Annotated in this window: 48 protein-coding genes and 1 pseudogene (2 of these 49 running past the window's edge); 43 read left to right on the top strand and 6 right to left on the bottom strand. The window is 39.9% G+C overall.

What is annotated here, in order from left to right; genetic code table 11:
• On the bottom strand, positions 1-963 hold the 5' portion of the coding sequence (locus ACDZ28_RS04535) for a hypothetical protein (RefSeq protein WP_375104119.1). Its footprint begins 132 nt before the window's first position; the window shows 963 of its 1,095 coding nt (coding positions 1-963); its start codon is at positions 961-963; the stop codon falls past the left edge of the window.
• A 319-nt stretch (positions 964-1,282) separates the two neighbouring features.
• On the opposite strand from ACDZ28_RS04535, the gene ACDZ28_RS04530 reads away from it, so the two are divergent.
• The 15 genes from ACDZ28_RS04530 to ACDZ28_RS04460 all read left to right on the top strand — a co-directional run bounded on the left by ACDZ28_RS04530 (position 1,283) and on the right by ACDZ28_RS04460 (position 23,259).
• Complete coding sequence (locus ACDZ28_RS04530) at positions 1,283-5,029, top strand: YecA family protein (RefSeq protein WP_375104118.1); 3,747 nt, start codon at positions 1,283-1,285, stop codon at positions 5,027-5,029.
• 229 nt (positions 5,030-5,258) lie between these two features.
• Complete coding sequence (locus ACDZ28_RS04525) at positions 5,259-5,519, top strand: AbiH family protein (RefSeq protein WP_375104117.1); 261 nt, start codon at positions 5,259-5,261, stop codon at positions 5,517-5,519.
• A gap of 509 nt (positions 5,520-6,028) precedes the next feature.
• Positions 6,029-6,343, top strand: a complete 315-nt coding sequence (locus ACDZ28_RS04520) for a hypothetical protein (RefSeq protein WP_375104116.1) — start codon at positions 6,029-6,031, stop codon at positions 6,341-6,343.
• A gap of 186 nt (positions 6,344-6,529) precedes the next feature.
• Entirely contained in the window at positions 6,530-10,435 is a 3,906-nt protein-coding gene (locus ACDZ28_RS04515; protein ID WP_375104115.1) for a hypothetical protein, read from the top strand.
• 479 nt (positions 10,436-10,914) lie between these two features.
• A complete protein-coding gene (locus ACDZ28_RS04510) occupies positions 10,915-11,442 on the top strand; it encodes an RICIN domain-containing protein (RefSeq protein ID WP_375104114.1) in 528 nt (175 codons plus the stop codon).
• A 412-nt stretch (positions 11,443-11,854) separates the two neighbouring features.
• Positions 11,855-12,673 (top strand): MerR family transcriptional regulator, encoded by an 819-nt coding sequence (locus ACDZ28_RS04505; protein WP_375104113.1) that lies wholly within the window; start codon positions 11,855-11,857, stop codon positions 12,671-12,673.
• 24 nt (positions 12,674-12,697) lie between these two features.
• On the top strand, positions 12,698-13,873 hold the full coding sequence (locus tag ACDZ28_RS04500) for an MFS transporter (protein ID WP_375104112.1): 1,176 nt from the start codon (positions 12,698-12,700) through the stop codon (positions 13,871-13,873).
• Between the two features lie 263 nt (positions 13,874-14,136).
• Positions 14,137-14,508, top strand: coding sequence for an iron chaperone (locus ACDZ28_RS04495; protein ID WP_042131143.1), 372 nt, complete (start codon positions 14,137-14,139; stop codon positions 14,506-14,508).
• A 254-nt stretch (positions 14,509-14,762) separates the two neighbouring features.
• Positions 14,763-16,514 carry a sensor histidine kinase gene (locus tag ACDZ28_RS04490; RefSeq protein ID WP_375104111.1) on the top strand — a complete coding sequence of 584 codons (1,752 nt, stop codon included), beginning with the start codon at positions 14,763-14,765 and terminating at the stop codon, positions 16,512-16,514.
• The gene (locus tag ACDZ28_RS04485; protein ID WP_042131141.1) at positions 16,511-17,314 is read left to right on the top strand and encodes a response regulator; all 804 of its coding nucleotides are present in this window, start codon (positions 16,511-16,513) and stop codon (positions 17,312-17,314) included. Before ACDZ28_RS04490 ends, ACDZ28_RS04485 begins: the two co-directional genes overlap by 4 nt.
• Before the next feature lie 63 nt (positions 17,315-17,377).
• Positions 17,378-18,637, top strand: a complete 1,260-nt coding sequence (locus ACDZ28_RS04480; protein WP_375104110.1) for an extracellular solute-binding protein — start codon at positions 17,378-17,380, stop codon at positions 18,635-18,637.
• Between the two features lie 202 nt (positions 18,638-18,839).
• Positions 18,840-20,246 carry a carbohydrate ABC transporter substrate-binding protein gene (locus ACDZ28_RS04475; protein WP_339288216.1) on the top strand — a complete coding sequence of 469 codons (1,407 nt, stop codon included), beginning with the start codon at positions 18,840-18,842 and terminating at the stop codon, positions 20,244-20,246.
• Between the two features lie 62 nt (positions 20,247-20,308).
• Positions 20,309-21,295, top strand: coding sequence for a sugar ABC transporter permease (locus ACDZ28_RS04470; protein WP_339267342.1), 987 nt, complete (start codon positions 20,309-20,311; stop codon positions 21,293-21,295).
• Positions 21,285-22,139, top strand: a complete 855-nt coding sequence (locus ACDZ28_RS04465; protein WP_042131138.1) for a carbohydrate ABC transporter permease — start codon at positions 21,285-21,287, stop codon at positions 22,137-22,139. Before ACDZ28_RS04470 ends, ACDZ28_RS04465 begins: the two co-directional genes overlap by 11 nt.
• A 154-nt stretch (positions 22,140-22,293) precedes the next feature.
• A complete protein-coding gene (locus ACDZ28_RS04460) occupies positions 22,294-23,259 on the top strand; it encodes a glycoside hydrolase family 43 protein (RefSeq protein WP_339288212.1) in 966 nt (321 codons plus the stop codon).
• 498 nt (positions 23,260-23,757) lie between these two features.
• On the opposite strand, the gene ACDZ28_RS04455 is transcribed toward ACDZ28_RS04460, so the two are convergent.
• The gene (locus ACDZ28_RS04455) at positions 23,758-23,916 is read right to left on the bottom strand and encodes a hypothetical protein (RefSeq protein WP_170880364.1); all 159 of its coding nucleotides are present in this window, start codon (positions 23,914-23,916) and stop codon (positions 23,758-23,760) included.
• Positions 23,917-24,434: 518 nt separating this feature from the next.
• On the opposite strand from ACDZ28_RS04455, the gene ACDZ28_RS04450 reads away from it, so the two are divergent.
• From ACDZ28_RS04450 to ACDZ28_RS04435, 4 genes are all read left to right on the top strand, one after another.
• Positions 24,435-25,346, top strand: coding sequence for an NAD(P)/FAD-dependent oxidoreductase (locus ACDZ28_RS04450; protein WP_375104109.1), 912 nt, complete (start codon positions 24,435-24,437; stop codon positions 25,344-25,346).
• Between the two features lie 100 nt (positions 25,347-25,446).
• Complete coding sequence (locus tag ACDZ28_RS04445) at positions 25,447-25,947, top strand: isochorismatase family protein (protein ID WP_339291487.1); 501 nt, start codon at positions 25,447-25,449, stop codon at positions 25,945-25,947.
• Between the two features lie 105 nt (positions 25,948-26,052).
• Complete coding sequence (locus ACDZ28_RS04440) at positions 26,053-26,721, top strand: Type 1 glutamine amidotransferase-like domain-containing protein (protein ID WP_076300934.1); 669 nt, start codon at positions 26,053-26,055, stop codon at positions 26,719-26,721.
• Between the two features lie 215 nt (positions 26,722-26,936).
• Complete coding sequence (locus ACDZ28_RS04435; protein ID WP_076120972.1) at positions 26,937-27,425, top strand: DUF2199 domain-containing protein; 489 nt, start codon at positions 26,937-26,939, stop codon at positions 27,423-27,425.
• Between the two features lie 438 nt (positions 27,426-27,863).
• On the opposite strand, the gene ACDZ28_RS04430 is transcribed toward ACDZ28_RS04435, so the two are convergent.
• Positions 27,864-28,013 (bottom strand): hypothetical protein, encoded by a 150-nt coding sequence (locus tag ACDZ28_RS04430; protein WP_170880363.1) that lies wholly within the window; start codon positions 28,011-28,013, stop codon positions 27,864-27,866.
• Between the two features lie 23 nt (positions 28,014-28,036).
• On the opposite strand from ACDZ28_RS04430, the gene yidC reads away from it, so the two are divergent.
• The 4 genes from yidC (at position 28,037) to ACDZ28_RS04410 (ending at position 34,598) form a co-directional block, all read left to right on the top strand.
• A complete protein-coding gene (gene yidC / locus ACDZ28_RS04425) occupies positions 28,037-28,879 on the top strand; it encodes a membrane protein insertase YidC (RefSeq protein WP_042132504.1) in 843 nt (280 codons plus the stop codon).
• A 330-nt stretch (positions 28,880-29,209) separates the two neighbouring features.
• Positions 29,210-29,560 carry a DUF6678 family protein gene (locus ACDZ28_RS04420; protein ID WP_052414747.1) on the top strand — a complete coding sequence of 117 codons (351 nt, stop codon included), beginning with the start codon at positions 29,210-29,212 and terminating at the stop codon, positions 29,558-29,560.
• 372 nt (positions 29,561-29,932) lie between these two features.
• Positions 29,933-30,337, top strand: coding sequence for a GNAT family N-acetyltransferase (locus tag ACDZ28_RS04415; RefSeq protein ID WP_038573410.1), 405 nt, complete (start codon positions 29,933-29,935; stop codon positions 30,335-30,337).
• 745 nt (positions 30,338-31,082) lie between these two features.
• Positions 31,083-34,598 carry an alpha-amylase family glycosyl hydrolase gene (locus ACDZ28_RS04410; RefSeq protein WP_375104108.1) on the top strand — a complete coding sequence of 1,172 codons (3,516 nt, stop codon included), beginning with the start codon at positions 31,083-31,085 and terminating at the stop codon, positions 34,596-34,598.
• 82 nt (positions 34,599-34,680) lie between these two features.
• Here the strand turns inward: ACDZ28_RS04410 and ACDZ28_RS04405 are convergent, their stop codons facing one another.
• On the bottom strand, positions 34,681-35,277 hold the full coding sequence (locus ACDZ28_RS04405) for a YdeI family protein (protein WP_375104107.1): 597 nt from the start codon (positions 35,275-35,277) through the stop codon (positions 34,681-34,683).
• A 170-nt stretch (positions 35,278-35,447) separates the two neighbouring features.
• Between ACDZ28_RS04405 and ACDZ28_RS04400 the strand changes: the two genes are divergently transcribed.
• The 13 genes from ACDZ28_RS04400 (at position 35,448) to ACDZ28_RS04340 (ending at position 48,129) form a co-directional block, all read left to right on the top strand.
• Entirely contained in the window at positions 35,448-36,326 is an 879-nt protein-coding gene (locus tag ACDZ28_RS04400; RefSeq protein ID WP_375105307.1) for an aminoglycoside phosphotransferase family protein, read from the top strand.
• A 229-nt stretch (positions 36,327-36,555) separates the two neighbouring features.
• Entirely contained in the window at positions 36,556-37,119 is a 564-nt protein-coding gene (gene ahpC / locus ACDZ28_RS04395) for an alkyl hydroperoxide reductase subunit C (protein WP_042131127.1), read from the top strand.
• A 14-nt stretch (positions 37,120-37,133) separates the two neighbouring features.
• Positions 37,134-38,663: an alkyl hydroperoxide reductase subunit F gene (gene ahpF / locus ACDZ28_RS04390; protein WP_042131126.1), complete on the top strand. Its 1,530-nt coding sequence runs from the start codon at positions 37,134-37,136 to the stop codon at positions 38,661-38,663.
• Positions 38,664-38,884: 221 nt separating this feature from the next.
• Positions 38,885-39,706, top strand: coding sequence for a methyl-accepting chemotaxis protein (locus tag ACDZ28_RS04385; protein WP_042131125.1), 822 nt, complete (start codon positions 38,885-38,887; stop codon positions 39,704-39,706).
• Positions 39,707-39,820: 114 nt separating this feature from the next.
• Positions 39,821-40,537: a purine-nucleoside phosphorylase gene (deoD, locus tag ACDZ28_RS04380; protein WP_042131124.1), complete on the top strand. Its 717-nt coding sequence runs from the start codon at positions 39,821-39,823 to the stop codon at positions 40,535-40,537.
• Between the two features lie 238 nt (positions 40,538-40,775).
• The gene (locus ACDZ28_RS04375) at positions 40,776-41,765 is read left to right on the top strand and encodes a cation diffusion facilitator family transporter (RefSeq protein WP_081390023.1); all 990 of its coding nucleotides are present in this window, start codon (positions 40,776-40,778) and stop codon (positions 41,763-41,765) included.
• Positions 41,766-41,839: 74 nt separating this feature from the next.
• Positions 41,840-42,160, top strand: a complete 321-nt coding sequence (locus ACDZ28_RS04370; RefSeq protein WP_042131123.1) for a metal-sensitive transcriptional regulator — start codon at positions 41,840-41,842, stop codon at positions 42,158-42,160.
• A gap of 108 nt (positions 42,161-42,268) precedes the next feature.
• On the top strand, positions 42,269-42,505 hold the full coding sequence (locus ACDZ28_RS04365) for a glutaredoxin family protein (RefSeq protein ID WP_076120967.1): 237 nt from the start codon (positions 42,269-42,271) through the stop codon (positions 42,503-42,505).
• Between the two features lie 121 nt (positions 42,506-42,626).
• Entirely contained in the window at positions 42,627-42,956 is a 330-nt protein-coding gene (locus tag ACDZ28_RS04360; RefSeq protein WP_076120966.1) for a four-helix bundle copper-binding protein, read from the top strand.
• A 207-nt stretch (positions 42,957-43,163) separates the two neighbouring features.
• Complete coding sequence (locus ACDZ28_RS04355; protein ID WP_375104106.1) at positions 43,164-45,596, top strand: heavy metal translocating P-type ATPase; 2,433 nt, start codon at positions 43,164-43,166, stop codon at positions 45,594-45,596.
• Positions 45,597-45,626: 30 nt separating this feature from the next.
• Entirely contained in the window at positions 45,627-46,250 is a 624-nt protein-coding gene (locus ACDZ28_RS04350) for a nitrite reductase (RefSeq protein ID WP_076120964.1), read from the top strand.
• Positions 46,251-46,486: 236 nt separating this feature from the next.
• The gene (locus tag ACDZ28_RS04345; protein ID WP_042131118.1) at positions 46,487-47,485 is read left to right on the top strand and encodes a globin-coupled sensor protein; all 999 of its coding nucleotides are present in this window, start codon (positions 46,487-46,489) and stop codon (positions 47,483-47,485) included.
• Between the two features lie 59 nt (positions 47,486-47,544).
• Positions 47,545-48,129, top strand: coding sequence for a dihydrofolate reductase family protein (locus ACDZ28_RS04340; protein WP_197069716.1), 585 nt, complete (start codon positions 47,545-47,547; stop codon positions 48,127-48,129).
• A 64-nt stretch (positions 48,130-48,193) separates the two neighbouring features.
• Here ACDZ28_RS04340 and ACDZ28_RS04335 read toward each other — a convergent pair whose 3' ends face one another.
• Positions 48,194-48,373: a hypothetical protein gene (locus tag ACDZ28_RS04335; RefSeq protein WP_076120322.1), complete on the bottom strand. Its 180-nt coding sequence runs from the start codon at positions 48,371-48,373 to the stop codon at positions 48,194-48,196.
• A 248-nt stretch (positions 48,374-48,621) separates the two neighbouring features.
• Here ACDZ28_RS04335 and ACDZ28_RS04330 point away from each other — a divergent pair, with 248 nt between their 5' ends.
• From ACDZ28_RS04330 to ACDZ28_RS04320, 3 genes are all read left to right on the top strand, one after another.
• Positions 48,622-49,431, top strand: a complete 810-nt coding sequence (locus tag ACDZ28_RS04330; protein ID WP_156114877.1) for a CPBP family intramembrane glutamic endopeptidase — start codon at positions 48,622-48,624, stop codon at positions 49,429-49,431.
• Positions 49,432-49,567: 136 nt separating this feature from the next.
• The gene (locus ACDZ28_RS04325; RefSeq protein WP_375104105.1) at positions 49,568-51,955 is read left to right on the top strand and encodes an ATP-binding protein; all 2,388 of its coding nucleotides are present in this window, start codon (positions 49,568-49,570) and stop codon (positions 51,953-51,955) included.
• Entirely contained in the window at positions 51,933-52,589 is a 657-nt protein-coding gene (locus tag ACDZ28_RS04320; RefSeq protein ID WP_042131113.1) for a response regulator transcription factor, read from the top strand. Before ACDZ28_RS04325 ends, ACDZ28_RS04320 begins: the two co-directional genes overlap by 23 nt.
• Here the strand turns inward: ACDZ28_RS04320 and ACDZ28_RS04315 are convergent.
• A complete protein-coding gene (locus ACDZ28_RS04315; protein WP_042131112.1) occupies positions 52,586-52,960 on the bottom strand; it encodes a hypothetical protein in 375 nt (124 codons plus the stop codon). The two genes, ACDZ28_RS04320 and ACDZ28_RS04315, sit on opposite strands and share 4 nt — an antisense overlap.
• 113 nt (positions 52,961-53,073) lie before the next feature.
• On the opposite strand from ACDZ28_RS04315, the pseudogene ACDZ28_RS04310 reads away from it, so the two are divergent.
• The 4 genes and pseudogenes from ACDZ28_RS04310 to ACDZ28_RS04295 form a co-directional block, all read left to right on the top strand.
• A pseudogene (locus ACDZ28_RS04310) lies at positions 53,074-53,600 on the top strand (DinB family protein).
• Positions 53,601-53,894: 294 nt separating this feature from the next.
• Positions 53,895-55,886, top strand: coding sequence for an ATP-binding cassette domain-containing protein (locus tag ACDZ28_RS04305; RefSeq protein WP_375104104.1), 1,992 nt, complete (start codon positions 53,895-53,897; stop codon positions 55,884-55,886).
• 28 nt (positions 55,887-55,914) lie between these two features.
• Complete coding sequence (locus ACDZ28_RS04300) at positions 55,915-56,583, top strand: response regulator transcription factor (protein WP_042131111.1); 669 nt, start codon at positions 55,915-55,917, stop codon at positions 56,581-56,583.
• Positions 56,584-57,671 carry the 5' portion of a sensor histidine kinase gene (locus ACDZ28_RS04295; protein WP_375104103.1) on the top strand. Its footprint extends 238 nt past the window's final position, so 1,088 of the gene's 1,326 nt are visible here — the first part of the coding sequence; it begins with the start codon at positions 56,584-56,586; its stop codon lies off the right edge, out of view.

The raw sequence follows: 57,671 nt of genomic DNA, 5'->3' as shown, positions 1-57,671 counted from the left end.
TTTCCCTGATTTCAAGAAATCAAGTGAATTAATTTCATATTTATAATCATAATGGCTTCTATCGGGTAGGTATGCTTCGTTCAAACCTTTATTCATTTCTTTATTCAGGAAGTTAGCCATAGAAAACGATTCTTTCTCTGAAATCTGCTTCTCAGTCACCTCTATAAATGAACGTTTGAAATCTAGTTTGTTTACTTCTACCTCTTGGGTGAGAACAGCATTATTTCCTTTATCATCTGTAGAATAAAAGCTCAGTATCACTTTCTCTGGAATTTTGTTTTCAAAATGAAACTTAATTGGTACTGTTTTATCATTAACAAAGTTAATTATAAAACTGGGTTTTTGTAAATTGCTCATAGCAAGAATCAAGATGCTTAACATAAGATAAGCAGTAAACATCCACGCGCCTATTACTTTCCAGTTTTTCATCACGTATTTTCGCAGTTTTACTATTCCTTTGCGTAGTTCTTTTCTGAATTTCTTGAAAAACAATGCAATTGCGAAGGGAACTACAACTAAAAATGTAATGACAATAACAAAACGATTTTGAAAGATAAGCCCAACAGTTAATATGAACAACAAAGTAACTATCATTGAGATGCCTGCATATAAGGAAGAAAATTTGAACAGGGAAGAATAACTTTCGTCTGCCCTATTGACATTTTTTCTCCTCGTTACTCCCCTTTGCGTATAGTTAAGGGCAGAAAATTCGCAGTAAGAATAGTAAATTGCGCTTACTAGAACTAGGCATCCGGTAGAGAGCATGCAAGTTACAATAATGTGCTCTATTGAAAGAGGAAATTTCATATACATTTTGGTAGAGAGAATGTTAATAGCAAGCATTAAAAGCTTATAATAACCGACTCCTAAAACGCCAATTACAGTAGTTACAAGAACTAATCTTCCTGTTCTTTCTCCAAAAGAAAGATCTTGTTGGTTGTTCGAATTTGTATTTCTCCTCATATTACTGTCCTCCCAAATTTATGTATAAGCGTATTACGTGGGAACTTATGTTTGGTTTCGTTTCAGAATTATTATATAATTATTGTACTTGCTCGTTGTCCATACCGCCTAAGTCGTCGAAGAAAGTAGAAGTTTTATTCGATTAATAAACAAAAAATTATCTTGATAGGATTGTTTTATACTCTTTTATTGAGGTGAAGGTAAAATTTTTTAACAGCTATGAGAAATTGCTTTCTACATAATTGATTTAGGAGCCCATCTGAAGATAAGTTAATTCTGGTTGTCCTATACCTAAGTAAAATGGCGGGAGGCTTTTGAGATGGGAATTGGTCGTAATGATCCTTGTATTTGTGGGAGTGGAAAGAAGTACAAAAAGTGCTGTATTAATAAACCATTAAGAAAAGCTTCAAATACAAATACGGTCCTAATTGATGAGTGTGTTTCTGATTTCGAATATATTGAGGCTACCTCCAAAGAACTTGAAAAAATCATATCCCTGTATACCATTGATGATGTCACCAGAGCTATATTTTGCATCAATTCTTGGGCCGATAATCGTTCGGCGTTAGCACAAGCATTAACGCTTAACCATTCATTAAGTAACATTACAAAGTTCGGTAATCGAAATATTAAGCAATATTCCGAATTCAAAGAGTTCTTTGATGCAATTTCTATTTATTTGCCGATCACCTATAGAGAAGATTTGACACTAAATGACTTTGGTGAAGTTAAAATAATTGTTGATGGTGAGACTTTTCCAGTAGTTGTTGGTACTGGCCACGAACAGGTATATGCTGTAATGAATTTTCTTCCTGAGTTAGCCAAAGTTCTTGAAATGAAGGGTGAACTTAAGGCTGTATTGCATTATAACCAAAAAATAATAAATATGCTTGCTGATAGTAACATATCTTCTCCTGGTGAAGATTATGATATCGCATTTGAGAAGCCCCCAGAACAATTTTGGATAGCAGTGAATTCCCTGTTTAATTCAAAAGAGTTTGTAGAACTTTCTAAGCATGCATTTCAAATAATGGGATATCAAGAATGTCCAATCGAAATGCGTCATTTCTTCGTTTATAAGAAAGGTTATTATCCAATTTATAATGCATCAATTCTGGTCGATTTGTACAAAAAGCTGCTTTCTTTGGCAACAGCAGAAGAATGCCATCGCCATATCAGCTTAACATGGGGGAAATTAATAGAAAATACTTTCAATTTTTCAAATAATGATCGTTCGAGAGTTCTCATTGCACCTAGAATTATTAATAAAGATACAGGGAAACCATTTACAAATTACCGTTTAGCATTTATGGCTGTTAGCGAAGGTAGAGTTTTAGTTGCAATAGATAAAGGTGATTTTGAAAATCTTGAAAGCGTTGATGATGAAATCATGTCATTTTATTTATTGCATAAGAACAATCAACTGCGACTTTGTGAGACGTATTACAGGAAAGAATTAAATGGGGGGTATGCATTTGATGTTTTGCCCGAGATGGCAGTTCATTTTTTGCTAATAGAGCCATTCACCGATATTACAGCTCATGGGGCATTTTTGGGTGAATATGGAGAGTTGTTTTCGTGTTCTGCTCTAGATTTGTTTTATATGCTAGGCTTTATGGAGGATTTTAATGAACTGATAGAATTCATAGAATATTATAGAACAGAAAAAGCAGAAATAATGGTAATAGGCGGTAAAAGTAATCTGTTCTTTACGTGGAAAAATGCGCATTATCATATTTCTTCAGGCGCAATTGAGTACAATTCAATTTCTATTTCATATGGAAATACAGATGAGTATGTTTATGAGTATTTTACTAAGGAACTTATGAATTATCCGTTTAATTTACAATCCAAAATGTTTGCTGATCCATATAGTTGGAAAATTAAGGAGGGTGAGTGGGGTTATTCACATGTTGAACATAAAGGTTGTTTAGGTTTTGGCGGTGAAATCAAGAAAATTGGCCCCTCCACGTTCCTTTTTCTCGTACAGAATGTTGAATTTTTTATAAAAGAAGATTTCTCACCGAACAATCATACAGCGCTGAGAACAATTGATGAGTTAAATCAGCGTCTTTTTAATAGATATGGCGAAATACTTGCTGAGTTCCCAATTCTATATTGTAAAGTGCTTCAAGTTATGTTTATGCCTATGCATTACGCAAAAAAAGTTGACCATTCTGGTTTCACCATAAATAGAAACAAGAAATATGTATTTAGTGATATTTATATTGATACAGACACAATAATTATTCGATATGCTGTGAATCAAGAGGACCTAATGTTTGCTATGATGAATGCTGGTGATAAAAGTGTAGAATCTGCATACTTTTTGGAGCTATTAGAGCCGCTGAGAGAACATAATCAGTCTTCCTTTTTAGAATTAGAGTCGGCTGTCATTAAAGATTTTTCACTAAAAAAAGAAGTGGGCGTTTTTACTATTGAACAAGACTATTTTTACTCCGATATGGCAATTAGTGTCCAATCAGAAGCACATAACTTTGTGAAAGCAAGGAAAGAAATTGCAAGAGTTTGTTTTTCAGCAGGGGCAAAGCCAGGAGAATATCATGGGAAATCAGCAACTCGTGTTATTAGAAGAATGCAAACATCCATCGTAAAAGTTTTTGAAGATCAAATCTCCCGATACAGCAAAAAGAATTTACACACAAAAGCTTTAAGCTATTACACCACTCAATTACACGGAATAATTGTTAATCGAAAGCGCTATTCAAGCTTTAATAATTTAGATCCTGTTGTTCAAGAAGAATTTGAAGAGAAAACAAGGAATATCCGAGAAAAGTTTAGACGCAATTTAAGAACGGCCCAGTATTTATTAGAAAGCAATCTTGCAATCCAACATCAGGATAATACTTCCGATTGTAAAAAAGATGAATTTGAAAATCTTTTAGCTTTTGCTGACTGGCTCGTTGTGCTACAAGACAATGCTGATACGTGCTACTTTACCGATTTTGATGTGTTAATTCAAATTGATGATGAGTACAAGGTCGATAATATTTTTTCTGAAAATGGAGTACTACAGTATGAGGAAATACTTCGTCGTAAGTACGAGCAACAAGAGTACTCAATAAAAAATGATGAAACAGATAAAGAATATCTGATTGAATGTGCAAGTGCCTTTTTCGTTGATACCGGAATAGAATTGGGTATGCTGATCTCTTTGCTCGAATATTTACAGTTACAAGTTATAGAGAATCCTTTTATTGAAGAAATTTATCCAAATGTATTTCAAGCTCAGCCAGATAAATTAATTAGTGACTTCCTTACGCTTTTTTTAGAACTCAAAGATGATGATCAGAAAAAAGCTGAGAATGCCCTGAATTTTATAACACTAGATTGCAATAAATTAAAAATCATAAATGGTACAGTTCATGATATTTTACCATTTTGGGATCGTGAAAAACGTAATAACAGGTTTGATGTTAAGCCTGTAGTAATGCAAGATGGTAAATGTATATTTTCACCCGTTGTTATTAAACAATTAGCCACGTATTGGAAAAGCGGTTTTTTAGAATGGTATATTCCCTTTGAAATAAACTTGGAAAACGTGAAATTAGTACTTACGAAATGGAAGAAAAGATATGAAGATGAAATGGTACAAGATATCGCTAATGCCTTTCTAGATAAAGGCTTTTATCCTGTTCTTCCGGAAATAGAACTGGCATCAAGATTTCCTCAGAATGAGTTTCCAGATAACTTAGGTGACTATGATGTTATAGCTGTAGATAAATCAAAAAAAGAAATATGGCTGATCGAGAGTAAAGTACTTCAAAAAGTAGGTTCTATCTATGAGGATCAAATGCAACAAAAGAGCTTTTTCTACCAACATAAAGATGATGAGAAATTTCAGAGAAGGATTAACTATATAAAGAATAACCTTAGTAAGATCACAGCAGCATTAAAATTGGATGCGTTGGACTATGACGTTATACCTTATATGGTAACTAACAAACTATTTACCTCTAGGTATAAGAAGCTTGATTTTTCTATTATTTCTTATCATGAATTAATGACACGTATTAATAGGCCGCAAAATGAGGAGTATTATTGAAACTATTTCTCACATTCTTAAATGTTTTTCTCTATTAACGTGATTTGCTGAACCCAAATAAGTAGAGGCAAGCTTTTTTGGAGAAAACTCGCAGTAGCCTGTATTTACAGCAGAACGACTATAGGAGGGTGTTAGGTCAAACTCCAGTCAGGAAGGGGCGTATACAGGCTCCTGCGAGTTTATTTGTATTATAGAATGATGAGGTACTGTAAAGGAGCTTGAGATTAAAATGAACAGTTTATTTATAATAGGTAATGGATTTGATCTTGCACATGGAATGAAGACATCCTATGAAGATTTTCATGAATATCTCAAAGAAAATTATCCTGCTACTAAAGTTTCATTTGGTGGATATGTTCCCAAATCTACAACAATGCCTGATGGCGGTGAGAGTTATGATGATGATGAAGTAGTAGGATTATTATTTGAAGTTATTTCAAATGCTGAACCGTATGGAGATCACTTCATTCATTCTTGTTGGATCCTATAACTCGATTGAAGGCTCCAGACAAATATTTTGTCGGTGTCACTCAAGCCAAATATAGCCTGGCATTTGTGGTTGATGAATTTAAATACAATGAATATTTTTTTGATGATAGCATTAATTTAAATAGTAAAGACGTTTCGGTTTTAAAGTTTAAATTTCCTAACGTGAAATCAAAGACGTTCTCATCATAACTTCACCATTGACAAAGAAAAATTAAAAGGTTTAAAAATACTTATTGAAGGAGTAAGATTGTTGATGAATTACTTTAATTGTCCTATTTTTGAACAGTAGTCCTTGCTGACATCGAAATATACAATATAAATATATATGCCGCAAAATACTGTAAATCTCTGAATCGCACCGATATCAAATTAGCTTTCCTAGAGCACCCCTCGGGATATCAAGTGTCCTTATAAAAGATAAAATCTATTTCCATTAAGTACATGGAATGTATTACAATTTCAGCATGTTACAATGAAAGTTGTAGGCATAAAAAGAAGGGTGGAAATTTGATGTCAATCTATGATGAGGTAAAAAAAGCATTCGAACAAACGTTAAAAACGAATAAAAAGCGTGTGAAGCTTAAACTGGATTTTAATGCATCCCCTTCGAAAGAGAAGTATTACACCTTAATAAATTATGAAATTTCGGAAAGGGATCAAAGTATTAAAGTCACTATCTCTGATAATGGAGAGGTTCATAGTGTACAGTATTTAAATATATTATCGTTAGACTTTGCTGATAATGATGAGCGTTTAAAAATTTGGATCGATTCTAATGATCAGGACCCTCAACGTCTCTATCTCTTTTATACAGATGTGTTTTAAGATATAGTTCCTATTTAATTGGTCAGTGTATGATAATTAATACAAAGAACTATTCTTGATGATAATAGGCCGTCCTTTTAGCTAAGGATGGTCCATTTTTTTAGATTAATTTTTGCAAGAAAGATTATCTTGTAAGTGCCTTGATTACATAATTTATGATGAGATTACTATTTTGGAGTGAATTGTATGAACATGCCAACCGATAATGAGCAAATTTTTCAAAATAAAGTCACTATTATACTCAATGACACAGGTCCAGATGTAGCTAAGGGATTAGCTGGTTATATTTTAGATCAAAAAAAGAAAATACTGATTGTTGATTATTACGGAAAACCGAAGGTATCCAATAATCCCTTGATTGAAATTTTAAATATGAAGTCTGCGTCAGTTAATGATTTGATTGGTTCGTTAAGGGAGTATTCTGATTATGACTATCTTTTAGTTAATGGTGCGGAAAGATTGATTAAGTCCTTTGTTGGAGATGGAGTGTTTGTTAGGAAAATTGCGAATCAACGTATTCGATTTTATAAACAAAATCAACTTGATTGGAATGGGTTATCCATTTTTGTAAAGAGACTTTATGAAGTGCTGAATGGAAAGAGGGTGATTATTTGCCTTTATGTTGAGGAGGACAGCAGAGAGTCGATCTACAATATTTTTGATGATAACGAAGATGTAGACATTGCTGTGATTGCTGCCGAAATTGAAGAAAATGATGCAGTAATTGAGATGCAGAAGAAAATGATTGAGGAATTGCAAACTAAGAATTTAGAAGATATGATTCAAACGATTGAAAGCCAAGAACATCAATTATCTGAGTATAAATTGAATATTTTCAAAGCAATAACATACATGAAGCATGGTTTAAAAACATATGCAATTTCATTTTTTGAAAAAGAAAAAGAGTTATTATCTTCAAACGAACGAATTATGCTAGCTGATTTATATTTGGCAAACAATGAACCAGAAAAATCCTTTGATATTGGGCGTCAACTGAGTTCGAATGATCCTTTTGTTAATGGAGTGACGAGGATAATCCTTAAATCGGTTCTGACCATTGATTCTATTGATGAGGATGAGGTTAGGCATTGGCTTCAAGTATGTAGGGAACTTGATAAAGAGAGTTCTGATATATTGGATTTGGTTGCCAATGGATACAACAAACTTAAGGACTATCCACAAGCTGCAACAGTAAGAAGAGAAATTTTTGCACTTAATGGGAATCCAACGGAACTATTACTAGCTCGCTTCTTAGACCTGCAAAATGCTCCCCCATCAGATCTAAGTGTTGTTTCAAGTTATATATTAGCACAGTTACAGGAATTTCCTGAACTTGAGGAAGAAGCTCACTATAGATTAGGTTTATTTTTTATGATTAATTATAATAGTTCCTACAAAGCATTCGAGCACTGGTCAGAAGTGCCTATTAGGGTTGGTGGGAATTTTGCATATGAAACTGTAAAAGGAAAGCTTGAGATACTCGAAGATAATATTGTAGCCTGTAAAGTTTTAAGAATTAAACTAAGAAAAGATGATATATGGGAAGATAAACGATTACTGGATCGGAAAGTTCTGGAATTAATAAAGAGTATGGAGGTTCTTTCAACAGACTCAAAAGGTTATCTGGTTTGGGGGAACTACATAGATAAGTCGTACACAAAAAATACATGGAAACAAGGATTGTCAACGGCACTCCTAAAAGAAGTTGAAGATTGGAAGTTAGTGAATAAGGAGTTGTTAAATTACTCATATCTGATTAAGAATGAAAAAGAAGCTGATCCCGATATGGGTGTAAATCCTGCAACATCTCTGCTATATCTAAGAAAACTTAAAGGTACAGAATTGGCACAGGGTAAAGATGACACTGAACTTCTTGAAATTATGGAAGGTTGTCTTATTTGCTCCGAAATGTCTGGTGATGTACTAAATCAGATCTGGATAAGATACGAAGTTGCCTTATTTTTGGGGGCAATGGGAAAAGACCAAGAGGCCCTAAATCATTCACTCACTTTGTTTGAAATCGCAAGAGTTAGTTTAGAACCAATCAATCATATCGCAAGAATGCTTGCCTTCTTTGCCTGGGGAAATACCCAATTGAGGCTCGGCAACAGTACAGAAGGTATTTTTTCCATTATTGTAGGTATGGGATTAGCAAGAAGAACTGGGGAAATTGGTGCATTTGTGGAAGATGGTATAAATATGATTTACCGAATTATTTTGGATGGGGGAATTGTTTTATCACCTACAAAGACCCAAGATATACATGAACTATTTGAAAAGTTTTCCGAAAGAATTGATTCGCAACATGCCGTAACTCGTTCTGCTGTTTTGGAAAATGATTTTAACAAATTGTATGAATTACTTAACCCTATCATATGTAATTTGCCATCTGAAATAGATACAAACTGGACTATTAATCTTTCAAATTATATTATGGCATGCATGGAGACTAATCGAACTGAAGAAGCATCAGAACTAATTACCAAGTATGCTGAAATAGTGATCCCACATTTGTATACTAGAAGGGATATGCTAACTCGTTGCTTGCAGTCTTGGTCTCAAATTTTAATGAGTGTTAATACGGGAGAATTTATAGATAAAATTCGTCTTTCTCGTCGTCTGTTAGAAGAAGCAGTGCAGGTTATGGATGCTAGGAGAAGCAGTCTATTTCATAAGGGAGAGCGAGCGAATTTCTCGGATTATCACCGTAGTGTATTGCTTGATTATCTTGAAATACTTGTTTTAATAAATAAAACAATAGGTTTCTCTGAAGAAGAGAAGCAATCAGCTTTGAAAGTTATACTCAAGGTATTCAACTTTATCAGCCCTAGATCAGTCCTTGAGACCCGTTTAAGTGACTCAAGATTGACACCAGAGTTAAGGGAATTGGAGAAATCCTACAAGCGTATTTATGATGAAATACTTTTATTAGATCATTCAAAAGAAAAGCAAGAGTTAGTTTTTCAGCAAAAAGAGATGCTTGAAGAATTAAAGAAGTCTCACCCGTTTTACCGTTCATTATCAAATATTGATACTAGGATTGATGATTTATACACAAAACTAGATGAGCGAAGTATCTTTGTCCAGTATGCAGTATTAAAGTTCGGAATAATCATTTTAATTGTGAATAATAGTAGCATAAACGTAGAATACCTAATGCTTAACACAAAAAAATATAGAGAATCAATTGTACTATTAGGAAATATGCTGCAAAGTTCTGGACCTTATAGAGAATTGGAAAATGAATTTTATAGTGAAATTACTGAAGAATTGTCCAGACCCCTACTACAACCTCTAAATAACTTCTTATCATCAATGGATTTGGAATTGTCAGAAATAACACTTTATATATCTCCAGATTTATCGTTACCAATGTTCTCCATAAGTTTATTGAATGACAGAGGAGAATGGTTGCTGAACAAAGTTAAAGCGGTTAGCAACGTTCTTGATTTATCTCAGGTAGTAAGCCCAAGACCAGCAAAGACTGGAAGGAAAAAGATAGTAATTGCAACGTTAGGTCCTGGGAATGATAAAGCAATAGGAATTGCGAGGAATAAAATAAAATTGTGGGTTGCAAACCTCAATATTATACACTTGGAACTTGCTGGACAAGCGGATGAGCTTGATAAGTTATCTTCACTTTGTGAGGAGGAACAACCGTCCGCTGTTATTGTAATTGGACATGGGATTTCGGATAGAAACGCAGGAATGTTAAGTGCTGCTGTTGGAATCCAAGGCCAAAGTCATACAATTTGGGGAGAGGACTTTGAAAGATTAGAGGAGTTTACAGATAGTCTTATATTAATATCATGTAGTGCTGGTTCGAATTATGAAGAACAGATTGAATCGAGCACAGGTGTTCTTAACAGTATTCTATCTTATGACTTTACTGGTGTAGTGTTATGCCGTTGGGATGTTAATGCTTTAGCTACATTTGAACTACTTGATGTCCTATTAAGTGATATTATGATAAAAGGAGAAGGGAATATTGCTACATCCCTTATTAAGAGCCAGCGAGATTTAATGAAAATTGAGAAATGGAAAAGCCCAGTATTTTGGGCAGGTCTAGAATACTGGGGCCCACAATTGTAAACTTCCCTACATTGAAAGACGAACAGAATTAAGTTCAGAATAAAACACAGGTAGCTAGTTTCTAACTTTCTTCTTACGGAATATTTTAGTGGTTCCACACTTTATTTTTTCGCGTTTATCACGTGCACTGGCAAACCCAATAAAATCAACAAATCTAGTTCCCGACATTTTTATCACCCAACAGTTAATGTCTAGTGAAATAAAAGTCGTGAACCAGTAAATAAAGTTTAGAACCGCTAAAGTCAGTCCCGATGATGCTCATGATATCATCGGGATTTTTCTATATAGGGAGTTATTATGTCAACTATTGGAGATAGAATTAAAAAGGGGTTAGAAAAACTCATAGTTTGAGTCAGATCGAGTTCTCAAATATGATAAGTGTGTCCAAGGAACTTTAAGTGAATTGGAAAAGGGTGAATTTAAGCTAGCCTTAGATATTTTATTGGAAATAAATAATAAACTTAGCTTGAAGTAAATGGTTGATAGCGATTCTGGCACTTGTATTTATTGGATCCGCAGCACCTGCTGTATTTACTCAGACGACGCATGCTGCCGGCACGCCGAACCCTCATGTCATTATAAATGTAAATAGCTATAAAACATTGGGAGTCAGTGGATGGGATAAACAAGCGGATGGGGCGCTTATCATACAATGGAACTTTAATTGGAATTCCATTGTTAATGATCAAAAATGGTATTTCGAAGCTCTAGGAGACGGCTATTATCACATCAGAAACGTAGAAAGCGGAGATTTACTGGAAGTCAGCGAATCGTCTACATCCGATGGTGCTAATGTGATTCAATGGCCGGATAATGGCGGATGGAATCAACAATGGAAAGTTGTTCCAACCAATCAAGATAGAGGTGACTCGTCGTATATTATCAACCGAGGTAGCGGCAAGTATTTGGATATGTCGGGACAATCGACATCCGACGGAGGACAGGCTGTCCAGTGGGATTTTAATGGCGGCGCCAATCAGCGCTGGTTCATTCCGCCTGCATCGTAACACATATGAAGCTAATGCCGCGCCGTTTCTACACTTAGAAACGGCGTGTTTTTTTAGATAGAGAAATTCAAGTTGACACATAAATGCAATCACTAGCGTTGCATAGTTCTAGATTGACGTTTCTTCATAAGCTATAAGGCAGGATAGATTAATAAATACCGAGAGGATGCCGTGATAAGAGGCATCCTTTTGTTTCGCTAAAGGACAGTTTGGCTATAGCTAGTGCTACAATTGGCATGAGAGAAATTTCTTGAATAAATGAGTTGTTAAAATGAGCAAAACGAAAGTAATGGCATACTTCAGCAATTTTAGGGAGGATATTCCATTAAATTATAAAAGCATTCTCATCCTTGACTTTCCCCTGCACGGGAAACTGTATACTCACATTATGTTATAGATTGGAGATGATATTTTGTTCAAAATCAGTGTATTTTCCAGGCTAAGCAAAGTCTCTCTAAAAACACTGCGCTATTATGACCAGATTGGCATACTAAAGCCGAGAAAGGTGGATCACGATACTTGCTACCGTTACTATTCCGCAGATCAGCTACTAGAGCTCAACCGAATCTTAATCTATAAGGAATTGGGTTTTACATTGCCCCAAATTAAACAGCTGCTCCAGGAAGATATTACTTTGGAGAATATTCAAGGGATGTTTAAGCTGAAAAGAAGCGAAATACAGCAAATCATCGATACGGAACAAGCCAAACTCGTCAGGATTGAGGAGCGTATGCAGCTTATAGAAAAAGAGGGGCAAGTCGAAACAGGTCAAGAAATCAGAGTCAAAGCAGAGGATGCTCAATTGTTTCTTTATCAGAAAGCATGCGGGAAAGAAGAGGACATTCCGGATTTGCTTCGTCAATTTGATCAGTTTATAACGACGGAAAATCGTCAATTAATTCAAGGACCTCAGGTTGTTTTGTGGAAAGAAGTCGAAGGAAAAGAGGATGAGTTTGAGTTTGAAGTCGGGTATTTTTTAACCTGTGATCTGCGATTATTTCCAGAACCGTTTCAGCTACGGACTCTTCCTCCTGAACCGATGATGGCCACAATGGCTTTTCATTCAAATACTAATTTTGATTGTGCGGCCTGTGTTCATTTAGCGAAATGGATTGAGAAAAATAACTATCAAATCAAGGAGAACGAATCGGGTAGGGAATTATATTTACCGTTATCTCCAGAACGAGATGCACAATTCATAGAAATACAAATTCCCATTATAAATAGATAACTGAAGAAGGTGGAGTGGGGGAAATTGAAAAATAAACGGATCATTTATATTCTGGCACTGGCTGTTTTTCTGATTGGAACCATTGAATATATTATTACGGGAGTTATTGAGATGATCGCTGTGGACTTGGGAGTATCTACTTCAGAAGTTGGATCATTGGTGACTGTGTTTGCTCTCTCCGCAGCCATTGTCGCTCCGGTTTTGATTGCATTAACGATCAATGCAGATCGCAAGAAACTACTAATGGCCACCCTAAGTGTGTTTATTGCCAGCAACGGACTTATGTTTGTAGATCTTGCTTATGAAACAGTACTATGGATACGTATTATCCAAGGGGCTAGCGGAGGAATCGCTACTGTTGTAGCCATGGCAATAGCGACACGACTCGTTGAAAGAGAAAAAAGAGGCAATGCCATCGGTATCATTTTGATGGGGCTTAGCAGTTCGCTAGTACTCGGTGTTCCTGTGGGCACATTTTTTAGTGAGATGTTTGGATGGAGAGTGCTATTTGTTTTAATTGGATTATTAAGTGTTCTTCCATTACTTATCATCTATAAAAAGGTTCCGGCAATCAAAGAAGAAGAAAAGGTTCCCCTCAGAATGCAGCTCTCTATTTTAAAAAATCCAACCATTCTGATGGCCTTGGTTATTACGTTATTTTATGTCGGCGGCTATTCTACACTGTTCACTTATATTACGCCTTTCTTGCAAGCCACCTCCTCCCTTTCCATGACCGAAATTAGCGGTGTTCTGTTCCTGGCGGGCATTTGTAGCTTCGTCGGATCAAGGCTAGGCGGACAATTGGCAGATGCAAAAGGATCGAAATTTACCATTTGTCTCGGGCTCCTGTTACAAGGGGCAACTCTGCTTTTATTCGCTCTAGCCGGAGTCAATCTCTTGTTATTAATCTTGGTTTTAATGATTTTTATGTTAGCAACGTGGAGTATTTCCCCGGCCCAGCAACTATATCTGGTTACTCTGGCGCCTAGAAATCCGGACATTGCTCTTAGTGTAAATACTTCGTTCATCCAATTTGGTTTTGCACTGGGATCTGGATTAGGCGGGCTAGTCATCAGTCGTACATCTGTCCTATATTTGAATTGGCTGGGCTTTGCCGCTGTAAGCATAGCTTTACTTCTTGCCATCTTACTATTTAAAAAAATGAGCAGTAGGACTGGAACTCCTATTGTTACTAGATAAATACGAAATGGACTGAACTAGGGTGAAACTAAAATGATATTCCGTCTTATTGAAGTGAGACAATCATGTATTCCTCATCTCTTAGAGTGAGCAATGATGTTTCTATTTTCCACCCTAAATGGTGTATAAGACAGTATAACTCTTAAGTCATAACGTTATAAAAAGTTGCACCCTATCACCCCGTTAGATATGATTATCTAACGGGGTGTTTTTTTGTAACTACGCCTATACAAACGGCGATTTTGAGGTTAGGAGTGATCAACATGGAGGTATTTGCAGAATATTTAGCGCAAATTGATAACCCGCAGCATCGGGAACGAATGGAAGAGGTGTTGGGTTGGGTAACTAAGAAATTCACAGAACTAAAACCAAAAATTGCATGGAATCAACCTATGTTCACCGATCACGACACTTATATAATTGGCTTTAGCGTATCCAAACAACATATGGCTGTAGCCCCTGAAATTGCAGGGATTAATCATTTCTCTGACGCAATTGTGCAGGCTGGATATGATCACACTAAGCAGTTGTTACGGATCCGGTGGGATCATCCGGTTGATTACTCATTGCTTGAGCAAATGATTGAGTTTAACATTATGGATAAGGCAGACTGTACAACGTTTTGGCGAAAATGAAAACTTAGAAAAGCTACAGATTTACTAGTGATATGAATATCATAAACCACGGATTAGTCTCATGATGAAAACATCATCGGGACTTTTTTTAGTTGTTTTTGTCGATTCCTTAATTCTTCCTTAGCGGATCATTAGCAAACATGCTAATATAATGACTGAAAAGGTTGAAAACCCTTACTTTTTCCGGATAGGGGCGATCATTCCTTGCTTATATGACGAAGAGGGGAAGAGACTGCATGCGGCGGATACTATTAATGTTAAAGTTAAATACGCTGCGAAATCAAATGTTGCTTGGTTTTCTCGCCGTCATGCTCATCATACTAACGTTTGTTGGAGGGATTACGTTCCATTCGGTCTCGACGCTACTCAAGAACAATGCTGAGAAGCATATTCAGCAAACTGCGATTCAGGCTAACGGCCGTTTGGAAAGCGTTCTCGAACAGATTAATTCTCTGACGACGCTGGTATCTACCAACGATTACATCCAGCAACTGCTTTTACGGGATATAGAGGGTCATCCCGCTACCTTTACAGAACGGCAAGCGCTGCCATCTATTATCAATTTGGTCCAAATCTATACGGATGGTATTAAATCTGTGGAGCTTTACAACAAAGACGGAGTGAGGCTGTATCCGCTCGATGGCAGCACCCTCAGAGATAAGGTACCGGAGGATTGGGTTGAAATGACGACGAGTAAGGAAGGTGGCCTCGTCTGGTTCGGTATCGATCCGCTCGATTCTACTTCGCTTGTGGCGATCAGGCAGATCAGCCTTATCGATCGGCATTTCATGACAGGCGGGTATTTACTCATCCGCTCAGACCGTGACAAGTTTGCGCTTAAGGGTTCCCTGTCCGGGGAGGGAGACGGAGAAACGGTGTTGCTCCTTGCTCCTGATGGCCAGTTCATCACGTCCAACGATGACACTATTTCGCAAAAGACAGCAGCAAAGCTGGTGGAAGAATCCGACGATCAGATCGCTTCTATCGGCAAGCAGTCCTTTATCGTCGTCAAACAGCGATCTTCCGTAACGGGATGGACATTGCTCATCTTAACCCCTGTTAATGTCATTACCAAGGGGATATCGGTCTTGCGAACGACCATCGTCGTATCGGCCTTGATGGGTACCTTGTTATTCACCTTACTTTCATTTTTCCTGTCAATTCTTATTACGAGACCTGTGTTCAAGTTGATCAAAGCTATGAGAAGTACCCGTCTTGGTATTCTGAAGCCTATCGATAACGTATCTTCCACTATGGAAATTCAGGAGCTGAATTATTCCTATAACAAAATGGTTGATAATATCAACGAGCTGATCCAGTTAGTTTATGAGAAGGAGTTATCCCGGAGTCATACGGAGTTAAAAGCACTTCAAGCACAAATTAATCCGCATTTTTTGTTTAATACTCTGGATGTTCTGTACTGGTCGCTGCTGGATAAGGATGAAGATCAGCTAGCAGAGTACGTTGTCGCCATGTCTGATTTATTCCGCTATACTATCACCGGTTCGAGTAAAGGGGGATGGGTGAAGTTACAGGATGAGCTGGAGCATGTAAAGCGATACTTGCTTATTATGAAGATGCGATTTGAAGATCGCTTGGAGTGGGAAATTGTTGCTCCTTCTGAATTTTCGAATGTGGAGTTACCCCGATTGTTACTCCAGCCGCTCGTGGAAAACGCTGTATTACACGGGGTCGAGAGCAAGATTGAACCGGGATGGATAAAGCTAACGGTCGCTGGAGACGAAGAATGGATCACCATTACGGTGGAAGACGACGGGATGGGAATGGACGAGGAGATGCTGCGCTCTCTTGTGGAAGGGCTAGAAAGCGGGAAGGTGTCTTCTTCTAAAGATTCCGGCGTTGGAATTGCCAATGTGCATAGAAGGCTTCAACTGTTTTTTTCAGGAAAAAACGAACAGGGTGCAGTAATGACCATAGATAGCCGTAAGGGTCAAGGCACCCGTATAAACATTAAAATTCCTGTCCGAGGAGACATAACGCCATGAGAAGCCGAAAGATTCTTATTGTCGACGATGAACCAAGATCAAGAGAAGGAATGAAGAAAATACTTGAGGTGTGGGCAGCCGGTCAATATGAGATCCTTACGGCAAGCAATGGGATCTCCGCTATAGAAATTCTGGAGGAGACACCGGTGGAACTTATGATAACGGATATCCGCATGCCGGGAATCAGTGGTCTTTCTTTAGTTAGTCAAATAAGGGATAAAAAAATACAGCGTCAGCCATCCGTTATTCTCATCTCCGGTCATGCGGAGTTCGAGTATGCTCAACAAGCGATCCAGTTGTCCGTAGTGGAATATTTGCTCAAGCCAGCTAGCCGGGAAAAGCTGATCGCATCTGTGGAGGATGCCCTGAAGGCAGGGGAAGAGCAGGAACATATCGGCTTCATGCGGAAGATGGCCGATCCGCAATTAATGGCCATAAGAGATGAAGATGCCACATTAAGTGACCCGGTTCGCCAGGCGATAGACTATGTGGAAATGCATATAGAGGAGGCGATCAGCCTTCAGGAAGTAGCTGGACTAGTACATCTGAATGGGAGTTATTTCAGTTCCCTTTTCAAGGAGCAATGCCAGATGAACTTCAGCGAATACGTCGCCCGCAGAAAATTGCAGAAGTCGAAGGAATTACTACTGAAAACAAATCTGCCCATAGCAGAAATTGCAAGCCTTACCGGTTACCAGACTGTTAAGTATTTCAACAAGCTGTTTAAGGAGTACGAAGGAATGAGTCCAGGGCAGTATCGTTCTTCCATGAGGAATGGTATAGAAGCGAATATTCAATAATGACTCGGCAAGGGGGGAATATCTACGAAGAGAATCGGTTTATACAGTACACTTTTCTTAACATTGTTGTTGATAACAACAGCTTGCAATGGGGACCAAGGGAATAGCACCAAGAGCGACGGCGAGAAGATCACTTTAAAAATGATGCATCTGTGGCCGGATAGCAATAACTCCGCGCAAAACAAAATGGTGAAAGCAATCATCAAAGAATTTGAAGAAGCTAATCCGAATATCACCATCAAGACGGAAGTTCTTGAAAATGAGCAGTATAAAAGCAAACTGAAGGTGCTTGCCGCATCTAATGATCTACCGGACATCGGATTCACCTGGGCGGCAGGCTTTATGGATCCTTATGTTAGAGGAAACAAGCTTGCAGCCGTAGACGATCTTTTACAGGATGAGCTGAAGGGGAAATTCGTAGCCGGTACGACGGAGGGATATTCCTTTGATGGGAAGACATATGCTCTTCCTGTCGAACTGAACATAGTCCCAGTCTATTATAATAAAGAGATATTTTCAGAATTCAATTTACAGCCTCCCCAGACCTTGGATGATCTCAAAGCGATCATTCGAACACTAAATAACAATGGTATAACACCTGTTACTCTTGGTGGCAAGGACGGTTGGCCGGCTTCCTTTTGGTACATGTATCTAGCTGATCGTATTGGGGGACCCAACCTGATGGATAAGGCTGTTGCGGATCAGGACTTCACAGACCCTTCCTTGCTAGAGGCGGCAAGACAAGTGCAAGAGCTGGTAAACTTGAACACATTCATCAAAGGTTACAACGGCTTATCCAATGATGAAGCCAAGGTACAGTTCATGAATGGAAAGTCAGCCATGTTCGTAACAGGGACTTGGGAGCTGCCGGATTTTACGACCACTACGGATATAGCCCAAGAATTTAAAGTCAACATCGGTTATTTCAAGTTCCCGACAGTTGTAGGCGGCAAAGGCAACGTGGATGATTGGGTCGGTGGTCCGGGTACTGGATTGTTCGTTTCCAAGAATTCTAAGCATGCTCTCGAAGCCAAAAAATTCGTCAGCTTTTTCGTTCAAAAGTGGGGAGAGCATTCTGTTGTCAATGCTGGCGTAATCCCGGCTACCAAAGTAGATACTGCGACCATCAAGCTACCGCAAATGTTCATTGATCTTTTAAACGAGTTAAATAAGGCAAATAAAGTAACTCTTTATCTGGATACACAAATGAAACCCGTCGCTTCTACTATACACATGAACCAGATTCAGGCATTGTTCGGCGAAGCAGTCACGCCAGAAGAATTCATTAAGAAACAGGATGATGCGCTAAAAGCGGATAAGTAATGATCAAAAATATAAACAGATAATGGAGACGCCAAGGTACAGATGCCTTGATGTCTCTTTTTTTTTGCGTTGTATAGAACTGAATCTAAAAATAGTGGAAGTTTTCCTAAAGAGGGTGTCCTTATGCTAGAGAATCATAGGCTCTATAATTATGTATGCGGTTACATAAAACCGAGGATCAATATAAAAGGGGAGGCAAAGTATGAAAAGTATGAAACGTAGTTTAGTGGGGATCTCTACATTGCTCGTGATGTCATCTGCTCTCGCAGCATGTGGTGGGAACTCAAATTCCAACTCATCTAGCCCAAGTTCAGCGCCTGCACCAGCAGCCAATACTACCGAAGCTCCAGCAAAAGGAACAGGTGAGAAAGTCACCATCAATCTTTGGAGCTTTACGGACGAAATTCCTAACATGACTAAGAAGTATCTGGAAATCCATCCTGACGCAAATGTAGAGTTCAAAACTACAGTTATCGCAACCACTGACGGAGCTTATCAGCCTGCTCTTGATCAGGCTCTGACAGCTGGAGGCAAAGATGCCCCTGACATTTTTGCAGCTGAATCAGCATTTGTGCTCAAGTATACACAAGGCGACGCCTCAAGCTATGCAGCCAACTATTCTGATATAGGCCTTGATGACCAAATGGTTAAAGACGCTGGCATCGCCCAATACTCGGTTGACATCGGTAGTCTAGACGGTAAATTGAAAGCCCTCGGCTATCAAGCGACTGGCGGCGCTTTTATCTATCGCCGCTCCATTGCGAAGGAAGTTTTTGGAACAGATGATCCAGCCACCATCAAGAATGAAATTGGACCAGGCTGGGATAAATTCTACGATGCAGCTGCGAAGCTGAAAGCTAAAGGATACGGCATCGTTTCCGGTGACGGAGATATCTGGCATCCAATCGAGAACAGCTCGGACAAGGGTTGGCTTGTTGATGGTAAGCTTCATATCGATCCGAAGCGCGAAGAGTTCCTGGATCTCTCTAAAAAGCTGAAAGACAATGGCTATCATAACGATACGACAGACTGGACGGAAGCATGGTATGCGGATATGTCCGGTACCGGCGCCCAACCGATCTTCGGTTTCTTCGGTCCTGCTTGGCTCATCAACTACGTGATGAACGGTCAAGTAAAAGACACGAATGGCGACTGGGCGGTTTCCGAACCACCAACAGGCTTCTTCTGGGGTGGCACTTGGCTGCTTGCCAACAAAGACGTCACGAAGGATGAGGCCAAGAAACAGGCTGTTGCGGACTTTGTGAAGTGGGTTACACTCGACACCTCAGAAACGGGACTCCAATATTACTGGGCTAACGGTACCATGAAGGAAGGCGAGCAAGGAACCAAGGACAGCGTTGCATCCTCAGTTGTGATGTCGAAGTCAAACGGTGAAGTTCCACTGCTCGGTGGTCAAAATATGTTCGATGTGTTTGTACCGGCCAATGCAAACGCTTCAGGTAAGAACTTGACCCAGTACGACGAAACAATCAACAAGCTCTGGCGTGATCAAGTACGTGAATACACCGCGGGCAACAAGGACCGTGCCAAAGCGATCGAAACCTTTAAGCAACAAGTCAAAGACCAACTTGGCATTGAAAGCGAATAAGAAGGATTCGGAGGGGCGGGGGAGTAATCCCGCCCCTTCATATCAACTAAAGAGGTGAGAGCATGCGCCGCAAAAATGTGAACTATTCGAAATACGGTTATATTTTTACCTTCCCGTTTGTCCTTGCATTTCTGATTTTCTCACTGTATCCCATTTTATATACCGCAGTCATTGGATTCACAGATATGAAAGGAATAATACCCAAACCAATCCATATTCTTGATAATCCTTTTCAAAACTTCAAAGATCTTCTCTTTGATAATCCCTCATTCCGGAAGTCTTTGTTCAATACCGGATTGCTCTGGATTACTAACTTTGTTCCCCAGATGCTTCTCGCGCTCTTGCTAACCGCATGGTTCACGAATAAGCGTCTTAACATAAAGGGACAAGGCTTGTTCAAGATTCTGCTCTATATGCCTAATATCATCACTGCTAGTACGATTGCCGTGTTGTTCAGCACTTTATTCGCCTATCCGATGGGTCCTGTAAACAGTTTGTTTCAAATGTTGGGATGGACAGACGCTCCAGTGTTCTTCCTGCAGGATAAGACGACTGCACGGGGCATTGTCGCGTTCATCCAGTTCTGGATGTGGTACGGCAACACCATGATCGTCCTGATCGCTGGCGTTATGGGTATAAATCCTGCGCTCTTCGAGTCCGCATCGATTGACGGGGCGAACGGGTTTCAAACCTTCTTCCGCATCACACTGCCGAGTCTGCGTACGATATTGCTGTTCACATTGATTACATCTATGGTGGGTGGTTTGACCATGTTCGATATTCCGCAATTATTCCTTGCAGGCGGACCGGACGATTCTACGCTTACCACGTCTATGTTTATCTATGGGCAAGCATTCAAGGGCAGCTATATGTACAATCGTGCTGCAGCAGCGAGCATGATCATGTTCTTGATTTCGGCGATATTGGCTGGAATCCTGTTCTATGTGATGCGTGACCGCGATGCGTCAAGACTTAAAAAAATAGAAAAGCAAAAGTATAGAAAAGCTGCTATAGCAGCCCGTGAGGGAGGCGTAACACATGGCAAATAATCAGAAAAGCGGAACCGTTAACCGAAAGATAAATAAGACGATTATCTATGTGGTTTGCATCTCTTTGGCGGTACTCAGTATTCTGCCATTTTGGGTCATGTTTGTAAATGCCACACGCTCTACACCGGAAATCCAAAGTGGTCTTTCACTGCTTCCTTCGAGCCATATGATGAGCAATCTGCAAGTATTGCTCGATAAGAGCTTTGATCCGCTTCAAGGGTTCATGAATTCATTCATTATCGCCAGTTCTGCAACCCTCTGCACAGTCTATTTCTCGTCCTTGGCGGCCTATGGGCTCGTAACCTACAGCTGGAAGCTACGGGGGCCATTCTTTACCTTTATCATGTGCGTGATGATGATTCCTTCCCAGGCAAGCGCTATCGGATTCTATCAGTTCATGTATAAGTTACATTGGACCAACAATTTTCTTCCGCTGATTCTACCAGCGATTGCTGCACCGGCGGTAGTGTTCTTTATGCGCCAATACCTTCTTGCAACTCTGTCGATAGAGATCGTGGAAGCTGCACGCGTAGATGGATCTGGAGAGTTCTTTACATTCAACCGGATCATCTTACCGTTGATGATGCCAGCAGTAGCAACACAAGCTATCTTTGCCTTTGTAGCCAATTGGAACAACCTGTTCATGCCGCTGATATTGCTAACGCAGAAGGAGAAATACACCATGCCGATCATGGTAAGCTTGCTCCGAGGTGATATCTACAAGATGGAGTTCGGCTCGATTTATATGGGGCTGGCTTTAACAGCTTTACCGCTGTTTGTGGTTTACTTCCTGTTATCCAGATACATTATTGCGGGCGTAGCGCTCGGAGGCGTCAAAGAATAACCTCGGCTGCTGGCTTCGAATAAGGGCAGCACCGTGGAATTAATTTATTCCAATCTAGGCCTGTTGATTAGCTAAAAATACCCTGAAAGAGACTTATTGTACCTTTTTTTGGCTAATCAACAGGCGTAATCTCAATGAGGAGGAGAATCCTATTATGGCAACCCCAAATGAGCCGTTAGTTACCCATCTCTATACAGCCGATCCCTCCGCTCATGTATTTGAGGGCAAGCTGTATATTTACCCATCCCATGATATCGACCATGGTGGACCTACAAATGATAATGGTGACCAATATGCGATGGAAGATTATCATGTGTTTTCCTTGGAAGATCCTACATCCCCCTGTGTAGATCACGGAGAGGCACTTCATCTTCGGGATGTGCCTTGGGCTTCGAAGCAAATGTGGGCGCCAGATGCCGCATACCGGCAGGGGACATATTATTTGTTTTTCCCGGCCCGGGATAAGGAGGGGATCTTCCGCATCGGAGTGGCTACGTCAGCTTCACCATCGGGTCCTTTTCAGGCTCAAGAAAGCTATATAGAAGGTAGCTTCAGCATCGATCCCGCTGTATTCGTGGACGAGGATGAAAGAGCCTATATGTATTTTGGCGGCTTATGGGGCGGACAATTAGAAAAGTGGCAGGACGGTATTTTTCAGCAAGATGCGGTAGAAAAGAGCCCAGAGGAGCCGGCTTATGGTCCTTGGGTGGGTGAGCTGAGTGAAGACATGCTGGCATTTAAATCTGCCCCTCAGGAAATCATTATTACTGATGAAGAGGGAAACCCAATTCTTGCGGGTGATGAGGACAGGAGGTATTTCGAGGGTCCATGGATGCACAAGTATCAGGGGAAATATTATCTCTCATACTCCACGGGTACAACCCATAAGATCGTCTACGCGGTAAGTGATAAGCCTTGCGGACCCTTTGTCTTCCAAGGGACGATCCTGAATCCAGTCATCGGCTGGACGACCCATCATTCCATCGTGGAATTTAACGAGAAATGGTATTTGTTCTACCATGACGCATCTTTGTCTGGCGGCGTAGATCATAAACGCAGTATGAAATTTACAGAGCTACATTATGAGGAAGACGGCAGAATCCGGCCGGTAATACTCTAATTGAAGGTAGAGCCTCCCTTTTTATAGGGTGTATTATGAAATAACTTAAGGATGTCTTGGAGCTAATACTTCTGAGACATCCTTATTTGTTGTTTTATATTTCGTCAGGGCCCTATGATTTTAGAAGGTAAATAGCATCCTCTAATATTGTATTCATTTTGCAGGGCTATCGCCCTATGGATCACAGATGTATAATCATGGAATAAAACGCAAAGGATTTGAAGCGATGAAATTTTATCTGGTTATTATTCAAGTCTTATATTTATTATCTCTAATTCCTTGGTTCGCAATTTGGGGATTATCCTTTATGGTTTTTGACAATGGGATCTCAGCATGGGGAATATCAATAATGATAATTGTTTCATTGTATCCAGTTGCTGTTGTTATTTGTTCGATTTTATCTTGGTTCTTTAGGGTTAGATTTAAATCTTTAACTATCTTTTTTATTAGTGCTATTCCGTTATTGTGGGTGATTACGCTAGGAGCTATATTAATTGGTTATTGAAGTACAAACTGACCGCTAGCTTTGTATTTGTTGTTTTTAGTTTCCCATGTAAAAGTCCCATGGACTAAACTATATCCGCCTTCTGTTGCGTACTTTTTCCAGTATTGATGGAATCGGCCCTTTTCATCGATCTCAGCAGAATAGTCAGCCATAAATTGTAGCTTATTAACTAATGTTCCTTGTTCTAAACGATATACATAGACTTGGGTATTGGAAGGAAAATAGTCTACAAGTATAGCTACATGTTTTTCATTTGGTGATTTGGTAATAAGCTTAATTGAAGCGTCATCTTCTTCATAGGCTACGTTTGTATTAATAAGTACAACAACATTTTTAGAATTAACTAAAAATAAATTTCCGGAGTCCGTAAGTATTATGTTTTCGTCTTTTTTGTCCCCGTTCAGGTCCGCTGTCTTAATGAGGCGTATGACTTCCTTTGGATATTTTTTCAGCAGGATAGACTTTGCATGATTAGACTCAGAATACTATAGGCGGTTATGAAGGGGCAATGATTGAATAGAATAAATTCTTGCCTTTTATATATATTGAGGTTATTATGGATTCGTGAAGTCTTTAATTAAAACGAAGTGAGGTTCGTTCTTTTTTTGAGACTATAATGGACAATATAAGTCTTTAATATCTGTAATATAAATTGAAAAGTGAAGGAAGAATGAAAATGAATTACGATTGTGCGATTATCGGCGGAGGACCGGCAGGTCTCAATGCTGCTTTGGTGCTAGGCAGGGCAAGAAAAAACGTTGTTGTTATTGATGAAGGACGCGCCCGGAATAGGGTTACTCGAGAAACACATGGCTTTCTTACTAGAGATCCTATAAGTCCAAGCGATTTTAGACGAATTGCGAAGGAGCAGATAAGTGCCTATCCATCCGTTACTTTTGCGGAAGATACCGCTATATCGATTACGGGAACCGATGGTGATTTTCAAATTTCGACTGTTCAGGGTCAGACCTATCGAAGTAAAAAGCTGCTCTTTGCGATAGGAATGAAGGATCTTCCGATGGAAATTAAGGGGCTCTCAGATGTGTATGGCAAAAGCGCCTTTATCTGCCCTTATTGTGATGGATGGGAGCTAAGAGATCAGCCTCTTGTAGTAATTGTTAAGGGAGCGGATGCAACGCATATGACCCAAGTGATATCTGGTTGGACGAATAACATTACCATATGTACTAATGGATCTGATGACTTGACGAATGCACAATGCGAGGAACTTCAACAACATAACATTCCGGTCTATGATTTGCCGATTCAATCGATCGAATCTGACAATGGTATGGTACAGCAAGTTGTGCTGAAGGATGGTACTAGCATCGTATGTACAGGGATATTTTTCAGACCAAAGCTAATGATCGGATCAGATTTGCCGCAAGCCATCGGTTGCGAGATCACAGAAGCTGGAACAGTTATTGTCGATAATCTCGGTAAAACGAACGTTCCAGGCGTTTATAGTGCCGGTGATGCAGCAACACATCTTCATCAAGCCATTATTGCCGCTTCTATGGGTTCCTTAGCTGGGGTGGGCATTAACAACGAACTAAATGAAGAGGAATGGCGTAACATCTGATGCTATTGTACAAAATAGTCTAATTCATTTATTCCCTTGAGCTGAACTTACATCCAGATTAATATAGAAACTATATTTGTTCTGAGAGGGGTAGTTTAAAATAAAAGTTGGATTCCTAATTATTGATATGCAAAACCTTTTCTTACACGATCATATGGAGAAGTTAAATGTAAGCCAGGCTTGTGAATACATTAATCATGTGTCGGGGTTACTTCGTGCAAAAGACCAAATTGTCGTTCATATAAAAGACGTGGAAGGGGCAAACGCAGATACGGATCCAGAAGCAAGAAATATTATTCCGGAAATTACAGTGTTACCTACGGATATCCAGATAGAAAAAGAGTTCTCTAATGCTTTTTGGAAAACAGATTTGGAACAGGTGCTACGTGAACATGGTGTTGAATTTATTATCGTTGCAGGCTTCGCTGCAGAACACTGTATAACCTTTACTATAAACGGTGCACAAGAAAGAGGCTTTCAAGCAGCCATTCTTCAAAAGGGTATCCTTAGCACACAGCCAGATGCCATTAACTCGATTTACCGTGATCGGCATATGATCTCTTACCCGGTGATCGAATTTTTAATGGAGACCATTGCTTGAGATTCTACTAACAGAAGCTATTGTTTATAATTGGAGTTACGTATTAGATAACTAATATGTAACTCCATTTTATAATTGTAAAAATACATATGGAGGTAATTAAGTTTGAGTACTCACTACTATCTCAGTTGGTTTAATAATTTTTTTCCAGAGAAGCTGGTCCATTGTTTGCATGAGGATATACAAGACAGAAAATCGCTTGTTATGATTAGCGCTGAACCGTCTGGTTATACAGGTGAGCAAATTAACATTGATGATGTTTCTGAATGTACATGGTTAAATCAGGCTAACATTATTTTTGATGAATATCATTTCATTGATTACCGCATGCAGAAGGAAGATGCTCAGCGATTAATTCACAACGCTTCTGTCATTTTTTTATGCGGTGGAGATCCTGTTTTGCAAAACGATTTTTTGGCCGATTATGAATTATCAAATGTTATTAAGAACAGCAATGCCGTTATAATGGGTGCCAGCGCCGGTGCGATAAACATGGCTGCAAAATGGTTATGCTTGAAAAACACTGGCAATGAAGTTGAAACAAGTACTATTTATGATGGTATTGGCTTTGATCATTTTGCCTATGAATCTCATTCTAAACGCGACTACGCTACGTTTGTTCAAGGTTACCTGTTCCCCTTGTCTGAAGAGATTGATGTTTATGCGGCAGAACAGGAGAGTGCAATGCGTGTAAAGGACGGAAAAATAGAAATAATGGGTCCTGTATATTTAATTTCCCACTCTAAGATTCAGAAATTGGTTGAGACGCTCTAATTAGGCTTACAGCGAATCATCTCAGGTTTTTAAAATCCCCAGGACTTATTGTTGGGCAAAAATGATAAATTTTTTAGACCGCCTTCAATGGCGGTCTTTCTATGTCCGGCAGATGCTAGCTGCCCATTTTATTGAAGTAAGGGGCAGGATAACTCAGTAATTTCGCGAATAAGACGCTATAAGAAATCAGCGAGAAACTATAAGGAGCAGAAAACATGAAATGCCCTCACTGTAACAACGAATTAAATGAACTTCCTTTATGTTACGGAAGTGAAGCACCCTATTATTTTCACACTGTACCAGAAGAGAAAAGAACAGAATTAATTAGAGATTTTTGTGTAATTGATGAACAGCATTTCTTTATTAGAGGACATATTGAAATACCAATAATTGATAGTAAAGAGAAATTTATATGGAGTGTTTGGGTTTCTCTTAGTGAAGAGAACTTTTTGAAATCTAATGAATTACTGCACGTAGAGGGAAGGGAAACTGAAAAACCTTATTTTGGTTGGTTATCGACTGAACTTTCAATATATCCAATAACCACATTATCGTTAAAGACAATGGTACATACACAAGAAGTTGGTGCTGTTCCGTTAATAGAATTAGAACAAACGAATCATCCACTTGCAGTTGAACAAAGAGAAGGAATTACAATGGGGAGAGTTAAAGAAATTGCTCATTTAATAAATCATAGTCTGTAAGAGAAGAATTTGAAAGAAAGTATGGTCGAAAAAGCTGCCGTGCCGACAGCTTATAAAATCGTATCTACGCCGCGTTACTGCTCTCCTTGGTCTACTAAGCGGTTTTCGGTGAGGCGTAATCAGCAGATAACCCCGCAAGGCTAAATCCATTGGACTCGGTGCGTAATGTCGATTAAGCTAGCGGGGCACATTAGTGGAATAGCGGTTGCTTCGGCAGCCTTTTTTTTATTTGTTCAACTAACGGGCAGGTTAGTGAAACCACACAGTTTTCTTAAACGTATAATCATTATTCAAATTTTTTCCAATACTGCTCATACAGAGGTGAACTTGACTGGAGCATTTTTATGACTTGGTTCAATTGGCGTTCTCGATCGCTCTCATCTATTCCTTAGTGTCAATTCCATTCACCTTTTTTTCTACACAAGAGATTCACTGGGGTTACGAAATTGCTCCAGCCGGTTTAACTTGGTTTGTGGCTGTCAGACTGTCACAACCGAGCAGCATTCTGCGGTGGATAGTACGTACTGCCAGACGAAGAGAAGCACCTAATGAAGAAGACCATAGTCCTTCCCCACATTGATATTCCATACTTTCAATTAGGGAGGACAACGATGAAAAAGATTTTGTTGTTTCAAAAATGGGCCAAGCCCATTCTCGTCATGTTGATTGGAGTTATTCCGATCATTGTGCTCAGCGGGTGTTCGACAGCATCCCATTCAAACTCGATTAATGCCGATTCAGCAGGGGTATTTAACCACTTTTTTATTTATCCATTTTCGATCTTGATCAAATTCTTTGCGAATGCATTTCACGGAAACTACGGATTATCGATCGTGCTGATGACTTTCATCATCAGACTCGCGATCATGCCGCTCATGATGAATCAAACCAAGAAACAAATGGACATGAAAGAAAAGATGGCCGTCCTCCAGCCGGAGTTAACTGCACTTAAGGAGAAGTATAAGAACGACGTCAGTGCGGATGCAAAAAAACAACAGCAAGTCGAGATGATGCAGCTCTACCAGAAGCATCAATTTAATCCCTTAAATATGGGGTGTTTACCGATGCTTCTTCAATGGCCGATCACCCTCGCATTTTACTACGCCATTCGTCGTACCCCAGAGATTGCAGCGGACGATTTTCTGTGGTTTAGCTTGGGGAAAACAGATATGATTTTGCCGCTTATTGCCGCTGCGGTGTATTACGTTCAGTTCCGCGTGTCTCAATCCGTTTCAGCGCAGTATCAGCAAAATCAAAATAACCAAATGGCTTTCATCGGATTGTTGTCACCGATTATGATGGGTGTATTTTCTTTTCAGATGCCCGCCGCGTTACCATTATATTGGGCAGTTGGCGGTATATTCATTATCGTGCAAACGATCATACTCAATAAAATGTACACGAAGCCAAATGTAGCGAGTAAAAACTTACCCACCGGTGTAGAAGATTTATAAAATTGAACCAGGTCATAAAACAATACTAAATACAAGGCATCTGAGGCGCGACCTCAGATGCTCTGTTTTTATGTTGGCGGCTCGTTAACGGGGGACATAGTTCAACATAATGAGAAAAGTGAAAGGGCCATCCCACAAAAGGATGGCCCTAAAACTTACCGTTACAGACAGCGCGGAGAACCGTATCATAAATAACGATTAAGCTAATGGGAAACTATAGCTCAATAACATCAGAACGAAGCTGCCGACTTGAATCGGCAGCTTTGTTCTGCTAACGGGCAGTTTTGTACAAGAGAAAATGATAAGCTGGAATAAACACTTGCAGTACTGATGGGAGAAAAAGGTGAATATATGGATTCAAATGAACTAAAACCTTTAATGAACAACACAAAATGGGAAGAAATAAGACAAGCAATGCTCAACTATGCCTTTCCAACCAAATGGAGAACTAAAGACATTGATACTGGCTATATCAGCCTTTGGGATGGAGATTGGTATTACCATTATTCAGATGGTGGCTACAAATTTATTGAGTGGTTAGAAATTCATGCTGAAGATGACTTGATAAAAACTGATTTAATTCAATTCCTCAAAAAAATACATGTTCCAGGTGAAGTAACTACCGACTCCATCATAATTTATGGATATAACAAAACTAATGAATTCATTGATTATATTTGAATAATTACACCAACGGGTAGCGTTAGCTCAAATACGATTAGGCAGCCGTCAGTCAACGTCATCAGCTGCCTTTATTCAACTAACGGGCAGATTAACGCTATAAACCTCTTAGGATTAGTATGCTTAGGTAAAAGAAGTATTCTCAAGAATTCTCTAGTGTAAATAAATACAAATTACACTTCAGTTAATCCATTATCTATACATATTTTTAAGAGTATATTGAGGTAAATAAAGTAATTATTCACTTTGATAAATCCGAAATTGCTATGTCGGTATTATTTTATGGCTTCTTAAGGATTGCAAATCCATCGACAAATGGGAGTTTAAAACAGATGTTGTGCCGTAGTTAGTTTTATGAAAGGAAGGTATAGAATGAGCATTTATTACGCTTCAAGCAAAGAGGATATCACTAAGGATGCACTCCAAGAGTTATTTCTTTCGGTAGAATGGGAGTCTGGCAAGTATCCAAACGAGCTTTTACAAGCAATCGGAGGGTCTCATTCAATTGTTACCGCTTGGGAAGGAGGAAAGCTTGTCGGTTTAATAAATGCTTTGTCAGATGGTGTTTTAACGGTATATTTTCATTATATGCTTATTAATCCGAGTTATCAGAGTATCGGTATAGGTAAGGAAATGATGAATATAATGCTTGATAGATATAAAGGGTGTAAAACAAAAGTATTAATTTCTTATCCTCATGCAGTGGATTTCTATAATAAATTTGGCTTTAATACAGAGGATGGAGCTACACCAATGTTTATCTCAGAGTTGATATGATTGATGGTATAATTTTTGTATACAAATAATTACATAAATTAAATCCTTATAAAAAGGGATGAGCAATATGGCAAATATCGAGCACTTACAGACCGTGAATGTTCCAGCTTCAACGGTCAATCATTCTTCGTCAGATGAAATGGGTGGAAGTGACCTCATTTTATCGCGTATGTAATTATAACTGGGCTATTTTTTTGTACAGTCTTAAACAGTATTGCGAAGAAGGGAGGGTCTTCCGTATCATTAACGGAAGTTTTAGAACCATTGAAAACACGGATGGGTGAATAAAGTACATGATCCCGAGAACTGATTTCGGAAGTACTGGGTAAGTACGAAGAAGTTGTCACCCAAGTCTTGATAATCATTCGTTCAACAAACGGGAAACTATAGTTCTATAAATAGCGGTAGTTTAAAATTTTTAAAATGCCTTGAACAACTGATGAATGAAAACGATTGAACTTTTGAAATTAGACCACTAAATTTATATATTTTTAGCCTAAAAGATGCATTGACCCGGAAAAGGTTGGAGCCTATAATCATAAACAGGGAAAATTCATTAGATATAGAGCTATCTGTAACCTGAGGATTTCTCAACAATCCTATTTGTAAACGCATACAATGAGGTTTTTCCATGTTTTCTTAGAAGGAGGAGATTGTATAAGTTAGATTGTTTCTTTTTTTCTCATTTTTGCAAACGTTTGCACAATGGATTTTGCACTTAAAAATTAATGAGGAGGTTATTTATTTGGTACGTAAACAATCTAGGCGGTTTGTTTCTTGGTTGATCATTTTTTCGCTTATTTTTAGTTTATTCGGTTTATCCGGCGGGGCTTCAGCCAGCAACACTGATTATACAGTCTCTTATACGAACTCCACAGCATCTGCTGTAACACTACATTGGACCACGAATAACTGGACGAATATTACCGACACGGTCATGACTAAAAATGGGACCACATTTACGGCCAACCTCAATGTTCAGGAGGGCGCCACACTTATATATTGTTATCACATCACAGCCCCAACGGATAGTTGGGACAGCAACGGAGGGAAGAACTGGACGGTTGTTATTCCGGTTGCTGGTAAATACGAAGCTGAGAGCGCAGCCTTGTCAGGTGGCGCAAAAATAAATACGAATCACACCGGATATACTGGCACCGGTTTTGTTGATGGATACACAACTACAGGAGCAACAACCACCTTTAACGTTCAGTCTTCTGCTGCAGGTGACTATAACGCAACGCTCCACTATGCCAATGCGACGGGCAGTGCCAAGAAAGTTTCTATTTATGTGAATGGAGTAAAGGTAAAGCAGACCACTTTAGCGAACTTGGCAAACTGGGATGAATGGGGGGACCAAACAGAAACGCTCTCCTTACAAGCAGGCAATAATACGATCGCTTACAAATATGACTCGGATGATACTGGGAATATAAATATTGACTATGTAACTCTCTCAAACGCACCAACACCAACATCTACCGCAACACCAACACCAACACCAACACCAACACCAACACCGACCGTAACACCAACTCCTACACCAACGCCAACGCCGACCTTAACACCAACTGCAACTCCTACACCAACGCCGACCCCAACTGTGACGCCAACCCCAACGCCAACTACGGCTGGCTTAACGGTTCATTTTAAGAAACCAGCAAATTGGAGTTCAACGATCCGAATTCATTACTGGAATCTGAGTCCGTCAACGGTTCCAACAAGCGGGGCTTGGCCGGGAATTCTGATGAAATCGGACGGAAATGACTGGTACAGCTATACTATTTCCAACGCTACTGGCACAAGCCTTATCTTCAATGATGGCAACGGCAAACAGACTGCTGACTTGTCCCGCAGTGTAAAAGAGGGCTGGTATTCTTCAGATAACGTATGGTATGACGCTAATCCGGAAATTCCGAAGATTCCTGTGATTTCAGTCTCTCCTACGCCGAAAACATATGATTCTGCTCAAACTGTGAAGCTCTCCAGTATCAATACTGGCGATAAAATCTACTATACGACAGACGGGTCGACCCCTACGACAGCTTCTACCTTGTACACGACACCAATTCAAGTAGCCTCTACTACAACTATTAAGGCTTTTGGTGTTAACTCCTTAGGTCAAGCAGGCAGTGTAGGCACTTTTGCTTATGTCATTGACCTAAATCTCGACCTGCAAGCCCCAACCATAACAGCTAATCTACCTGTTGGGAATTCAAGCTCTGCGGTTACCGTCTCTTTTAATATAAAAGATAACAAAGCAGCAACGACCACAGCATATTACACAGATAATGGTACGGAACCAACTACTAGTTCAAATCTCTATATCTCTGGCAATGCTTTAACTGCTCTGGCAGGACCGTCCATTCTTATTAATAAGACGACGACACTGAAATTCTTGGTGGTCGACGGTGCCGGAAATGAAACGAAACAGAGCTTTGTCTATACGATTGGAAATAAAGGCGATTTCCGTGAAGACACCATATATTTCGTGATTACTTCACGATTCTATGATGGTGATCCGAGTAATAACGTGCATTCATGGGAGGATGCCAAGGCAGGCAATCCGGATTCAGACCCAGCTTGGAGAGGTGACTTTAAAGGACTGATTCAAAAGCTCGACTACATTAAAGCGCTCGGATTCAGTGCTATTTGGATTACCCCAGTTGTGCAGAATGCCAGCGGGTATGATTATCATGGCTATCATGCGATTAATTTTTCCAAAGTAGATCCAAGGTATGAGTCAGCAGGAGCTTCATATCAGGAATTAATTAATGCAGCTCATGCCAAAGGGATAAAGGTAATTCAGGATGTTGTTGTAAATCATACCGGTAATTTTGGGGAAGAGAATCTGTTGCCTATGTTCAAGAAAGATCCGACTGCAGCGGACACCGTAAATAACATGCTTAAAATTACGGATAAACTGCCAGCTAACTATGATACGATGACCCCTGATCAGCAATATCAGGCCAGACTCGCAATCATGAAAAATGCGGAAACCAACAATAACATGTATCATACTGAAAAAAGTCTTTCCTGGGAATCTTACACTGTACAGACAGGACAGATTGCAGGAGACGCCGTAGACTTGAATACGGAAAACCCTGTAGTGAATCAGTATCTAATTGACAGCTATAATCAGTATATTGATATGGGTGTTGATGCTTTCCGGGTCGATACTGTGAAGCATGTGAGCCGGTATATTTTTAACAAATACTTTGTTCCTGCCTGGAAAACAAGAGGGGGCTCAAACTTCTTTGTCTTTGGTGAAGTGGCTACTCGGTATAGAGATGTATGGAATAGTGGAATTCCGGCAATATCGACTCCATTCTATACATGGAAAAGCTCGAAAGCCTATCCGGGTGACGGACAAAATGACTACGCTTCCAACAAGCTGTCAGTAGAACAAGAGTGGGCAGATAACTCTACTACAGCGGGGCAACCAACCTCAAATAATGCTTTTTTAATAGGCAATAATTATCATGCACCTGACTATTCGATGAAATCGGGTATGGATGTTATTGACTTCCCAATGCATTGGGCATTCAAGACTGCACAGGAAGCATTCAGTATGAAGAGCGGTGATCAGTACTATAACGATGCTACTTGGAATGTAACTTATGTTGACTCTCATGACTATGCACCTGACCAAGCCCCAGAGAATCAACGATTTGCAGGGACACAAGACACTTGGGCTGAGAATCTCTCGCTGATGTTCACCTTCCGGGGAATACCTGCGATCTATTATGGTTCTGAAATCGAGTTTAAAAAAGGATCAGTCATCGATGTAGGTCCAAATGCACCTCTAAGCTCAACAGGGCGTGCTTACTTTGGAGATCATATTGAGGGTAGCGTTACGGTACAGGACTACGGTAAGTATACAAATGCTACTGGCACACTTGCCGATTCCTTGAACTATCCTTTGGCAAAACATATCAGACAACTCAATTTAATCAGAAGAGCTGTTCCAGCCTTGCAAAAAGGCCAGTATTCCACAGAAAATGTATCCGGTGATTTGGCATTTAAAAGAAGATATACTGACAGCGCGAAAGGTATTGATAGCTTTGCGTTAGTTACGATCTCAGGAAATGCGACATTTACCGGAATTCCGAATGGAACTTACGTGGATGCGGTGACTGGCGATACCAAAAACGTTACTAACGGCACAATTACTCTGGTATGCTCCGGAAAAGGAAATGCAAGAGTGTATGTATTGAACGGTAGCGGTGGAATTGGAGTAACCGGAACCTACCTGAAGTAGAATAAAGTCTTTTAGTAAAAAGAGAAGAAGCAACCTCAGTTCGGATTGTTCACCGATCTAAGGTTGCTTCTTCATATACAACTTAATCATTCAATCCTTTACCATCCAGAATTTGCGGAATCCATTTCTCAACCCTAGACACACGGGTTTTGGATTGCTTGGGTTCCGAAAAATGATGAAGGTATGCTCTTTGCCGCCCGGGCGTTAAGGCTTCAAAAGCGTTTTTCAAGGCAGGTTGTTCATCGAGTTTAGTTTGAAATTCATCAGGAATGATGAAATCTGTATTCTTTTTAAATTCCACTTCCAAACCAGCTTTTTCAATTTCGATGGCTTCATAAATATAGTCTTTTATGATGCTTTCTTTTTCAAGGATCTCTTGAACGTTGGTGAACCGGATCTGTCGTGCAGCTTGCACATTCTCCGTTTGTTGAATCAGAATCCCATGGGTATCCTTTAATAAGACACCTTTATGAAACAGCAGTGCAATATATTCTTTAAATCCATGGATTAAGACAATGTTTTTGTTCTCAAACGTATAACAAGGATGCATCCACTTAAAATCTTCGGTCAACAACTCACTGTCAAGAACGATATTTCGCAACGTCTCGTATTCTTCCTGCCACTGTTTTACTTTTCTTAAGAATCCGTCCACCTTAGCGTTGGTTCTGCTATTTGTCATTAAGGAACACCCTTCTTCCTCGTAATTATATTAAGCTTTCTACTTGCTTAGCTTGTCCCTTTTACGACCGATCTAATTGCATAGTTTGCATATAGACACTAGTAAAGCTAACATAATATTAGATGTCTCTTTTGGAAATGGCTAGTAAAACTTATGTTAGCGAGGTATTTATGAATACAATTACCGTCGATTTAGTTGCAAGATTAATTAATGAACAATTTCCCGCGTGGTCCGATTTAGAGATTAGACCAGTAAAATTCAGTGGGAATGATAATCGAACGTTTCATTTAGGCGAGCATATGAGCGTGAGGTTACCAAGTGCAGCAGCTTATGCTCCACAAGTAGAGAAAGAGCAACTATGGTTGCCCATATTAAGTAAAGAACTCACGTTACCTATTCAAATACCATTAGCCAAAGGGAAGCCTAACGAAGAATATCCATTGCCGTGGTCTATCAATAAGTGGGTAGAGGGTGAAACATTAACGTACCAAAATATTAATAATCTTAATCAGTTTGCAAGAGATTTGGGAGCATTCTTAATAGAGTTACAATCTATTGATGCTAGTGGAGGACCTGTAGCAGGAGAGCATAATTTCTATAGAGGTGGACCTTTAGCTGTATATGATGAAGAGTCTAGACATGCGATTGAGCATAATAAAGATATTTTTAATGAGAAGCTATTGAGAGGAATCTGGGAACTGGCATTAGCTTCTAAATGGAATTCCAAGCCGGTTTGGATTCATGGAGATATTGCGCCAGGGAATTTACTAGTCAAAGATGGAAAGCTGTGTGCAGTCATTGATTTCGGAATCTTGGGTGTAGGCGATCCTGCTTGTGATGCGGCAATGGCATGGACCTTTTTTGATGAGGATAGCAGAAAGGTGTTCAAGGATGTATTACAGATGGATGAAGAGACTTGGAATAGAGCAAGAGGATGGGCTTTATGGAAGGCGTTAATCACATATAATGGAAATCGATATTCTACCCCAAAGGCAGCGAGGGAGTCCTTAAAAATAATCAACCTCATAGCAGGTGACTTCGAATTGTAGAAATTGCCCTACATAAAACGCCTAAACTAACCCATACTAGTTCATAAGTATGATAATTTATGAACATTTAGCGACTGACAACGATTATCATATTAGAATTATTATAAATAACTTGACAGGCCTTAATTTGGTTAATTATAATAATTACAAATAGTATTCAGATATGTGATGTTTGCAGATTTGAATATTGTATCCACAAAAAATAAAACTTAAAGGAGATTTAAATAATATGTCACTTATCGGAACAGAAGTCCTACCATTTAAAGCAAGCGCATTTCAAGATGGGAAATTCATCGATGTTACAGAAGAAAACTTTAAAGGTAAATGGAGTGTAGTTTGCTTCTATCCAGCTGACTTTACATTCGTATGCCCAACTGAACTTGAAGATCTGCAGAACCAATATGAAACCCTGAAACAACTGGGTGTTGAAGTATATTCCGTTTCCACAGATACTCACTTTACACATAAAGCATGGCATGAAAGCTCTGCAGCCATCGGCAAGGTAAAATACATTATGATCGGCGATCCTTCTCATGTGATTTCCCGCAACTTTGATGTTCTGATCGAAGCTGACGGTCTTGCTGATCGTGGTACATTCATCATTGATCCAGACGGTATTATCCAAACCGTTGAAATTAACGCTGGTGGTATTGGTCGCGATGCTAGTGCACTTGTTAACAAAATCAAAGCAGCACAATATGTACGCAATCATCCAGGTGAAGTTTGCCCAGCAAAATGGTCCGAAGGTGCAGAAACGCTTAAACCAAGTCTCGATCTTGTAGGTAAGATTTAAGGAGCGAAAGCTAAATGAAATTAGATCAAGAAATCAAAGCTCAACTAGCTCAATACCTAGAACTCTTGGAAGGCGACGTAGTACTGAAAATCAGTGCAGGCTCTGACGAAGCATCTCAAGAGATGGAAGCGCTGGTTGATGAAATTGCCAAAATGTCAGCTAGGATCACGGTAGAAAAAACCGAACTGCCTAGAACCCCAAGCTTTAGCGTAAATCGTGTGGGTGAAGATACAGGCGTTACCTTTGCTGGAACTCCGCTAGGACATGAGTTTACTTCATTAGTGTTGGCTCTATTGCAAGTTAGCGGAAGAGCACCTAAGGTTGAGCAAAGTGTTATTGATCAGATCAAGAGCATTAGTGGCGAATATAAGTTTGAAACTTATGTCAGCCTAAGCTGTCATAATTGCCCTGATGTTGTACAAGCACTGAACCTAATGAGTATCTTCAATCCTGGCATTACCCATACTATGATTGACGGCGGAGTGTTCAAAGAAGAGGTAGAACGCAAAGAAATTATGTCTGTTCCAAGCGTTTACCTTAACGGTGAATTTTTCGAAAGCGGTCGTATGACGGTTGAAGAAATTCTGGCTAAAATGGGTAGTACTGTGGATGCATCAGAGTTTGACAACAAAGCTCCTTATGATGTACTTGTTGTTGGCGGTGGCCCAGCAGGTGCAAGTGCAGCAATTTATGCGGCACGTAAAGGGATTCGCACAGGGATTGTCGCTGAACGCTTAGGCGGTCAGGTCAACGATACCCTTGGCATTGAGAACTTTATCAGTGTTAATTACATTGAAGGTCCTCAGCTAGTGGCTAAACTTGAAGAGCAAGTGAAAGAGTACGGTATTGATGTGATGAAGTTACAACGTGCCACACGTTTAGATAAGAATGATTTAATTGAAGTTGAGCTCGAGAACGGTGCTGTTCTAAAGAGTAAGACGGTCATCCTGTCGACAGGTGCTCGTTGGCGCAATATGGGTGTGCCTGGTGAAGCTGAATTCAAGAATAAAGGCGTAGCCTACTGCCCACACTGTGACGGTCCTTTATTTACAGGCAAAGATGTTGCCGTTGTCGGCGGCGGTAATTCAGGGATTGAAGCAGCGATTGACCTTGCGGGTATAGTGAAGCATGTAACGGTTCTGGAGTTTGCTCCAGAGCTCAAAGCGGATGCTGTACTGCAAGATCGTCTCTACAGCCTACCTAACGTTACTGTGCTTAAGAACGTGCAAACGAAAGAAATTACTGGAACGGATAAGGTAGATGGTATTTCTTATATCGATCGTGCGACAGAAGAAACTCACCATATTGAATTACAGGGTGTGTTTGTACAGATCGGTTTGGTTCCGAACACAGATTGGTTAGGTGACATGGTTGAACGTACTCGCGTTGGCGAGATCGTTGTAGATAGCCATGGTGCCACAAATGTACCAGGAGTATTTGCTGCTGGCGATTGCACTAATAGTGCTTATAAACAAATCATCATTTCGATGGGATCAGGTGCAACAGCAGCTTTAGGTGCATTTGATTATCTGATCCGTAACTAATCGATACTGTTAATAAAAGCAAGAAATCAAAAGCCCTCACTTCAAAGTGGGGGCTTTTGTTATGTTATCCGTATGTTGTATGAGAAAAAAGGGGATTTGTAAACTTTTTTGGAGGATTTTATGAGGATTTCTCGAATACATATTTCAAATATGAACTAAGCAAAATTTAGAATTTAGCATGATTAGAAAATTCTTTTTGCTGGAATGGAGACTAGATTTTTGTGATTAACAACATTGAATCCTTAAACAAATTTATCTCGTTTATACCTATTATTAAATTATCTATTCCGGCTGATTTATCCATAGCCATCTGTGATCTGGAAAGGTTTGTTGCTTATTTTCCTGGCGACACCATTGATTTAAACATTAATGAAGGTCAACTGTTAAACAAAGAAGAACCACTTTACTTAGCTATGCGAGATAATCAAGCTTTGAAGTCCGATGTGCCGGCCAACTTCTATGGATTCGAGTTTACGGGTACTGCGACACCTCTTCACGATCAAACGGGTCAAGTCATTGGCGGGATTGCAGTTCAGATTCGCAGACAAAGTGAATTAAAAGCTATTGTAGAACAGATCTCAGAATCACTAACCCAAGCCAATGAGCAAATTGATAATATTTCATATGGCGCAAGTTCACTTGCGGAGTACACTCAGCAACTACTTATACAATCCCAGCAAGCTGGAAGAGATGTGGAGAATACTACAGAGGTCCTATCGATTATTAAAAAGGTTGCTGACCAAACGAATTTACTCGGGCTAAATGCAGCCATTGAAGCGGCGCATGCAGGTGAGAAGGGAAGAGGATTTGAAGTCGTAGCCAAGGAAATTCGAAAATTTTCACGGGAAACCGTTTCCTCAACACAAAATATAAATGAAACCATGCTACAGATTAAGGGGATTACGAACCAAATGGCTAACTCGATAGAGAAGATAGCTGCGATCGGACAAGAACAGGCGGCATCTGTTCAGCATACTTCTGCATTTATTGAGGAAATAAAAATGATGTCCCAAAAGCTTAACGAGTTTGCGAATAAATTGTAGTAAGAGAATCAGTTCTTTTTTTGTTGAAACAAAAGAATATTTTAAACGTATATTTAAATTCATGGATGGTATAGTAAGATAGTAGTGGAGTAACAAACTTAGGAGGAATAAATCATGTCAACACCGCACAATGCAGCACAGAATGGTGAAATCGCCAAAACAGTATTAATGCCAGGAGATCCGTTAAGAGCGAAGTATATCGCAGAAACCTATTTGGAGAACCCAACCCAATTTAATACGGTACGGAATATGTTTGGATATACAGGTACTTACAAAGGTAAAGAAGTGTCAGTAATGGGTTCGGGAATGGGAATGCCAAGTATCGGTATTTATTCTTATGAACTATACAAAAACTATGGTGTGGAGAACATCATCCGCATCGGTAGTGCAGGTGCCTACACAGATAAATTGAACTTATTTGACGTAGTGCTGGCGGATAGTGCTTGGAGTGAATCTACATACGCCTATGTGCAAAGTGGTGTAGAAGGAGACGTGCAACTGCCAAGTAAAGAATTGAATGAGATCATTGAAGCAGCAGCAAAACGCATTAATAAGCCACTTTTGACTGCAAGAATTCATTCCAGCGATGTGTTCTATCATGAAGACAACGTGCCAGGCCACAATGAATTTTACAATGAGCATGGTTGTGTATGTGTAGAAATGGAGAGCTATGCACTGTTCCATAATGCGAAAGTATTAGGTAAACAAGCAGCATGTATTCTTACCATTTCGGATTCATTAGTTACCCATGCAGTAACCACGGCAGAAGAAAGACAAAATTCTTTCAACAGCATGATGGAAGTTGCATTAGAAGCAGCGATTTCCCTTTAAGATTAAGAAGTGAAAGATAAACTACAACATCTTTATACAGAAATTGTATAGAGATGTTTTTTTGCGTTTTCAAGATTTAAGAGACTATACCCCTTAGGTTAATTATTGACAAGAAGAAAAATCCAGATCATAATAACATATGAGCACTTGTTCATATGTTATTATGATCTGGAGCTTTTGAATACCACTGCGCGCGCATACAAATAATATTTTGCTGAAGGTAAATAGGAGGTAAATCATGAAGAACAAGAAGAATAATCACAATCATCAGATTGAGCATGTAGACGGGCAACACTCCGATCACGATCACAGCGATCACAATCATTCCCATGGACCTCACGGTCATCATCATTTTGATCCTAGCGGAAACAAAAAAGGACTAATGATTGCATTAATAATTACAGTAGGAATTATGTTTTTGGAGTTTTTTGGCGGACTGGTCACTAACAGCTTAGCGCTGCTATCGGACAGTGGGCATATGCTAAACGATGCAAGCTCCTTAGCATTAAGCTTAGTAGCGGTCTGGTTTGCAACTAAACCTGCCTCTCCTAATAAAACATATGGATTTCATCGGTTTGAAATTCTAGCGGCACTATTGAATGGGGTCACCTTATTTGTAGTTGCTGGTTTTATCATCGTGGAAGCTTATGGCCGATTCTTCGAGCCGCCTACGGTTGCAAGTGGTTCTATGATGCTGATCGCATGTATAGGTCTTTTAGCCAATGTTGCTAGTGCTTGGTCTCTTATGAGAAAAGGGGATGTAAAGAATAACATTAACCTTCGCAGTGCTTATCTTCATGTGCTTGGCGATGCATTAGGCTCCGTAGGGGCTATTATCGCAGGTTTAGTCATGATGATTTTCGGTTGGTATATTGCCGACCCGATTATAAGCGTACTAGTTGCTCTGTTAATTCTTAGAGGCGCTTGGGGAATCATCAAACATACCGTTCATGTTCTTATGGAAGGTACTCCGATTACAGTGAATCCATCTGAGGTGAAGGCAGTTCTAGAAAATATCGAAGGCGTTATAAATGTTCATGATCTTCATATTTGGACGATTACCTCCGGCCTTGATTCACTAAGCTGTCATCTCTTAATTAATGATCAGGAGGATGATCAACGTATTTTACAGCAAGCTATTCAGTTAATAGCGGAACGCTTCAAAATCCAGCATACTACTATTCAAATTGAGACATCGGTGATATTCCATGAAGTGATGAAAGTCTAAACGGTATTTTATATTTTGAATAGAATAGGAGGGCTATAGTATAATAAAACTATATGGAAAGGAGTGATTGGTGCATGGAAGATCATACGCATGAGCACGAATCATGTAGCACGGGTGAACGAAAAAGTCATCACTCTGAGAAGACTAAAAAGAACCTGGTTAGCCGTCTCAATAGAATTGAAGGACAAGTAAGAGGGCTAAAAGGATTGATTGAAAAGGACACCTATTGTGATGATGTGCTGCATCAAATCTCTTCGGTCCAATCTGCTTTGAACGGCGTAGGAAAGCTTTTGTTAGAACATCATATGAAGAGCTGTGTCGTGGAACGAATCCAAGATGGTGAAAATGAAGTGTTAGACGAGTTATTAATTACCATCAATAAATTAATTAAATAATGGATAATAGAAAGGATTCGTTGGTGAATCCTTTTTTGTTAGATTCAAATATAGTATAGGGGGGTATACTAACAATATTAGAAAATATACTGAAGGAAGGAGATCCATATGAATGTAGAGGTATTTACAACACCGACCTGTGAGGATTGCAGAAGTTTTAAAAAGTTCTTAAGTGAGCATCGTATTCCATTTACTGAATTTAATATTGCAGATCATCCTGAGCACGCAGATACACTATTTAATCGAACAGGAAAAAGGCTGGTTCCTACCATTTTCATTAACAATCAGGTATTCTTCGGATTTGTGTTCAATCGTCAAGAAATTGAGAAGCAGCTTCTTGTCTAAGGCTCAGGACTTTATATAATCATCATCCGGCAATTTCTCAGAGCATGATAAGTTAGCTCAAGATTGGGTATATATAGAGTAGGGGACTATCCTAAATTACATCTTGAGAGGAGCTTATACGATGTCACATCAAGATTATAAAGCGTGTATTGAAGAGTGTTTAAAATGTATGGTTGCTTGTAATCACTGTTACTCATCTTGCTTGGAGGAAGACCATGTTGCCATGATGAAGGAGTGCATTCGTCTTGATCGTGAATGTGCAGAGATATGCGGATTCACGGCGCATGCCATGTCGATGAATAGTAAATATGTTAAAGCCCTATGTTTAGCTTGTGCAGAGGCTTGTGAAGACTGTGGAAACGAATGTAAAAGACATGACCACGAGCATTGCCAGCAATGTGCAGAAGCATGTTTTGCCTGTGCAAGAGTTTGTCGTGAAATGGCCGCTTAACCTAGTAGAGAGTGCTTCAAATCAGACGAATGAAAAAAGGGAGTGTTCTCAGAAACAGGATTTCTGTTACTGAGAATGCTCCTTTTTAGGTATTTGCAGTAGAGCTTGTTGCTTGACATAATATAGGGTAGGGGGGTATACTAACATCAAGAAGAAGATGATACAAACCATGAAAATCATCACAAAAGTGGAAGAGGTGTTTATATAATGGCTACTACTGGGGCGGGGCAATCACAAACGTCACTTCAGATCACAGGGATGACTTGTGCAGCATGTGCAAACCGTATAGAAAAAGGCTTGAATAAACTTGAAGGTGTAAGTGAAGCCAACGTAAACTTCGCAATGGAGAGGGCTACAGTGACTTATGATCCGAACATAGTGGACGTAATTAAGATGGAAGCAAGTATTCAGAAGCTTGGGTATAGCACGGCTAAAGAAGCTGTGGATTTACAGCTTGTAGGTATGACATGTGCCGCTTGTGCGCTGAAAATTGAAAAGACTCTGAATAAGCTACCAGGCGTAAGCACGGCTAATGTGAACTTTGCGATGGAAACAGCCCATGTCGAATATAACCCCGTTGAAGTTTCTGTATCTGATATGCAGAAGCGGGTAGAGAAGCTTGGATACAAAGCTGTTCCCAAACAGGAGCAAGGTGACCCCTCAGAGCAGCGACAACAAGATTTATCCAAGCAAAAACGTAAGCTTCTGATCTCCGCAATTCTATCGTTTCCACTACTGTGGGCGATGGTGAGCCACTTTTCGTTCACTTCGTGGATATGGCTGCCCGATCTTTTTATGAATCCATGGTTCCAATTGGTTTTGGCAACACCGGTTCAATTTTATATTGGTAAACAGTTTTACATCGGTGCCTACAAAGCTCTACGTAACGGCAGTGCGAATATGGATGTACTGGTTTCACTGGGGACCTCAGCAGCCTTTTTTTACAGCTTGTACCTAACCATAGTTTGGGCTGTTGATGGTGGGAGCGCGCATCATGGACCAGAAATGTATTATGAAACAAGTGCAGTATTGATTACTCTCGTTCTAATGGGGAAATTGTTCGAATCCTTGGCAAAAGGACGGACATCGGAAGCGATTAAATCCTTGATGGGACTGCAAGCTAAGACGGCTTTGGTTGTCCGCGATGGTGAAGAATTAAGTATTCCTGTAGAGGAAGTTATTGCAGGTGATATAGTCCTTGTTCGTCCAGGGAATAAAGTCCCTGTGGATGGTGAAGTTCTGGAAGGGATCTCGTCGGTAGATGAGTCCATGTTGACAGGCGAAAGCCTTCCTGTTGAAAAGAAAGCCGGAGATTCCGTCATTGGAGCGACAATTAATAAGATGGGAATGCTTCGAATCAGAGCAACCAAAGTAGGTAAAGAAACTGCTCTTGCACAGATTATTAAAGTGGTTGAAGAAGCGCAGGGTTCGAAAGCCCCTATTCAACGGGTCGCTGACGTCATTTCCGGTATTTTTGTTCCTATCGTTGTCGGGATTGCAGTTATTGCATTCTTAGTGTGGTACTTCTTCGTAACACCGGGTGATTTTGCAGGAGCCTTGGAAAAAGCAATCGCCATTCTGGTTATCGCATGTCCTTGTGCTTTAGGTCTGGCTACGCCAACCTCCATTATGGCTGGTTCCGGACGTGCAGCTGAATGGGGAATCCTGTTTAAAGGCGGAGAACATTTAGAGCAAACGCATAAAATTGACACGATCATCTTAGATAAAACAGGTACAGTAACAAAGGGCAAACCTGAGCTTACCGATATTTTGGTTGAAGGTGATGAGACAGAATTTCTTAGACTGGTGGGTGCAGCGGAGAAGAATTCAGAACATCCACTTGCAGAAGCTATTGTCGCAGGCATCTTGGATAAAAATATTGAATTGCCAGGGACCGAATCTTTTGAAGCCATTCCGGGGTTTGGGATCAAGGCTGTCGTGGAAGGTAAAGAGCTGTTAATTGGTACTCGGCGTCTCATGGACCAATACGGAGTAGAGGCAAGTCATGCCTATAACATCATGTCTACCTTAGAAGAATCCGGTAAAACAGCAATGCTTGTTGCTATAAATAAAGGGTACGTGGGTATGGTAGCTGTAGCGGATACGATTAAAGAAACCTCTCAGGCTGCTGTCAGTCGCTTGAAAGGAATGGGAATCCAGGTCATCATGATCACCGGTGATAACGAACGTACAGCAAAGGCGATCGCAGCCCAAGTTGGCATTGATCATGTACGCGCTGAAGTGCTTCCAGAAGGAAAAGCGGAGGAAGTGAAAAAATTACAAGCGGAAGGAAAAATAGTAGCCATGGTTGGGGACGGCATTAACGATGCTCCTGCTCTTGCTACTGCAGATATTGGGATGGCAATCGGTACCGGTACGGATGTGGCTATGGAAGCTGCGGATGTTACTTTAATGCGTGGCGATTTATCCAGTATTCCAGATGCTATCTACATGAGCCGTAAAACGATGACTAATATTAAACAAAATCTATTCTGGGCACTTGGTTACAACTCACTTGGCATTCCGATTGCAGCACTGGGTTTCTTAGCTCCATGGGTAGCGGGGGCGGCAATGGCTCTCAGCTCGGTTTCCGTTGTTCTTAATGCACTTCGTCTGCAACGTGTGAAGATCCGTAACTAAATGGCTAGAGGAATGGAGACGGGGATAAGTATGGGAGAGATAACGAAAATAGCAGTTGCGCCGCCAATTCAAGTGGGGGGAAGCCTGTTTACACCAGAGCAGCTGGCTACAATTGGGGCTATTGTAGGGAAGAATGCGAAAATTGAAATGACACCTTTTAAACAGCTTTATTTGGAGGTGCCTCTGGAGAAACGAGAAGAGATAGTGGAACAACTTGAGCGTACAGGATTGGAAGTATATCCAGCGGGATTTGTCACGAAAAGCCTGATTGCCTGTAATTTTTGCAGAGGGGCCGAGGATGCGGGGCTGGCAGTTGCACAGAAATTAAATCAGTCTATAGCAGGGATTGAAACACCTTTGCCACTGAAGATTGGTTATGCGGGCTGTGCACTCGGAACAAGTGAACCCTTGTTGAAAGATATCAGCGTTGTGAAAATGCGTAATACTTATGAGGTTTTTGTTGGAGGAGAACCTAAGGGGCTTAAGACTTCAATCGCACAATCCTTTAGATCAGGGCTGACTGAGGATCAACTCATTCCACTGATTTTGTCATTGATTAACTACTATAAGGCCAACGCCAAAGGGAAAGAGAAATTCAGAAAGTTTATTGACAGGATGACATTAGAATCGATGCAACAAGTTGTTGCAGTATAGTAAAATTATAATTTTAAGAGGGGCTTCCTTTATAGGAGCTCCTCTTTTTAGTGTGATCTAAGAATAATGCTGCGAAATGCAAAGTTTGTAAAATTAATAAACTATTTAAGTAAATATAGTGTTAAAATTTATTAAAATAATACCTTTATTATCAAGATAAATAGATGCCATAGGGGATGGCATGGAAGATGCGATGATCATTATATAAACAGTATGAGAGGGAAGTTGACCAAATTATGATCAATCTTAGTTCAGAGCGACAACAGCAAGTTAGCTATATTGGGATTACTGAGGCTGATTTAAATGTATTGAAAAGTAAGGAAAAAGAATTCAAGCAAATCGTTAGCTCGCTTGTAGATGAATTGTATAAACAGATGATTGAGGAGCCTGAGCTACTCCACATCATTGAACAGCACAGTACACTTGATCGATTGAAGGAAACGCAACAGTGGTATTTTTTATCCATGGCATCGGGTGTGATTGATGAAGCATTTATTGAAAGACGCCTGCTTATTGGTAAAATTCACTCGCGTATTGGTCTGACAACGAATTGGTATTTGGGCACTTACATATTATATTTGGATCTCGCTACAGCTTATTTTGAACGGATATTACCGACCGAGTGGAAACCCGTCATTCATGCATTAACTAAGATGTTTAATCTGGATTCTCAGTTGGTTCTTGAAGCCTACGAAGTCGATGAAAAAGCGAAAATAGAAAATTTATTGGAAAAGCAAAACCACTTGCTTACAGGGGTTAGTTCTGCGGTTCAAGAATTAGTATCCTTAATGGTTCAACTAAAAGACAGCAGTGAATCTATAGAGGAATTAGCTAGTAAGAATGCTGATTATCAAGAGAAAACACATCAAACTGTGTTATATCTCGACAAAGAGGTAGAGTCTATTCATCAAGTGGGTACAATGATTAGAGAAGTGGCTGATCATACGCATCTTTTGGGCTTAAACGCGGCGATTGAAGCGGCAAGAGCAGGGGAGCATGGAAGAGGCTTTGAAGTTGTTGCGAATGAAGTAAGAAAGTTAGCGCGTCGCTCTAAAGATTCAGTAGGTACGATTGATGAGAAGCTGAATAATATCAACTCCACACTGTCCAAGGTGAAAAAAGAGTCGGAACACAATTCTATGTATTCCAGAGATCAGGTGAAGGGCTCTCAAGAACTGGTATCTTTCGTGAGTCTGATTGAAAAAGTGACCGTTGAGTTAGAAAAATTGAAGTGAACAAGCAAGTTGCTGATTGATTTATTAAGTCTCCATTCCTGATACAGGGAGCGATGAGTGTGTCCGTAGAACATTATGTACAAGATGCAGAAGCTTCAACTAGAAAGATCGTGGCAGGATTATTCATGTCGCTGGATGGAGTGGTAGACTCGCTTGAAGCCTCACCTAAGAAGTGGGGGAGTACTGAAATGAACGAGACGATTGCTGCAGGTGTCGCTCAGGCGGACACTGTACTGCTTGGACCACGTACTTACAGAATGCTAGCCCAGTTCTGGCAGCATCAGAGTGACGATCTGCCTATGGCAAGATTTCTGAACCGTTCTGCTAAATATCTGGTCTCAAGTACAATTACGGAGGATAAGCTCAAATGGCAACCTGCGACGTTGATTAAGGGGAAGCTCTTCGAGGAAATTACGAAGCTAAAGCAACAGCCTGGAAAGAACATTCAGATTCCTGGCAGTCCGAGATTAGTTCGATCCCTATTGATGAATGGACTGCTAGATGAGCTTAGGCTTAATATTTGTCCCGTAGTCGTTGGCTCTGGAATGCGGCTTTTTGACGAAATCACGAATCTGGTTCCTCTTCAGCTTGTGGACTCAAAAGCTTACAGCAACGGTGTGGTAGGCTTAACGTATCGCATATAATCTTTGAATTGAAACACTCCTTCAGAATATTCTGAGGAGTGTTTTTTTGGTTTAGCAATGCACTTTAGACGTCTGTTTTAGAGACACCGTTTAAGCTGGGGACGTAATCGGCAGCTTTATCGATGTTTACCATCTGAGCCGCTTCATTAAAATTATTGTTATTCTGTGCGTTGTTTTTCTTACTCGGTTGATGTTTTCCCGGTTCACCTTTGGGACTGGCATTATTTTTAGGTATGACATTCACCTCCATATTCTCCCCATAGTATGAGAAGGTAGTTTGAATTTTATGCCAGCCCTTGGTTGCTACGGATCCAGGAGCGCTAATCGACTTTTTTTGTGAAGTGCAAAAGTCTTTATATTGCGGTACACACACGTACCACCGCAATATATTTGTGGTTTTAACGGCAGTTGTTTTCGGTGATAGGTCCTGACTGTCGTTGTAGAATTGGATTATATAGGAAAAATAGGAAGCTATAAAACGAAAAAAGTGAGGTGAGAGTATTGCTCTCGGACAAGAAACAATCTCTTCTATTTATTTTTATCGTGTGGGCAATGGCGCTTGGAATGCTGCTACTCCCAGAATCAGCACAAGGTTTGTACGGATTCACTCCGTTACTGGCAGTATGTCTCATGATGTTTTTGATTGTGCGAGACGGTTATCATGCTGAGGGATGGAGGAGATTAGGCTTCAAATTTAGAGGAGGGAAAGAATACGTATTGGCTTTAGTCATTCCTGTAATTTCACTGGGAGCGGGATATGCTGTCTATTGGACAGGATGGGCATCAAGCTTGGTGCCTCCAGATTCATGGATCAAGACTGCTATATATTTGATCGTTTATATTGTTCTGGGTTCGCTATCCGCTTTGGGTGAAGAAATAGGCTGGAGAGGCTGGCTGCTCCCGCGCTTTCAATGGATGGGAAGAGTTAGTTCCAGTATAACAATGGGCTTAATCTGGGCGATATGGCATTATCCGGCGATTCTTGGCCCGCGGGCCTATCATTCTTCAGGAAACCGCTGGCTTGTGTTGACCCTGTTCACCTTATCCGTTGTATTTGCGGGAATCATTATTAATGAACTGCGTCTGACCTCTGGCAGCATATGGCCGGCAGTGCTTTTGCATGGAGCTAATAATGCGGTGGATAGTGTGTTGCGCAATATTACTTCCAGTTCATCACCGATGCTGGAGTATGTAGCTGGAGAGAGTGGTTGGGTCCCAGTGATTTTATATGGCGCTGTGGCCATCTGGATGCTGAATCGAAACCTCAAGATAAAACGGCAGTCGATCAGTTTAGGGCAATAGCTTTGCGCGTTCGTCTATAAATGAAGGAATATCATGCATAAAAGTATATTATTCCCTGTTGAATTCATTTAAAATGGTAGAGAATACACGGATTGGATTACAAATATGTATAATTTTGTTGTTCCGGGGGATTCAAATGAGAGTGAAGCTCCGTTATGTTTACATATCAGGATCACTTTGTATTTTTGCGTTTCTTATCATTCATTTTGTGGGGATCATTCACTCCAACCTCTTACTTGAAGTCGGCTTGGCGCAGAATGAACAAGGACAATATTTTATCGCAGAGATTGATGCTTCCAGTGAAGGTTATAAACAGAATCTGCGAGAAGGAGATATCATAGTAGCGGTTAATGGAACACCGATTGAGAAAGTGGATGGACCCGTGAGATATGGAAATCTGACGCAAGTTCATTCCATTGACCTCCTCCGTATTTCTAGAGAGGGTGCTCTGGTGGCAGAACATTATGATATCAAGAATAAATCCTCCGTATATCATACGTTTACTCAGCTTGTAGTTCCTGGAGCGACCTTTGTTTTTTTGGCCGTGTTGAGTCTTCTTTTATACCGTAGAAAAAGTGGAGAACGCGCAGCAGAACTACTAATTTTGTTCTTTTTATTGGTGGGCGTAACGTACTTTGCGGGATATGCCTCAAGCAGATCAGACCTCATCGCTAGAATTACTATGAGTTGCCTGTTACCTTTAATCCCGCTGGTGTTTATCCATTTTCTCCAAGTGCATCTGAAACGATTTAATGTTCTATTTCTTTCGACTTTTCTAATTAAGATTTTTTATGGGTTCGTCATTTTGTTAGGGATGCTGGCAACCTTAAGTTTAGTTATTTACTCCTGGGATAGGTCCTTATATTCCTTGATACGTCTGATTGTTATCGGTTTCTTTGTAGTTGGCATCCTATACAGCATATTTAAGCTGCTCTATTTATACATCAATTATAAGAGCAGTGCACTTAAATCGATGTTTAAAATTATGCTCACCGGACAGATCCTTTCCTTTACACCTTTTATTCTTTTATCAGCGGTGCCGATAGTTTTTGGGGTCGATTTGATTCCTTACGAAATCACTACGATTTTCTTGTTTTTAATGCCGGTTACCTATTTTTATCTGCTCACTGCTAAACAGCTTTTTGATATTGATTTTGCTTTTAGTCGATTTAAATATGATCTTTTCATTGCTTTTATTCCGGCGCTAATGATTGTGGCAGTGCTTGCGATCATTCAGAGTAGACCGGAATATGATTGGATCAAATGGGTGCAGATGTTTTTGGTAGTATATTTATCGATTACGACCTTCTTATTCTTCAAGGAGAAAATAGATTGTTATTTCCGGCCTAAGCTGTTCCGTGAACTTCACCATTATCAAGGAAGTTTGGAACGATTCTCTCAGCAAATCTCAAAGGTTATGAAGATATCTGATTTGGAAGCTGCACTCAACAAGGAGATCAATGAGATTCTGCCGGTGAATCGGTCAGCTTTTTTTGAGATAGATGAGGCTGAGAATTTGCGTACTCTTCATCCACTTGTGGACGATTCAGGCCAAGAAATCCATTTGCATTTTGTATCACAATCTCCTGTTCTTAAAGTAGGTGAGGTGATTCAACTCCAGCAAGGGATCCTACTAGTGATAGGCCGTCATAAAAAGAGTGTTCATCTCTTATGGATCGATCATAAGAAGAATCATATCAAGTTTAACAGAGAAGAGATAAATTGGTTAAGTACCATCGCAAACTATGCAAGCATCGTCTATGAAAATTTATATCTGATTGAAGGCCTAATTGAAGACCTTGAAGCTGAAATGAAAAAAGAACACCATGGGACCCCATGGGTTTTGCGCCTGATTTTTAACTTATCAGAGAATGAACGTAGAAAGTTGGCGGCGGATTTACATGATTCTGCACTTCAGGATCAGCTTATTTGGCTTCGTAGGCTGGAAACACTGATCTCCGATCACGACATTTCAACGGAAATCTTACCGGAGCTGCTTCAGATTAAAGAAGGGCTTTTGGATGTCATCTATCAGATTCGGGAGACTTGCAATGAACTGCGTCCTCCGCTTCTTAGAGAAGCTGGAATTGTGAAGGCGCTGGAGATTTTGTTTGAGTATGCTCAGTTACAGTCCAATTATACTATTACCTTTACTTCAAGTCCGATAGGCGAGCTGGATGACGAACTAGTGATCACCATTTATCGAATTGTACAGGAGCTTTTACGGAATGCCGCGAAGCACGCTAAGGCAAATCAGATTGAGCTTGAGCTTGATCAGAAAGAGTATCTCTATTTCCGTTACAAGGATGATGGAGTAGGCATGAATATCGTGGATATTAAGGAATCCTTTCAGCATATGGGCTTGTCTGGTATCAAAGAGCGTGTAGCGAGTTTAGAAGGAAAATGCACGTTTAACTCTGAGAAGGGTAAGGGGCTAGAGGTCATTATTTATTTACCGACAACGACTTTCGCGGAAGAAAAGAACAGAGGAGGCGATGGCGATGATACGTATCTTGTTGGTTGATGATCATCCTTCAGTCGGAGAAGGAACCAGGAATATGATTGAGCAGGATGCTGATATGGAGGTAACCTTTGTTTTGTCAGCGATGGAAGCTTTCGATAGGCTAGAGCAGCAAGAATTTGATGTGATTTTATGCGATCTTAATATGCCTACAATTAGCGGACTTGAATTCACTAAAAGGGCTGTTCAGCGTGATCCCGAATCTAAAGTGGTGATTTACACCGGATATGAAATCAGTGCCCATTATAACCTGTTGATAGAGTCGGGGGTTACGGGATTTATCTCTAAAACAGCTTCCAGAGAGCAGTTGTTAAATACCATTCGGTGCGCATTAAGAAATGAGGCTGTCATTCCAGTTTCCTTACTTAAGCAGCTAAGAAGAAATGATATTAAGATAACTAACAATCGTGGTACTCAACTCATTGAAGAGGTATCTATTAATCAAAAGGAACAAGAAATACTCCAAGAAGTAGCCAGTGGAAAAAGCAATAAAGACATAGCCAGCAAGCTCTTAATGTCACAAAGGACTGTGGAGTATAACTTGACGAGAATCTTCGAGAAGCTGAGTGTACATTCCAGATCCGAAGCAATCGTGGAGGGAAAGCGTCTGGGACTTGTTAGATCAGAGCAATTTTAATATCTTGCTGTGTGGTTATCATATCGCTGAGCAATTATCAGAATGATGAAGACGGCAAGGGTCCCCAAAAGAAGAGGCATATCTCCTTCAAATTCGCCACCTAGAATCATCATTGCAATAAACTGAACAACGGCAACGATCAAGCCTATCCATACAAACCGAAATTTGTCTTGCTTGATGGCAATATACATCTGAATGATTCCTAAGTTTAATAGAAGATAAATTCCAACGGCTATAAGTATCCATAGCCATTTAGCTTCTTCTGTTCCAGCAAAGGTGGACCAAATCGCCAGTGGAAAGGCATAACAATTAATTCCTATAAGAGCAATTATCCATACGACCCAATACATAGTTTTGTTAGTCTTATTCATGGTGTTAAGCACCTCACTTTGATTTCTTGTTTGTCATTACCTGTAATGAATGCTTCTGAACCATTCAGGGATGTGGATTTATAATTCCAAAGATATGAAGGAGAGATTCCAATATGATCGATATGAACAGAATTTATCTTATCTCAGATATTCCTGGTTACTCACCGCAAATTAGTCGTCTTTTATCTATGATGAATTATGCAAGACACACAACATTAGCGGCTGTTAAGGACTTAAGTGTTGATCAGCTAGACTATTTATTGGATTCGGAGAGTAACTCTATTGGCGCATTATTATTACACTACGCTGCCGTGGAATATGCGTATCAAGTGTCAACGTTTGAGGGAAGAGATTTATCCGAAGAAGAGTTAACAATCTGGGGACCGGCACTGAACTTAGGGGATGAAGGTCGATCGGTTATTAAAGGAAATGAGCTTAGTTATTATTTAGACCGTTTAAATGAAGTAAGAGAAAGACTTACGAATTATTTTTAACCGTGAATGATGACTGGTTAGATGTAGAAGAAGAGTTCTGGTATAACAAACCAGCGAATCGCTATTTCATGTGGTTTCATGTATTCGAAGATGAAATCAATCACAGAGGTCAAATTAGATTAATACGAAAAAGAGCGCTAGCTTAAATGAAAGAGGAACATAAATGAAGTTCATAGAGGAAAGTATAATGCCCTTATTTAAAAATTATCCGCTGCTCTCGAAAGTTATAGTAACGGTACTAATTATAGATATTGTTTATTATGCAGGAAAAGAAATTGGCCGTTTAGCTTATAATTTGACTCATTAAGTTCTTAATAATCCGGACAAGACAACCTCAGTTAATGAAGGTTGTCTTTTTTTGTGGAAATCATGAAAGTTTTCAGTTCATTTTCAGTTCACATAAATTTGTTAGGATTGGAAACATCAAAGGAAGAGAAAAAGTGCGTGATCCAAGAGAGGAAGAAATCAAAATGAACATATTAGAGGTTAAGAATGTTAAGAAATCGTATACTTTGTATGGTAAGGAAAAAGTTCCAGTACTCCATGATGTCAACTTAAGCTTTGAGACAGGTGAATTTGTCTCCATCCTCGGTGAGTCCGGTTGTGGTAAGTCCACACTGATGAATACCATCGGTGGAATGGACTCTGATTATGAGGGCGATGTCCTTGTTCGCGGAAAGAACCTGAGCAAGATGACCGAAAAGGAAATGGATGATTATCGGAAGAATAATATCGGCTTCGTATTTCAAAACTTCAATCTGATCCCCCATTTATCAGTATTGGAGAATGTTACGGTTGCGATGCAGATGACGAATACGAGTGAGAAGGAACGGAATAAGCGTGCTATAGAGATTTTGACTGAGGTAGGATTAAAGGATCATCTGAAAAAACGTCCGAATCAACTGTCCGGTGGACAGAAGCAACGGGTATCCATTGCACGTGCATTGTCGAATAATCCAGACATTATTTTGGCCGATGAACCTACGGGTGCGCTGGATAAAGATACAGGTGATCAAATATTAGTCTTGTTGGACAGCATTGCGAAAAGAGGGATTTTGGTCATTACTGTGACCCACTCACAAAAAGTAGCTGATTACGGTAGCCGTATCGTTAAGCTTGAAGAGGGATTGGTGAAAGACGATATTCATTTGAAGGAACGTTCCATGGCTACCTACGATGGGGGTGATGGTTCAGCCCGAAACCTCAGCTTAATGGCTTCTTTCAAAATGGCCCTTCAAAATATGAAGCTCAACGCCAAACGTAATGTATTGGTAGCATTGGGCGGTTCGATAGGGATTTTAAGTGTACTTTTGATGCTTTCCTTAGGGAATGGGATCACGAGCTATATTAATAACGAAATTAATTCAAGTATGGACCCTTTACTGGTGGATATCACTAAGCCGAATCCAGAAGCCAAGGACATGAAAGGTCCAGAAGCGATGATGTTACCAGGCGTTTCGTTTACAAAGGCCGATGTTGAAACGATTCGTAACCTTCCAAATGTAGATCATGTGGAGACCATTACAACCATTACAGGCAAATCTACTACGGTTTTTGGTGATCAAACGGGTAGTCTCACACAATTAACCACCTTAAACGATACGTTTGATAAAGCGACGATTAAAGCAGGGGCATTACCAAAAGAAAATGAAATGTTATTACCAACGAAAATAGCGAGCCAATTAAGCGGAAATGACCAACCGAATACTATGGTAGGGAAGTCTATTCATCTGTATATTACTGAAATGGATGCTCAACATAAACCGATAACGTTGGAAAAAGAAGTTACTGTCTCTGGTGTTTATGAAGCCACTGATCCAAGAGCGCAAATGTCACCGACAGGGTATATTCCAACACAGACACTGGAGCAAATGTATGCCGATAAAGGGATTACCATTGGGCCGATTCAGGTTAATGCTTTTGCAACGGATATGAAATATGTGAATGATATTAATAAAGCGGCTGTTGATGCGGGCTTCTCGGGCTCCCAAACAGCAAAAATCATGGAGCGTATTACGACTTATGTGGATATGGCTACGATCGTTCTGTCTGGTATTGCAGGGATTTCACTCATCGTATCAGGGATTATGATTTTGGTTGTGCTTTATATTAGTGTAGTCGAACGGACTAAAGAAATTGGAATTCTTCGTGCAATTGGGGCAAGAAAGAAAGATATCAAGCGAATATTCTTTTCCGAATCTGCATTATTGGGAATATTTAGTGGTATTATTGCGGTAGTCTTTGCAGCAGTCATTAGCTATGGATTAAATATTTTCTTGGAAAATGCTTTCGGAGTCAAGCTTATTAATCTCTCTGGATCTTATATCGTATTCGGATTAGTTGTAAGTACAGGGATTAGTATTATCGCTGGTTTGATGCCTTCATCGAAGGCGGCCAAGCTCGATCCAATGGAATCTCTAAGATACGAATAAATACAACTTTGGAAAGGAACATTGATGTATGAGCACAATTCTAGTGGTTGATGATGATTCCCATATCCGAAAATTAATCCGATTATATCTTGAAAAAAATCAGTTTTCCGTAGTGGAAGCGGAAGATGGTCGAATGGCATTAGATATTCTAGCTCATACGAAAATTGATTTAGCAATTGTGGATGTGATGATGCCGCATATCGATGGTATTGAACTGACAGAAGATATTCGATCTTATATCGATATGCCAATCCTTATGGTTACAGCCAAAGGAGAGTCTAAGGATAAAGTAAGGGGATTTAATGCCGGGTCAGACGATTATTTAGTAAAACCGTTTGATCCCATAGAATTGGTTCTCCGTGTAAAATCATTATTGAAGAGATATCATGTGACCCCTTCGAATGTTATTCAATTAGGGGGAGCAACGATTGATCTAGGGAATTTAACAGTCACTAATGCCGATCAAACGGTTGAATTAAAAAAGAAGGAATGTGAATTGTTATTTGCTTTGGCGGGTTCGCCAAAGCAAATTTTCACACGGACTCAGCTAATAGAAAATGTCTGGGGAATGGATTATGAGGGCGATGAGAGGACGGTTGATGTGCATATCAAACGCTTGAGAGAACGTCTTGAACCCATTCCGCAGCTAATTATTTCTACGGTAAGAGGACTTGGATATCGTTTGGAGCTAGCCTAGATGCTGAGAAAAAGCCTTCGTCTTCGAATCGTTGCTACTTTTATTGGTATTGTTTTAGTCAGTTTAATTATTTCCTTTGTTCTTTTTACGCAGTTTTCAGAAAAAAATAATACCCCAAACCATATGTTCATTAATATAGCTAAAGATATAGCTAAGGTGATAACTTTAATCGATGATCCGGAAAAAGTAGATGCGTTTGCAGACCTGCTTAATCGATTTGGTATAGATATAGCGATCGTTAATGAATCAAGCAACGCTGTATTTTCGTTAAATAAGGAACAAATCGCAACCCTGTTCAAACCAAACACAAGCGATGCCGTTTTTCTATCGGGCAAGAGTGGACTTGCTATCGTAGGGATTCCTAAGATAGATGATGCGAAAGGTGCTTTCATCATCAAGCTTGATTTTTCATCGATTGTAAAAGGGTTGAGAATTACGCTCTTGTCTACACTTTTAGCTGTACTAATCATTGGAAGCTTGCTTATCTTGTTCATGTCCAGGTATATAGTGAAGCCTATCAACAAGCTGACAGATGCAGCTAAGGAAATGGCGTCAGGCAATTTATCTGTCCGATTAACTTATCGTAATAAAGATGAGTTAGGTGAATTGATGGAAAGCTTTAATCGTATGGCAAGTGAGCTGCAGAAAATGGACTCTGTTCGTGATGATTTTGTCAGCAATGTTTCCCATGAAATGCAGTCACCCCTTACATCGATTAGAGGCTTTACAAGAGCGCTGCAAGACGGTGTCATTCCACTGGAAGAGCAAAAGGAGCATTTGGATATTATTTATGAGGAAACATTACGCCTTTCTAGGCTTAGTGATAATCTGCTCCGGTTAGCGTCACTCGATTCGGAACATCATCCGGTGAATCCCACCACCTTCCAATTAGACGAACAATTAAGAAGAGCGATTGTATTTGCGGAACCGCAGTGGGAGCAGAAGGATATTACAATTGAATTGGATTTATTGCCTTGCGAGATTACCGTGGATAAAGATTTATTTGATCAGGTCTGGCAGAATTTAATAAATAATGCTATTAAATATACGGAACCAGAGGGTACCATTCATGTGGAAATCGAGGTATC

The organism is Paenibacillus sp. RS8 (assembly GCF_041956825.1).
Lineage (GTDB): Bacteria > Bacillota > Bacilli > Paenibacillales > Paenibacillaceae > Paenibacillus_AQ.
Note: the sequence above shows the minus strand (reverse complement) of the source record. Positions and strands in the feature narration are given on the sequence as shown.

What these genes read in the sequence shown, in the direction of transcription:
- ACDZ28_RS04450 (WP_375104109.1), top strand. Translation starts at nt 24,435, where the DNA reads ATGAAAATGAATTACGATTGTGCGATTATCGGCGGAGGACCGGCAGGT.
- ACDZ28_RS04400 (WP_375105307.1), top strand. Translation starts at nt 35,448, where the DNA reads ATGAATACAATTACCGTCGATTTAGTTGCAAGATTAATTAATGAACAA.
- ACDZ28_RS04360 (WP_076120966.1), top strand. Translation starts at nt 42,627, where the DNA reads ATGTCACATCAAGATTATAAAGCGTGTATTGAAGAGTGTTTAAAATGT.
- ACDZ28_RS04490 (WP_375104111.1), top strand. Translation starts at nt 14,763, where the DNA reads ATGTTAAAGTTAAATACGCTGCGAAATCAAATGTTGCTTGGTTTTCTC.
- ahpF (WP_042131126.1), top strand. Translation starts at nt 37,134, where the DNA reads ATGAAATTAGATCAAGAAATCAAAGCTCAACTAGCTCAATACCTAGAA.
- ACDZ28_RS04465 (WP_042131138.1), top strand. Translation starts at nt 21,285, where the DNA reads ATGGCAAATAATCAGAAAAGCGGAACCGTTAACCGAAAGATAAATAAG.
- ACDZ28_RS04315 (WP_042131112.1), bottom strand. Translation starts at nt 52,960, where the DNA reads ATGAATAAGACTAACAAAACTATGTATTGGGTCGTATGGATAATTGCT.
- ACDZ28_RS04345 (WP_042131118.1), top strand. Translation starts at nt 46,487, where the DNA reads ATGATCAATCTTAGTTCAGAGCGACAACAGCAAGTTAGCTATATTGGG.
- ACDZ28_RS04435 (WP_076120972.1), top strand. Translation starts at nt 26,937, where the DNA reads ATGAAATGCCCTCACTGTAACAACGAATTAAATGAACTTCCTTTATGT.
- ACDZ28_RS04530 (WP_375104118.1), top strand. Translation starts at nt 1,283, where the DNA reads ATGGGAATTGGTCGTAATGATCCTTGTATTTGTGGGAGTGGAAAGAAG.
- ACDZ28_RS04365 (WP_076120967.1), top strand. Translation starts at nt 42,269, where the DNA reads ATGAATGTAGAGGTATTTACAACACCGACCTGTGAGGATTGCAGAAGT.
- ACDZ28_RS04355 (WP_375104106.1), top strand. Translation starts at nt 43,164, where the DNA reads ATGGCTACTACTGGGGCGGGGCAATCACAAACGTCACTTCAGATCACA.
- ACDZ28_RS04460 (WP_339288212.1), top strand. Translation starts at nt 22,294, where the DNA reads ATGGCAACCCCAAATGAGCCGTTAGTTACCCATCTCTATACAGCCGAT.
- deoD (WP_042131124.1), top strand. Translation starts at nt 39,821, where the DNA reads ATGTCAACACCGCACAATGCAGCACAGAATGGTGAAATCGCCAAAACA.
- ACDZ28_RS04455 (WP_170880364.1), bottom strand. Translation starts at nt 23,916, where the DNA reads ATGGCTGACTATTCTGCTGAGATCGATGAAAAGGGCCGATTCCATCAA.
- ACDZ28_RS04525 (WP_375104117.1), top strand. Translation starts at nt 5,259, where the DNA reads ATGAACAGTTTATTTATAATAGGTAATGGATTTGATCTTGCACATGGA.
- ACDZ28_RS04350 (WP_076120964.1), top strand. Translation starts at nt 45,627, where the DNA reads ATGGGAGAGATAACGAAAATAGCAGTTGCGCCGCCAATTCAAGTGGGG.
- ACDZ28_RS04515 (WP_375104115.1), top strand. Translation starts at nt 6,530, where the DNA reads ATGAACATGCCAACCGATAATGAGCAAATTTTTCAAAATAAAGTCACT.
- ACDZ28_RS04485 (WP_042131141.1), top strand. Translation starts at nt 16,511, where the DNA reads ATGAGAAGCCGAAAGATTCTTATTGTCGACGATGAACCAAGATCAAGA.
- yidC (WP_042132504.1), top strand. Translation starts at nt 28,037, where the DNA reads ATGAAAAAGATTTTGTTGTTTCAAAAATGGGCCAAGCCCATTCTCGTC.
- ACDZ28_RS04430 (WP_170880363.1), bottom strand. Translation starts at nt 28,013, where the DNA reads ATGGAATATCAATGTGGGGAAGGACTATGGTCTTCTTCATTAGGTGCT.
- ACDZ28_RS04375 (WP_081390023.1), top strand. Translation starts at nt 40,776, where the DNA reads ATGAAGAACAAGAAGAATAATCACAATCATCAGATTGAGCATGTAGAC.
- ahpC (WP_042131127.1), top strand. Translation starts at nt 36,556, where the DNA reads ATGTCACTTATCGGAACAGAAGTCCTACCATTTAAAGCAAGCGCATTT.
- ACDZ28_RS04370 (WP_042131123.1), top strand. Translation starts at nt 41,840, where the DNA reads ATGGAAGATCATACGCATGAGCACGAATCATGTAGCACGGGTGAACGA.
- ACDZ28_RS04325 (WP_375104105.1), top strand. Translation starts at nt 49,568, where the DNA reads ATGAGAGTGAAGCTCCGTTATGTTTACATATCAGGATCACTTTGTATT.
- ACDZ28_RS04320 (WP_042131113.1), top strand. Translation starts at nt 51,933, where the DNA reads ATGATACGTATCTTGTTGGTTGATGATCATCCTTCAGTCGGAGAAGGA.
- ACDZ28_RS04475 (WP_339288216.1), top strand. Translation starts at nt 18,840, where the DNA reads ATGAAAAGTATGAAACGTAGTTTAGTGGGGATCTCTACATTGCTCGTG.
- ACDZ28_RS04405 (WP_375104107.1), bottom strand. Translation starts at nt 35,277, where the DNA reads ATGACAAATAGCAGAACCAACGCTAAGGTGGACGGATTCTTAAGAAAA.
- ACDZ28_RS04415 (WP_038573410.1), top strand. Translation starts at nt 29,933, where the DNA reads ATGAGCATTTATTACGCTTCAAGCAAAGAGGATATCACTAAGGATGCA.
- ACDZ28_RS04420 (WP_052414747.1), top strand. Translation starts at nt 29,210, where the DNA reads ATGGGAGAAAAAGGTGAATATATGGATTCAAATGAACTAAAACCTTTA.
- ACDZ28_RS04495 (WP_042131143.1), top strand. Translation starts at nt 14,137, where the DNA reads ATGGAGGTATTTGCAGAATATTTAGCGCAAATTGATAACCCGCAGCAT.
- ACDZ28_RS04300 (WP_042131111.1), top strand. Translation starts at nt 55,915, where the DNA reads ATGAGCACAATTCTAGTGGTTGATGATGATTCCCATATCCGAAAATTA.
- ACDZ28_RS04520 (WP_375104116.1), top strand. Translation starts at nt 6,029, where the DNA reads ATGTCAATCTATGATGAGGTAAAAAAAGCATTCGAACAAACGTTAAAA.
- ACDZ28_RS04470 (WP_339267342.1), top strand. Translation starts at nt 20,309, where the DNA reads ATGCGCCGCAAAAATGTGAACTATTCGAAATACGGTTATATTTTTACC.